The sequence below is a fragment of the Glutamicibacter protophormiae genome (assembly GCF_014647495.1).
Classification (GTDB): Bacteria; Actinomycetota; Actinomycetes; order Actinomycetales; family Micrococcaceae; genus Glutamicibacter; species Glutamicibacter protophormiae.
Genome location: NZ_BMPH01000014.1, coordinates 1 through 56,651, shown reverse-complemented (window position 1 = coordinate 56,651; position 56,651 = coordinate 1). Strand labels below are relative to the sequence as shown.

Annotated in this window: 49 protein-coding genes, 1 pseudogene and 1 riboswitch (1 of these 51 running past the window's edge); of the genes and pseudogenes, 18 read left to right on the top strand and 32 right to left on the bottom strand. The window is 65.6% G+C overall.

The annotated features are described in order from the left end of the window. Both IEY43_RS15110 and IEY43_RS15105 read left to right on the top strand, forming a co-directional pair. Positions 1 to 574, top strand: the 3' end of a protein-coding gene (locus IEY43_RS15110) for an NAD(P)/FAD-dependent oxidoreductase (protein WP_188949398.1). The gene continues 872 nt to the left of window position 1, outside the view; only the last 574 of its 1,446 coding nucleotides appear in the window; its start codon lies off the left edge, out of view; the stop codon is at positions 572 to 574. Between the two features lie 36 nt (positions 575 to 610). Then, the gene (locus IEY43_RS15105) at positions 611 to 2,101 is read left to right on the top strand and encodes an aminobutyraldehyde dehydrogenase (protein WP_188949397.1); all 1,491 of its coding nucleotides are present in this window, start codon (positions 611 to 613) and stop codon (positions 2,099 to 2,101) included. A gap of 24 nt (positions 2,102 to 2,125) precedes the next feature. On the opposite strand, the gene IEY43_RS15100 is transcribed toward IEY43_RS15105, so the two are convergent. The 3 genes from IEY43_RS15100 to IEY43_RS15090 are packed head-to-tail and all read right to left on the bottom strand — an operon-like array spanning position 2,126 to position 5,586. After that, positions 2,126 to 3,244, bottom strand: coding sequence for a CDP-glycerol glycerophosphotransferase family protein (locus IEY43_RS15100; RefSeq protein ID WP_188949396.1), 1,119 nt, complete (start codon positions 3,242 to 3,244; stop codon positions 2,126 to 2,128). Positions 3,245 to 3,264: 20 nt separating this feature from the next. Continuing rightward, positions 3,265 to 4,263: a metal ABC transporter solute-binding protein, Zn/Mn family gene (locus tag IEY43_RS15095; protein WP_188949395.1), complete on the bottom strand. Its 999-nt coding sequence runs from the start codon at positions 4,261 to 4,263 to the stop codon at positions 3,265 to 3,267. A gap of 45 nt (positions 4,264 to 4,308) precedes the next feature. Beyond that, positions 4,309 to 5,586 (bottom strand): YibE/F family protein, encoded by a 1,278-nt coding sequence (locus IEY43_RS15090; RefSeq protein ID WP_188949394.1) that lies wholly within the window; start codon positions 5,584 to 5,586, stop codon positions 4,309 to 4,311. Between the two features lie 151 nt (positions 5,587 to 5,737). On the opposite strand from IEY43_RS15090, the gene IEY43_RS15085 reads away from it, so the two are divergent. Beyond that, positions 5,738 to 6,925 (top strand): CPBP family intramembrane glutamic endopeptidase, encoded by a 1,188-nt coding sequence (locus tag IEY43_RS15085; protein ID WP_188949393.1) that lies wholly within the window; start codon positions 5,738 to 5,740, stop codon positions 6,923 to 6,925. A gap of 89 nt (positions 6,926 to 7,014) precedes the next feature. On the opposite strand, the gene IEY43_RS15080 is transcribed toward IEY43_RS15085, so the two are convergent. The 10 genes from IEY43_RS15080 to IEY43_RS15035 form a co-directional block, all read right to left on the bottom strand. Further along, positions 7,015 to 8,001, bottom strand: coding sequence for a baeRF2 domain-containing protein (locus IEY43_RS15080; protein ID WP_229777437.1), 987 nt, complete (start codon positions 7,999 to 8,001; stop codon positions 7,015 to 7,017). A gap of 283 nt (positions 8,002 to 8,284) precedes the next feature. Continuing rightward, positions 8,285 to 9,394, bottom strand: a complete 1,110-nt coding sequence (locus IEY43_RS15075; RefSeq protein WP_188949391.1) for an oxidoreductase — start codon at positions 9,392 to 9,394, stop codon at positions 8,285 to 8,287. Positions 9,395 to 9,477: 83 nt separating this feature from the next. Next, complete coding sequence (gene mgtE / locus IEY43_RS15070) at positions 9,478 to 10,797, bottom strand: magnesium transporter (RefSeq protein WP_209550329.1); 1,320 nt, start codon at positions 10,795 to 10,797, stop codon at positions 9,478 to 9,480. A gap of 454 nt (positions 10,798 to 11,251) precedes the next feature. Further along, positions 11,252 to 12,661 (bottom strand): L-serine ammonia-lyase, encoded by a 1,410-nt coding sequence (locus tag IEY43_RS15065; RefSeq protein ID WP_188949390.1) that lies wholly within the window; start codon positions 12,659 to 12,661, stop codon positions 11,252 to 11,254. 177 nt (positions 12,662 to 12,838) lie between these two features. Beyond that, entirely contained in the window at positions 12,839 to 14,161 is a 1,323-nt protein-coding gene (gene glyA, locus IEY43_RS15060; protein ID WP_204675489.1) for a serine hydroxymethyltransferase, read from the bottom strand. Next, positions 14,161 to 14,541, bottom strand: a complete 381-nt coding sequence (gene gcvH / locus IEY43_RS15055) for a glycine cleavage system protein GcvH (protein WP_188949389.1) — start codon at positions 14,539 to 14,541, stop codon at positions 14,161 to 14,163. Before gcvH ends, glyA begins: the two co-directional genes overlap by 1 nt. Positions 14,542 to 14,601: 60 nt before the next feature. After that, a complete protein-coding gene (gene gcvT, locus IEY43_RS15050) occupies positions 14,602 to 15,723 on the bottom strand; it encodes a glycine cleavage system aminomethyltransferase GcvT (protein WP_188949388.1) in 1,122 nt (373 codons plus the stop codon). Positions 15,724 to 15,733: 10 nt separating this feature from the next. Beyond that, the gene (gcvP, locus tag IEY43_RS15045) at positions 15,734 to 18,580 is read right to left on the bottom strand and encodes an aminomethyl-transferring glycine dehydrogenase (protein WP_188949387.1); all 2,847 of its coding nucleotides are present in this window, start codon (positions 18,578 to 18,580) and stop codon (positions 15,734 to 15,736) included. Between the two features lie 165 nt (positions 18,581 to 18,745). Next, positions 18,746 to 18,843: riboswitch (glycine riboswitch) on the bottom strand. Positions 18,844 to 18,949: 106 nt separating this feature from the next. After that, entirely contained in the window at positions 18,950 to 19,738 is a 789-nt protein-coding gene (locus tag IEY43_RS15040; RefSeq protein WP_188949386.1) for an SGNH/GDSL hydrolase family protein, read from the bottom strand. Positions 19,739 to 19,748: 10 nt separating this feature from the next. Next, on the bottom strand, positions 19,749 to 20,906 hold the full coding sequence (locus IEY43_RS15035) for a serine hydrolase domain-containing protein (RefSeq protein WP_188949385.1): 1,158 nt from the start codon (positions 20,904 to 20,906) through the stop codon (positions 19,749 to 19,751). A gap of 262 nt (positions 20,907 to 21,168) precedes the next feature. Between IEY43_RS15035 and IEY43_RS15030 the strand changes: the two genes are divergently transcribed. Beyond that, entirely contained in the window at positions 21,169 to 22,611 is a 1,443-nt protein-coding gene (locus IEY43_RS15030) for an APC family permease (protein WP_188949384.1), read from the top strand. A gap of 86 nt (positions 22,612 to 22,697) precedes the next feature. Here the strand turns inward: IEY43_RS15030 and IEY43_RS15025 are convergent, their stop codons facing one another. Beyond that, the gene (locus tag IEY43_RS15025; protein WP_188949383.1) at positions 22,698 to 23,588 is read right to left on the bottom strand and encodes an RNase H family protein; all 891 of its coding nucleotides are present in this window, start codon (positions 23,586 to 23,588) and stop codon (positions 22,698 to 22,700) included. A gap of 144 nt (positions 23,589 to 23,732) precedes the next feature. Between IEY43_RS15025 and IEY43_RS15020 the strand changes: the two genes are divergently transcribed. Then, a complete protein-coding gene (locus IEY43_RS15020; protein WP_188949382.1) occupies positions 23,733 to 24,044 on the top strand; it encodes a putative periplasmic lipoprotein in 312 nt (103 codons plus the stop codon). Positions 24,045 to 24,059: 15 nt separating this feature from the next. Here IEY43_RS15020 and IEY43_RS15015 read toward each other — a convergent pair whose 3' ends face one another. Together IEY43_RS15015 and IEY43_RS15010 are read right to left on the bottom strand one after the other, a co-directional pair. Beyond that, positions 24,060 to 25,178, bottom strand: coding sequence for a glutathione S-transferase family protein (locus IEY43_RS15015; RefSeq protein WP_188949381.1), 1,119 nt, complete (start codon positions 25,176 to 25,178; stop codon positions 24,060 to 24,062). 136 nt (positions 25,179 to 25,314) lie between these two features. After that, positions 25,315 to 25,890 (bottom strand): NADPH-dependent FMN reductase, encoded by a 576-nt coding sequence (locus IEY43_RS15010; protein WP_188949380.1) that lies wholly within the window; start codon positions 25,888 to 25,890, stop codon positions 25,315 to 25,317. Positions 25,891 to 26,050: 160 nt separating this feature from the next. On the opposite strand from IEY43_RS15010, the gene IEY43_RS15005 reads away from it, so the two are divergent. Then, complete coding sequence (locus tag IEY43_RS15005; RefSeq protein WP_188949379.1) at positions 26,051 to 26,575, top strand: MarR family winged helix-turn-helix transcriptional regulator; 525 nt, start codon at positions 26,051 to 26,053, stop codon at positions 26,573 to 26,575. On the opposite strand, the gene IEY43_RS15000 is transcribed toward IEY43_RS15005, so the two are convergent. After that, positions 26,572 to 28,407 carry an ABC transporter ATP-binding protein gene (locus IEY43_RS15000; RefSeq protein WP_188949378.1) on the bottom strand — a complete coding sequence of 612 codons (1,836 nt, stop codon included), beginning with the start codon at positions 28,405 to 28,407 and terminating at the stop codon, positions 26,572 to 26,574. The genes IEY43_RS15005 and IEY43_RS15000 overlap by 4 nt on opposite strands. A gap of 109 nt (positions 28,408 to 28,516) precedes the next feature. Here IEY43_RS15000 and IEY43_RS14995 point away from each other — a divergent pair, with 109 nt between their 5' ends. Further along, complete coding sequence (locus tag IEY43_RS14995) at positions 28,517 to 29,005, top strand: MarR family winged helix-turn-helix transcriptional regulator (protein ID WP_188949377.1); 489 nt, start codon at positions 28,517 to 28,519, stop codon at positions 29,003 to 29,005. 86 nt (positions 29,006 to 29,091) lie between these two features. On the opposite strand, the gene IEY43_RS14990 is transcribed toward IEY43_RS14995, so the two are convergent. From IEY43_RS14990 to IEY43_RS14980, 3 genes are read right to left on the bottom strand one after another with little or no spacing between them, the layout of a single operon-like run. Then, positions 29,092 to 31,029 carry an SIP domain-containing protein gene (locus IEY43_RS14990; RefSeq protein ID WP_188949376.1) on the bottom strand — a complete coding sequence of 646 codons (1,938 nt, stop codon included), beginning with the start codon at positions 31,027 to 31,029 and terminating at the stop codon, positions 29,092 to 29,094. A gap of 3 nt (positions 31,030 to 31,032) precedes the next feature. Beyond that, positions 31,033 to 32,088: a FecCD family ABC transporter permease gene (locus IEY43_RS14985; protein WP_188949375.1), complete on the bottom strand. Its 1,056-nt coding sequence runs from the start codon at positions 32,086 to 32,088 to the stop codon at positions 31,033 to 31,035. Further along, positions 32,085 to 33,134 (bottom strand): FecCD family ABC transporter permease, encoded by a 1,050-nt coding sequence (locus tag IEY43_RS14980; RefSeq protein ID WP_188949374.1) that lies wholly within the window; start codon positions 33,132 to 33,134, stop codon positions 32,085 to 32,087. The genes IEY43_RS14985 and IEY43_RS14980 overlap by 4 nt, the downstream gene beginning before the upstream one ends. A gap of 20 nt (positions 33,135 to 33,154) precedes the next feature. Between IEY43_RS14980 and IEY43_RS14975 the strand changes: the two genes are divergently transcribed. Then, positions 33,155 to 33,952, top strand: a complete 798-nt coding sequence (locus tag IEY43_RS14975) for an MBL fold metallo-hydrolase (protein WP_188949373.1) — start codon at positions 33,155 to 33,157, stop codon at positions 33,950 to 33,952. A gap of 3 nt (positions 33,953 to 33,955) precedes the next feature. Here the strand turns inward: IEY43_RS14975 and IEY43_RS14970 are convergent, their stop codons facing one another. The 3 genes from IEY43_RS14970 to IEY43_RS14960 all read right to left on the bottom strand — a co-directional run bounded on the left by IEY43_RS14970 (position 33,956) and on the right by IEY43_RS14960 (position 37,249). Beyond that, positions 33,956 to 35,011 carry an ABC transporter substrate-binding protein gene (locus IEY43_RS14970; RefSeq protein ID WP_188949372.1) on the bottom strand — a complete coding sequence of 352 codons (1,056 nt, stop codon included), beginning with the start codon at positions 35,009 to 35,011 and terminating at the stop codon, positions 33,956 to 33,958. Between the two features lie 151 nt (positions 35,012 to 35,162). Next, positions 35,163 to 36,524 carry an FtsX-like permease family protein gene (locus IEY43_RS14965; protein WP_188949371.1) on the bottom strand — a complete coding sequence of 454 codons (1,362 nt, stop codon included), beginning with the start codon at positions 36,522 to 36,524 and terminating at the stop codon, positions 35,163 to 35,165. Continuing rightward, a complete protein-coding gene (locus IEY43_RS14960; RefSeq protein WP_188949370.1) occupies positions 36,521 to 37,249 on the bottom strand; it encodes an ABC transporter ATP-binding protein in 729 nt (242 codons plus the stop codon). Before IEY43_RS14960 ends, IEY43_RS14965 begins: the two co-directional genes overlap by 4 nt. Before the next feature lie 130 nt (positions 37,250 to 37,379). Between IEY43_RS14960 and IEY43_RS14955 the strand changes: the two genes are divergently transcribed. Together IEY43_RS14955 and IEY43_RS14950 are read left to right on the top strand one after the other, a co-directional pair. After that, entirely contained in the window at positions 37,380 to 37,640 is a 261-nt protein-coding gene (locus IEY43_RS14955; RefSeq protein ID WP_188949369.1) for a glutaredoxin family protein, read from the top strand. Positions 37,641 to 37,695: 55 nt separating this feature from the next. Further along, positions 37,696 to 38,349, top strand: a complete 654-nt coding sequence (locus tag IEY43_RS14950) for a YqaJ viral recombinase family protein (RefSeq protein ID WP_245353525.1) — start codon at positions 37,696 to 37,698, stop codon at positions 38,347 to 38,349. A gap of 96 nt (positions 38,350 to 38,445) precedes the next feature. Here the strand turns inward: IEY43_RS14950 and IEY43_RS14945 are convergent, their stop codons facing one another. Beyond that, entirely contained in the window at positions 38,446 to 39,543 is a 1,098-nt protein-coding gene (locus IEY43_RS14945) for a mechanosensitive ion channel family protein (protein ID WP_188949368.1), read from the bottom strand. 203 nt (positions 39,544 to 39,746) lie between these two features. On the opposite strand from IEY43_RS14945, the gene IEY43_RS14940 reads away from it, so the two are divergent. The 3 genes from IEY43_RS14940 to IEY43_RS14930 all read left to right on the top strand — a co-directional run bounded on the left by IEY43_RS14940 (position 39,747) and on the right by IEY43_RS14930 (position 42,904). Then, a complete protein-coding gene (locus tag IEY43_RS14940; RefSeq protein ID WP_229777435.1) occupies positions 39,747 to 40,286 on the top strand; it encodes an AMIN-like domain-containing (lipo)protein in 540 nt (179 codons plus the stop codon). A gap of 85 nt (positions 40,287 to 40,371) precedes the next feature. Continuing rightward, entirely contained in the window at positions 40,372 to 41,379 is a 1,008-nt protein-coding gene (locus IEY43_RS14935; protein WP_188949367.1) for a PhzF family phenazine biosynthesis protein, read from the top strand. A gap of 61 nt (positions 41,380 to 41,440) precedes the next feature. Beyond that, positions 41,441 to 42,904 carry an MFS transporter gene (locus IEY43_RS14930; RefSeq protein WP_188949366.1) on the top strand — a complete coding sequence of 488 codons (1,464 nt, stop codon included), beginning with the start codon at positions 41,441 to 41,443 and terminating at the stop codon, positions 42,902 to 42,904. A gap of 134 nt (positions 42,905 to 43,038) precedes the next feature. On the opposite strand, the gene IEY43_RS14925 is transcribed toward IEY43_RS14930, so the two are convergent. Both IEY43_RS14925 and IEY43_RS14920 read right to left on the bottom strand, forming a co-directional pair. Further along, complete coding sequence (locus tag IEY43_RS14925; RefSeq protein ID WP_188949365.1) at positions 43,039 to 43,278, bottom strand: YtxH domain-containing protein; 240 nt, start codon at positions 43,276 to 43,278, stop codon at positions 43,039 to 43,041. 101 nt (positions 43,279 to 43,379) lie between these two features. Further along, positions 43,380 to 43,814, bottom strand: coding sequence for a hypothetical protein (locus IEY43_RS14920; RefSeq protein WP_188949364.1), 435 nt, complete (start codon positions 43,812 to 43,814; stop codon positions 43,380 to 43,382). A 152-nt stretch (positions 43,815 to 43,966) separates the two neighbouring features. On the opposite strand from IEY43_RS14920, the gene IEY43_RS14915 reads away from it, so the two are divergent. Together IEY43_RS14915 and IEY43_RS14910 are read left to right on the top strand one after the other, a co-directional pair. Beyond that, positions 43,967 to 44,656 (top strand): TetR family transcriptional regulator, encoded by a 690-nt coding sequence (locus IEY43_RS14915; RefSeq protein ID WP_188949363.1) that lies wholly within the window; start codon positions 43,967 to 43,969, stop codon positions 44,654 to 44,656. Between the two features lie 113 nt (positions 44,657 to 44,769). After that, complete coding sequence (locus tag IEY43_RS14910) at positions 44,770 to 46,002, top strand: acyl-CoA dehydrogenase family protein (RefSeq protein WP_188949362.1); 1,233 nt, start codon at positions 44,770 to 44,772, stop codon at positions 46,000 to 46,002. Positions 46,003 to 46,065: 63 nt separating this feature from the next. On the opposite strand, the gene hrpB is transcribed toward IEY43_RS14910, so the two are convergent. Next, on the bottom strand, positions 46,066 to 48,639 hold the full coding sequence (gene hrpB, locus IEY43_RS14905) for an ATP-dependent helicase HrpB (RefSeq protein WP_188949361.1): 2,574 nt from the start codon (positions 48,637 to 48,639) through the stop codon (positions 46,066 to 46,068). Further along, on the bottom strand, positions 48,636 to 49,421 hold the full coding sequence (locus IEY43_RS14900) for an alpha/beta fold hydrolase (RefSeq protein WP_188949360.1): 786 nt from the start codon (positions 49,419 to 49,421) through the stop codon (positions 48,636 to 48,638). Before IEY43_RS14900 ends, hrpB begins: the two co-directional genes overlap by 4 nt. Positions 49,422 to 49,574: 153 nt before the next feature. Between IEY43_RS14900 and IEY43_RS18365 the strand changes: the two genes are divergently transcribed. The 3 genes from IEY43_RS18365 (at position 49,575) to IEY43_RS14890 (ending at position 52,928) form a co-directional block, all read left to right on the top strand. Further along, entirely contained in the window at positions 49,575 to 49,697 is a 123-nt protein-coding gene (locus tag IEY43_RS18365; protein ID WP_268240081.1) for a hypothetical protein, read from the top strand. Between the two features lie 515 nt (positions 49,698 to 50,212). After that, positions 50,213 to 51,274: an L-glyceraldehyde 3-phosphate reductase gene (mgrA, locus tag IEY43_RS14895; protein WP_229777433.1), complete on the top strand. Its 1,062-nt coding sequence runs from the start codon at positions 50,213 to 50,215 to the stop codon at positions 51,272 to 51,274. Positions 51,275 to 51,545: 271 nt separating this feature from the next. Next, on the top strand, positions 51,546 to 52,928 hold the full coding sequence (locus tag IEY43_RS14890) for an NAD-dependent succinate-semialdehyde dehydrogenase (RefSeq protein ID WP_188949358.1): 1,383 nt from the start codon (positions 51,546 to 51,548) through the stop codon (positions 52,926 to 52,928). Between the two features lie 67 nt (positions 52,929 to 52,995). On the opposite strand, the gene IEY43_RS14885 is transcribed toward IEY43_RS14890, so the two are convergent. From IEY43_RS14885 to IEY43_RS14865, 4 genes and pseudogenes are all read right to left on the bottom strand, one after another. Further along, a complete protein-coding gene (locus IEY43_RS14885; RefSeq protein WP_188949357.1) occupies positions 52,996 to 54,144 on the bottom strand; it encodes an HTTM domain-containing protein in 1,149 nt (382 codons plus the stop codon). Between the two features lie 2 nt (positions 54,145 to 54,146). Then, positions 54,147 to 54,935 (bottom strand): annotated as a pseudogene (locus IEY43_RS18245) (DUF5819 family protein). A 185-nt stretch (positions 54,936 to 55,120) separates the two neighbouring features. Continuing rightward, entirely contained in the window at positions 55,121 to 55,669 is a 549-nt protein-coding gene (locus IEY43_RS14870) for an LPXTG cell wall anchor domain-containing protein (RefSeq protein ID WP_188949354.1), read from the bottom strand. Next, positions 55,666 to 56,651 (bottom strand): hypothetical protein (locus IEY43_RS14865; protein ID WP_229777432.1); only part of this gene is annotated, 986 nt, incomplete at its 5' end. The genes IEY43_RS14865 and IEY43_RS14870, both read right to left, overlap by 4 nt.

The following is a 56,651-nucleotide window of genomic DNA, read 5'->3' as shown; positions in this document are numbered from 1 at the left end:
GATCGGCTGGGATCCGATGGTAGGCCTGGCGGACATGAACAACCGCTTCCACTACGCCCGGCCGACCATCGACGAACAGGGCGGCTTCCGGATCCTGTACGGCGGCTACGACGCGGTCTACCACTTCGGCGGCAAGGTGCGCTCCAGCTACGACACCAACCAGGAAACCTTCGACAAGCTCGCCGCGCACTTCTTCGGCAGCTTCCCGGAGTTGAGCGACGTGAAGTTCTCCCACGCCTGGGGCGGGGCGATCGACACCTGCTCGCGTTTCTTCTCCTTCTTCGACCTCACCCACGGCGGCAAGGTCGCCTACTGCGCAGGCTTCACCGGCCTGGGTGTGGGGGCCACCCGATTCGGCGGCAAGGTCATGCTGGATCTGCTCTCCGGTGCCACAACCCAGCTGACCGAGCTGGAACTGGTGCGCACCAAGCCGATCCCGTTCCCGCCGGAACCTGCAGCCTGGGTCGGCGTGAAGTTGATGACCAGCCACCTGGTGAAAGCCGACCGCAACGAGGGCAAGCGCTCCGCCTTCCTGAAACTCATGGACAAGATCGGCATGGGCTTCGACTCCTAGCCCGTCGCCAGCAACTACCACCAAGGAACTTCCCACATGCCTACCTTTGAATTCACCGACGGCCACCAGTTCATCAACGGCTCATTCGTGCGCGGCGAGGGGCCGGTGCTCACCCGCAGCAACCCCGCCACCGGGCAGAAGCTGATCGACGTGGACACCGCCACCGCCGACCAGGTCGACCAGGCCGTGCAGGCCGCCGCGGCCGCGTTCGCCACCTGGTCCAAGCTCACCCCCGGTGAGCGCTCCGACCACCTGCTGGCCCTGGCCCGCGAGCTGGAACGCAAGGCGCAGCTGCTGGCCGAGGTGGAAACCGCCCAGACCGGCAAGACCATCCGCATGTCCACCCAGTTCGACGTGCCCGGCTCGATCGACAATGTGAACTTCTTTGCCGGCGCCGCCCGCAACCTGCAGGGACTGGCCGCCGGGGACTACGCCGGCAACACCACCTCGATGGTGCGCCGCGAGGCCATCGGCGTGATCGGCTCGATCAGCCCGTGGAACTACCCGCTGCAGATGGCCGCATGGAAGGTGCTGCCGGCGATCGCCGCGGGCAACACCATCGTGCTCAAGCCCAGCGAACTGACCCCGGGCACCACTCTGCTGTTCGCGCAGGCCGCCAAGGACGCCGGGCTGCCCGACGGCGTCATCAACGTCGTGGTCGGCGGGGGCCAGGAGGTCGGCGAGCCGCTGGTGCGCCATCGGCTGGTGAAGATGACGTCGTTCACCGGGTCCACCGCGGTGGGCCTGAAGATCATGGCCATGGCCGCCGAAAGCGGCAAGCGCGTGCACCTGGAACTGGGCGGCAAGGCCCCGTTCGTGGTCTTCGAGGACGCGGACATCGAAGCCGCGGCGCACGGAGCGGTGGCCGGCTCGACGATCAACGCCGGACAGGACTGCACCGCCGCCACCCGCGCCTACGTGCATTCCTCGGTATTCGAGAAGTTCACCACCCGCGTGGCGGAACTGATGAACGCCATGGTGGTCGGCGATCCGACCGACGAGGACACCGACATGGGCGCGCTGATCAGCGAGCAGCATGCCGACAAGGTCGCCGCCATGGTGCAGCGCGCGGTCGCCGCCGGGGCCACCGCCCTGGCCGGCGGTGTGCGCGTAGAGCGTCCGGGCAACTTCTACCGTCCGACCCTGCTGGTCGGCGCGGCCCAGGATTCCCAGATCGTGCAGGACGAAGTGTTCGGCCCGGTGCTGGTGGCGCTGCCGTTCGACACGGACGACCAGGCCATCGAGCTGGCCAACGACACCCCGTACGGCCTGGCCGCCAGCGCCTGGACCAAGGACGTGAACCGGGCCATGCGCGCCAGCGCCGAAATCCAGGCCGGCTGCGTGTGGATCAACGAGCACATCATCATCGTCTCGGACATGCCGCATGGCGGCTACAAGGCCTCGGGCATGGGCAAGGACATGAGCCAGTACTCCTTCGACGAGTACACGAACGTCAAGCACGTGCTCATCGCCCATGACACCGCGGCCCACCGCGAATGGCAGGACACGGTGTTCAAGCAGCGCTAGGCTGCTGCCCGCGGCGCCGCGGTGTCAGACACTGCGCAACAGCTGGTCCAGTTTCTTTGTCGCGGCCCCCGGTTCGGTGGTCGCGAAGAAATACTGGGCCAGCTGTTTTTGCCGTCCGGAAACCCCGGAAGCGGCCAGCGCGGCGACGCGGTCGGCCAGCCCATTGGCGTGGCCGAGCAGTTGGTCCGCAGGCAAGCCCTGGCGCAACTTGCAGTCCCGCTCCCCCGCCAGCAGCAGCGGCACGTTCAGCGCCACCGCGTCATAGGACATGGCCGAGATGTCGCAGATCGCCACGTCGGCCCAGACCAGCGACTGGCCCGCGTCGGCGGTGGGGTCGATCAGCGCGGTGTAGTTCGACTTCAGCGCGGCAATGGATTTGCGGGCTTCGGCGGAGACGTCCCCGGTCTTGGGGTGCGGGCGGAAGCGGACTTCAAAGCGGTCGTCGGCCTGCAGCTGGGCGAGGATCCGCTCTCCCAGTGTGGTGATGGAGGAATAGGCCATGGCCTGGGAGTCGCCCTCCCAGGTCGGCGCGTAGAGCACCCGGATCTTGCTGCTCCGCTCGTTGGGCACCAGTGCATCGAGCTGCGGGCGGCCGATCTGCACCAGGTGGGCGAGGTCGAAGCGCGGGATGGCTTCCCGGATGCGCTCGACCGCGGCCGGGCCGGCCACGCAGGCGTAGTCGTAGGCCTTGAGCTGGTTGGAGACCATGGAGGCCTTTTCGCTCTCGCCGTGGTTCAGGTGGATGTGCGCGGGGCCGTTGAATCGCAGCATGGTGAAGTTGCGCTGCGAGTTGTTCACATAGCAGACCGCCTTGGTGCCCATGGCGGCCAGCTGCTTTTCGATCTGCTCCATGGAGCGGCTGAACAGCAGCGGCAGGCTGGTCGATTCCAGCGCCTGCCGGGCGCTGAGCGCGTCCATCAGCACAACTCCGACGTCCAGCCCCCGGCCGGCCAGCCGCTCGAAGGTCTCCAGCCAGGTGTCCAGCTGGTAGATCTGGCCCGGTCCTTCGGCGAAGAACAGGACCACCTCCGCCTTCTCCAGGCCACGGGAAGCGTCGGCAATCTGGGCCCGCACCGAGCGTTCGGCCAGAAGGGATTTTGCTTTGCCAGCGGCTTGATTGAAGGGTGTTGGAATCAACGGCATGCATCAAGTCTACGTAAGCGCTAGCCCTTCAGCGCGGAGGCGAGGGAATTGATGTTCCCGCGCATCCATTCCAGGTAGCTCGAACCGTCGGTGATCGTCTCGGTCAGTTCCACCACGGGAACCCCGGCGTCCCGCGCATCCGAGGCCAGGGCCTTGGTCTCGGCGCCTTCGGTCTGCACGTTGTAGACCATCATGTCCACGCCCTTGCCGGACAGCAGGTCCTCGGCGCTCTTGAGGGTCAGCGGGGCGATCCCCTCGCCTTCCTCGATGGCTTCGCTCAGGCCGGCGGGGGTCTTGTTGACCATGCCGGCGTCCTCCAGGAGGTGGAAGGGCACCGGTTCGGTCATCAGGTAGCTCTTGCCTTCCAGCCCGGCGGCGGCCAGCTCGCCGCTCAGCTGCTTGATGCCCGTGTCGAAGGCCCGGGCGTTCTCGGTATAGGCGGCGGCGTTGGCCGCGTCCTGCTTGCCCAGCTCGGCGGCGAGGGCATCGGCCAGCGCGCTCATCGATTCCAGGTCGTACCAGACATGCTCGTTGTACTCGGCGTGCTCGTGCCCATGGCCCTCCTCGCCGGCGTGGTCGTGGTCGTCGGCATGGTCGTGGCCCTCGGCTTCGCCCTCGTGGCCTGCGGCTTCCTCGGCTGCGACCGGGGAGGAATCGACCACGTGCATCAGCGAGACTTTCTCGCGCTGTTCCTGGGGCAGCGACTGGACCAGCGTGTCCATGAACGCGTCGTATCCCCCGCCATTGGCGAGTACGACGCTGGCTTGGGAGACGGCGAGCTTGTCGCGGGCCGTCGGCTCGTAGGAGTGCGGGTCCTGCGCCGTGGAGGTGATGATCTCGCTGACTTCTGCATGCTCGCCGGCTACCGCCTGGGCGATCTGGGCGTAGACATTCGTGGTGGCCACGATGCTCACACCCGAGTCTTCCGGCGTACCCTGCGCATCGGCAGAGCATCCGGAGAGCAGCAGGCCTGCGACGGGGACAAGGGCAAGTGAGGCGAGGATTGAGCGGTTATTCACGAGGAAACTTTCTAGTTCAGGTGCGCTATTGAGAACTATTCTACATTACTCATGAGAATGATTCGCACTTAGCGCCGCTCGGCGGCCTCTTCCGCCCAGTGATTTTCCATGCGCGCCGCCGGTTCCGGTGGCCTTGACCACCAGCACCGCGATCCCGGTGGTCACCGGGATTGCCAGCACCAGCCCGATGGAACCGATCAGGATGCGGATGACTTCCTCGGCCATTTCCCCCGAACTGAGGGTGGTGCCGAAGCCCTGGTTGCTCAACGCCGCAATGGCCAGCACCGGCAGCGCAGCGCCGGCGTAGGCGAAGGCGATGGTGTAGACCGTGGAGGCGATGTGGTCGCGCCCGATGCGCATGCCGCGCAGGAAGAGCTCGGTGGCGGTGGCCTTCGGCGCGGACTCTGCCAGTTCCCAGACCGTGGCCGACTGGGTGATGGTCACGTCGTTGAGCACACCCATGCCGCCGATCAGCACGCCGCAGATCAGCAAGCCCGGCAGCGAGATCTGCGGAGCGACGGTGGACAGCGTCATGGCCGCCTCGTCGTGCGCACCGGTCAACGCCGCCGCATCGGTCAGCCACAGCGCGAGCCCCGCCGTCACGCCCAGGCCGAAGAGCGTGCCCAGCAGCGCGGTGGAGGTCTTGGCATTCAGCCCGTGCGCGAAATACAACGCGACGAACATGATCGCCGTGGCCCCGGTCAGGCCCACCAGGATCGGATTGCCGCCCTCCAGCAACGCAGGAATCATGAACACGATCATGAAGGCGATGCCTCCGATCAGCCCGATCATGGCCCTGGCCCCGCGCCAGCCGGCCACCAGCACAACGACCAGGCCATAGGCGATGGCCAGCAGGGCCATCGGGAAGGTCCGCACGAAGTCCACGAACACGAAATCCGTTCCGGAATTCGACCCCACCTTGGACAGATCCAGGTAGCGCAGCGAATCCCCCGCCCTGGCCTCGCGCGACTGCAGGGTCTCCTGCGGGATTTCCAGCTGGATCTCGGCACCGCCGTCATCGGGCATCACGTAGGTGACGGTGCATTCAAGCACCTTGCCACCGACGTCCTCCAGACCCTGCGAGGACGGGCAGTCCTGGAACACCGAGCGGGTCACGGTGCCCGTGGCCATCACCGCTCCGCCGGTGGTGTCCGTGGAGCCCGAGAGCGCGAACTTGTCATAGTTCCCCTGCGGCCACAGCGCGATGACCATGACCAGCGCCAGGGCGCCGATCGGGGCGAGCAGCGCCCAGAGGATGATCGAGGCGCGGCGCCGCCGCTGCGGATCCTGCAAGATGGGTTCGTCGTGATGGTGGTGGCCCACGGGTGCGTTCTCCGCATCATTCGAGTCAAAGTTGTCGTCCCCAAGTCTAATCAGCTCGGGAAAACAGCAGGTGCCTGCCTCTCGGGGATGAGCGCAGAGATCCTCCGGAAGGCTCATGCTTTTCGGAGGACTGCACCGGGAGAATGGATGCATGAGCATGACATCAAATGCGGGGCTCCCTGCCCCGGCCGAAGAAGTTGATGAACCGCGCTACGAGTTCCACAGACTCCTGCGGCGCGAGGAAAATTACCGCTGGTGGCGCCCGCTGGCGCTGTTGGGCACGGCCGCCGGGTTCTTCGCGGTGCTGTCGATCGTCGTCGCCCTCATCTCCCTCGTGATGATGATGTTCAACCCAGTCTTCTGGAGCGATGACGCCGCGGCCTTGGAGCAGCTGACCGTCATGGACATGGCCGACCCGATGATGTTCTCCATCCTGATGGTCTCGCTGATCGTGATGATCCCCTCGGTGTGGTTCGCCTATCTCCTGCTCGGCGCCAAGCCGGTCTGCCTGCTGGTTTCGGTCGCCGGGAAGATCCGCTGGGGGTGGATGGGAACGGCCTTCGCCGTCAGCGGCATCGTCTATGCCGCCTACTTCGCGCTGACGTTCATCCTGGATGCCCTCGACGTGGGCGGGGGCGCGCAGGTGCCTGCCAGCAGCATCCCTGACAGCCCCCTGTTCTACGCCCTGCTGGTCATCCTGCTGACCCCGCTGCAGTGCGCGGCCGAGGAACTGGTCTTCCGCGGAGCGTTCATGCAGGTCATCGGCAGCTGGTTCAAGCACCCGCTCTTCGCGATCCTGCTGCCGGTGCCGCTGTTCACCGCTGGGCACCTGTACGACATCTACGGCCTGCTGGACGTGGCGATCTTCGCCATCGCCGCCGGCTATCTGACCTGGCGCACCGGCGGGCTGGAAGCCGCGATCGCCATCCACGTCGTGAACAACACTTCGCTGTTCCTGCTCGGCTCGGTCGGCCTGGTGGACCTGAACGCCGAGGGCTCGGACCCGGTTTCGCTGCTCATCTCCGGCGCGATGACCGCCATCCTGACGGTCCTGCTGGTCAAGGTCGCGCAGAAGAAGGACATTCAGCGCAGCGTCGGGCCGGCACCGCGCCGCCGCACCGACCAGCACCTGCTGCAGCCATGGCCCATCGCCTACCCGGTGACCCCGCAGCATCAGGCCTACTGGGCGCCCGAGGCAGGCGGGAACTTCCCCGGCCAGCACCCGGCCTACCGGCCCGGGCCGGGCGGGGTCCCGCAGCAGCCGCTGGAGCCCGGCCAGCCTGGAGCGCCCGGGCCGGACGGACCCGGCGGGCAGGAGCGGCACGGGAACTCCCGATAACGCCGGTCCCGGCGGTGGGGCCGCAGGCATAGGCAAGCGTGGGATCGCCGAGGCTTTCCCACGCTTGGTTGGTTAAGTGCGGCTGGTTCCTAGGACTTGGCCCATCGAAGCAGTGCTGCGATGCCTGCGCCGTCGGGCATGTCCATGTCCGGGACGTAGCGGATCGTTGCGTCGGTCAGGGCCGTGGCCCGCAGCAGGACCTCCGGTGCCGGCCATTCGCCGACCACCAGGTCTGCGTGATCATCTCCTTCTTGGTGTGCAACCCATGGTTCGGCGCTCAGCGCGCGCAGGGTGTGCTCGTCCTGGTACTGCCCGACCAGCACCACTTCGGCCTGGGCGGACTGCAGGGCGGTGACGACTTCGTCGAGCCCCACTGCCAGCAGGGATCGCCCGTTGCCGGCCTGCGCGGCGACCTGGGCCTCGAGGTCTGCGACGGCCGCTGCCTTCACCTCGTCCACGAGTTTCGTAATATGCTGCTGGACCTGCTTGGCATCCGCACCTCCGGTACGCGTATGCGCGTCGATGACCTCCACATACTCCTGCAGGGTCACCGGCAGCGCACCGGCGACGGCCTCGCGGGCCTTGATATCCCCGGAGAGGACGATCAGCCGGATGTAGTTGTCGCGGCACATGTCATTAATGAGGTCGGCGACTTCCTCCGTGTTCCGCCGAATCATTTCATCCGCCGCGGCCTGGGCCTTGGGCTGGTCGTATTCGCCGGGCACCTTGCGTGCGTGGCGGATTTCTTCGGGTGCGCCGACGATGCCGCGGCTGGCAACGCGTTCGGGTGAAGTGGTGTTGTAGAGATGGACTTCGCCGCCGTCACGTCCGACCTCTGCCACGAGGTAGGAGAACGAGCCGCCGCGGGATCGCGCCAGCGCAGTGAAGTTCGGGAACGGTCCGACATCGACCGACGGCAATTGAACCTTCAGCCCGGGAAGCAGCTCGTTCAGCAGGACTTCTCCGTCATGGACGGCGATGAAGCGGGCGACCGGTGCGCGCATGCCTTGCGCTGGTTCAAGTGCGCCAGTGACTGCGCCGATGTCTTCCGTGCTGGCCTGCTGGCTTTTGAGCAATTTCGCTACCTTGTCGGGAAGATTATCAGCTGCCTCTTGAGCGGATGTGTTCCCCAGCGAAGCATCGACCAGTACGGTGCTCCAAGGGCCGGTCTTTCGGTAGAGCGAAGCGTCGATTCCATTAGAATCCGCGCGTAGTGCCATGCTGACTCCCTTCCGCACGCGACTCCCGCCGCGATGCGACTTGATCCGTGGCACTAACCTAACATCACTATTCAGATGCAGGAAGAGGTAAGCGGAAAGTATGTCGAGGTTCTGCTGAAATCAGCATGGCACGCCGAATTTACCAGCGGCCCCGCCAGTACTGCGCCGGGGACGCCATGGCCGCTCCCAGCCGCTTGGCGGCCCGGTTCGGCCACTGCGGGTCGCCCAGCGCGGCACGTCCCACGCTCACGCCGTCGGCCTGGCCGGTCACCAGGATCTGTTCGGCCTGCGCGGGGTCGGTGATCCCGCCGACGGCCGTGACGAATGCGTCCGCGGGCAGCGCCTGCTTGACCGCTTGGGCCAGCGGCACCTGGTATCCGGGGCCGCTGGGGCCGCGGAAGGGGCCGATCCCTGCGCTGGACAGGTCGAAGGCCCGCACGCCCTCGGCGTAGAGCTCCTCGGCCAGCCGAACCGTGTCAGCGATGCGCCAGCCGCCCTCGACCCAGTCGTCTCCGGAGAACCTGATGCCCAGGGCCTTCTCCTGCGGCCACACGGCCGCGACGGCCTGCACGATCTCACGCAGGTAGCGGGTGCGGTTCTCCCAGCTTCCACCGTACTGGTCGGTGCGCTGGTTCGTCAGCGGGGAGAGGAACTGGTGGATCAGGTACCCGTGCGCGGCGTGGATCTGGATCAGGTCGAATCCGGCCCGGTCGGCGCGCTGCGCGGCCGCGGCCCAGTCCTGCACCGACTCTGCGATCTGCTCCGCGGTCATCTGGACCGCCGGATCCAGTCCGTGCAGGTCGCTCGGGGTCGAGGTCAGGGTCTGCCAGCCGCCGTCTTCCGGGGCGAGGCTTCCGGTCTTGCCGGCGTCATCGTATTCCTTGAGCCAGCCGTAGGTCGAGGCCTTGGCCCCGGCATGGGCCAGCTGCACGCCCGCGGCGGCTCCCTGGGAATGGATGAACTCGGTGACCGGCTTCCAGGCGTCGGCCTGCCGCTCGTTCCACAGCCCGACGTCCAGGTCCGAGATCCGTCCTTCGGGTGCCACCGCGGTGGCCTCGGCGATGACCAGGCCGAAGCCGCCCTGGGCATGCGCACCCAGATGCACCAGCTGCCAGGTGGTCGGCACGCCGTCGCGCTGTTCGATGGAGTACTGGCACATCGGCGGCAGCACCGTGCGGTTGCGCAGCACCAAGCCCCGTCCGGCGCGGGTGGGAATGGTGACTGGAGCGAAGAGTTTACTTTGAGGCATGCTAAGTATGACGCTCGCGCCCGGACGCTTATTCCGCCCGCGGAGCGCGGCGCAACTTTCCGCCCGGGCGCGGGGCCGGCCTTTCAGCCCAGAATCAGCACAGCGATGCTCAGGTAGACGACCAGCCCCGCGGCATCGACGAAGGTCGAGATGAACGGGTTCGAGAAGACCGCCGGGTCCGCCTTGATCGATTTGCCGATGATCGGCATGATGCCGCCGACCGACGCCGCCACGGTGCACAGCGCCATGAGCGTCAGGCCGATCACCCAGGCAACCGGCTCATCGAAGATCAGCAATGTCATCAGGAACCCGAGCACCCCGAGGCTGAGGCCCAGTACGAAACCCACCCGGACCTCGCGCAGCAGCACGCGGCCGATGTCGGAAATCCGCACCTCCCCCATGGCCAGCGCACGGGTGACCGTGGTCGCCGCCTGGTTCCCGGTGTTCCCGCCGATACCGACGATCAGCGGAATGAACAGGCTGAGCACCACCATGGATTCGAGGGTTTCCTCGAAGCTGGAGAGCACCTGGACGGTCAGGGTGGCGCCGACGGCCAGCACGAGCAGCCAGAGGATGCGCGAGCGCACCATCGAGCCGATCGGGGTGCTCAGGTACGGGCGGTTCAGCGGCTCGGACCCCGCGGTGCGGGCGGTCCGCGCCTCATCCGCGTCCTCCAGGATTTCCAGGGCCTGCGCCCAGTGCAGCACCCCGACCAGTTTTCCCTCCTGGTCCAGCACCGCACCGATTTCGCGCTGGCGGTTGACCAGTCGACGTGCGGTCTGCACCGCAGGATCCTCCACCGTCGCGCTGAACATCGGGCTGAGCAGGTCCCCGATCAGGGTCTGCGGATCAGCGGCAACCAGCTGGCTCAGCTCGACCCCGCCGAGCAGGCGGCGTTCGTGGTCCACGACAGGCACCAGATTCGCGGTGCTGCGCTCGGAGAGCCGCCGCCGGACCCGTTCAAGGGTCTGCTCCGCGGTCAGCTCGGGGTAGGTCTTGATGTAGTGCGTCGAGGCGAACCGGCCGGTGGAGGCCGCGGAGTAGCCCAGGAGCACACGGGTTTCTTCACGGGACGTCGAATCCAGTGCCTGCAGCAGGGTGGATGCCACGGTGGCCGGAAGCTCGTCGAGCAGCGCCGCCCGCTCCGTGGCCTCGATGCCGGCCAAGGTCTCCGCCACCGCGTCCTGTTGCAGCCCCTTGATGAGGTCCGCCTGCAGCGGGGCATCGAGCTTCTCGAAAACCCTCAACGCCCGCGGCTTGTCCAGCAGGCGGAAGGCGATGGCGGCTTCGGAAAGGGTGAGGGTGTCCAGGTACTCGATGATTGCCGCTGGTTCCAGCTGGCGCAGCTGCGCGGCCAATGCGCCGAGGTTCTCGTCCTTCAAGGCCGCGTGCAGGGCACGCAATGTAGTTGAGAAATCTACGTTCTGTGGGGTATGTATGATGAACCTTCCAAACGTGTCGTTTGGCGCGGAAACATAAGCATTCCGCCCACCAACCGGGGAGCGGAAGCATCAGGAAAAGCGGAGATAAGTCTCCTGATTTAAGTCATGCTCTGCGCACATGAATGAGAGCCGGTCGCGAACTCGCAGACGTGCACGCAGGGAAGCCGAGAAAGGCTTGCCAGCTACGAATTGTCCCTGGGAGATCGCGTGGACATAGATCGGCTAGGCCCGTCGTCCATGTGATCACCTCCCTAGTGCAGGGCGGCGCGTGAAGCCACCCTCTGATTCAAGTTCTATCATCCATGCCCGTTGCTGTCTCGTTTTGGTGCCTGAGCTCATAGCGCCCGGACGCAGGAAGGGCGGGGCTCCAGTGGAGCTCCGCCCTTTCCGCGCCGCATGCAGGCCTATCGGCGTCTCAGCATTCCACGACGTTGACGGCCAGGCCGCCCATGGCGGTTTCCTTGTACTTGTCGCTCATGTCCTTGCCGGTTTCGCGCATGGTGATGATGACTTCGTCCAGGGTGACGTGGTGTTCGCCATCGCCCATCAGAGCCATCTTCGCGGCATTCACGGCCTTGGAAGCGGCGATCGCGTTGCGTTCGATGCATGGGATCTGCACCAGCCCGCCGATGGGGTCGCAGGTCAGCCCAAGGTTGTGTTCCATGGCGATCTCCGCCGCGTTCTCCACCTGCGCTGGTGTTCCGCCCAGGATTTCGGCCAGTCCGCCGGCGGCCATCGACGATGCCGAACCGACTTCGCCCTGGCAGCCGACTTCGGCGCCGGAGATGGAGGCCTGTTCCTTGTACAGCACACCGACCGCGCCGGCGGTGAGCAGGAAATTCACGACGGCGTCGTGCTTTTCTTCATCGTTCCAGTACTTGGCGCCCGGGGCATAGTGGGTTGCATAGAACAGCACGGCAGGGATGATGCCGGCGGCGCCGTTGGTCGGTGCGGTGACGACGCGGCCGCCCGAGGCATTCTCCTCGTTGACAGCCAAGGCGACGAGGTTGATCCATTCCTGCCAGAACACCGGGTCCCGGTCCTTGTCTTCCTTGCGCAGGCGCTTGTGCCATTCGGGAGCGCGGCGGCGGACCTTCAGTCCGCCGGGCAGCACGCCGGTGCGCTCGAGGGCGGAGTTCTTGCACTCCTCCATGACCTCGTAGATGTGGACCAGGCCGGAGCGGATTTCCTCGCGGGTGCGGTAGGTTTCCTCGTTGGCCATCATGATTTCGGCGATGGACTTGCCGCTCTCCCGGCAGTGCTCCAGCAGCTTGGCCGCGGTGGTAAACGGGTAGGGCTGTTGCTTGAGCTTCTTTTCCAGGCTCTTTTCGATGCGTTCCTCGGCGCCTTCGCGCACGATGAACCCGCCGCCGACGGAGAAGAAGGTCTCGTTGGACAGTTCGGCGCCCTGGGCGTCGAGGGCGATGAACTTCACGCCGTTGGTGTGGCGGGGCAGCACGGTCAGCGGGTGCTGGACCATGTCTTCGACCCGGTAGTCCAGGTCCTTGCGGTGTCCCAGCTGCTCGGCCAGGCGAAGCACTCCGGTGCCGTCCATGTCCGCCAGCCGGGAATCGACCTGGGCCGGCAGGATGCTTTCCGGCTCGAAGCCTTCCAGCCCGAGCATGATGGCGGTGAAGGTCCCGTGGCCGCGGCCGGTGGCGGCCAGCGAACCGTAGACGTCAATGCGGATGCTCTCCACTGCGGGGAGCTGTCCCTCGCGCACCAGGTGCGCAATGAAAGCGTGGGCCGCACGCATTGGTCCCACGGTGTGGCTGGACGAGGGTCCGATGCCTACCGAGAAGAGATCGAATACGCTTACCGCCATAGCGGATCACATCCTTAGATCTTGGGATCCGGGAGAAGCCCGGATCGGCTCGTCTGTCATGCAGGGTTCTTCCCCCTGCTGTCGTTCTACTGCCGCGTATTTTTGGCAGAAGAGAGACTGAGGGCCCGAAAAGCACCTTTTCGCCGCTTTCCGGGCCCTCATCTTCGGTTGAAGATGTTACTCGGAAACCTTGGCCAGCTCCGGGTACAGTGGGTGGGCTGCGGCCAGCTCCAGAACCCGGTCCTTCAGCTCCGGCAGCGCACCGGTATTGCCTTCGGCACCGGCAATCAAGGTCTGCGCGATAATCTCCGCAACCTCCGCAAACGCCGCCTCCGAGAAACCACGGGTCGCCAACGCCGGCGTACCGATCCGCAGACCGCTGGTAGTCATCGGCGGACGCGGGTCGAACGGCACCGCATTGCGGTTCACCGTGATCTCCACCTGCGCCAGCAGATCCTCGGCCTGCTGGCCATCCAGCTCGCTGTTGCGCAGGTCCACCAGCACCAGGTGCACATCGGTGCCACCGGTCAACACGCTGATCCCCTTGGCGGCCACATCATCCTGGGTCAAACGCTCCGCCAGGATCCGCGAACCGGCCAGGGTGCGCTCCTGGCGCTCCTTGAACTCCGCGGTCGCGGCGATCTTGAACGCCACCGCCTTGCCCGCAATCACATGCTCCAACGGACCACCCTGCTGGCCAGGGAACACCGCCGAATTCAGCTTCTTCGCGATCTCCGCATCATTGCTCAGGATGATGCCGCCGCGCGGACCGGCCAGGGTCTTGTGCGTGGTCGAAGTGACCACATGCGCATGCGGCACCGGCGAAGGATGCAGCCCCGCAGCCACCAGGCCCGCGAAGTGCGCCATATCCACAAACAGGTACGCCCCGACCTTGTCCGCGATCTCGCGGAACCGGGCGAAGTCCAGCTGCCGCGGGTACGCCGACCAGCCGGCCACGATCATCTTCGGGGAGTGCTCGATCGCCAGGCGCTCCACCTCGTCCATGTCCACCAGGTTCGTCGCCTCGTCCACGCCGTACGGGACGATGTTGAACAACCGGCCGGAGAAGTTGATCTTCATGCCATGGGTCAAATGCCCGCCGTGGGCCAGGTTCAGGCCCAGCACGGTATCGCCCGGACGCACCAGCGCGTGGTACACCGACGCGTTGGCCTGCGCCCCGGAGTGCGGCTGGACGTTGGCGAACTTCGCGCCGAACAATTCCTTCACACGCTCGATGGCCAGAGTCTCGATGACGTCGACTTCTTCGCAGCCGCCGTAGTAGCGGCGGCCCGGGTAGCCCTCGGCGTACTTGTTGGTCAGCACCGAACCCTGCGCCTGCATCACGGCCTGCGCCGTGTGGTTCTCCGAGGCGATCATTTCCAGGCCGCGCTGCTGGCGGGCCAGCTCGGCGTCGATCCGCGCCGCGACCTCTGGATCCAGCTCAGCCAGGGACTGGGTCAGCGATGCCGGGGCCAGTGATTCATAAGTCTTGTTGCTCATTACTCGACGTTTCCACCATTCGCGCTTGCGTAGTCTGCTGCAGAAAGCAGCGGGCCTTCGGACTCTACCTCGACGGTGAACAGCCAGCCCGCGCCGTATGGGTCCTCGTTCAGGATTGCAGGGTTGTCCACTGCTTCCTGGTTGACCTCGACGATGGTGCCGGTGACCGGCGAGTACAGGTCGGAGACCGACTTGGTGGACTCGACTTCGCCGCAGGTCTCGCCGGCGGTGACGGTGTCGCCGACCTCTGGCAGGTCTACGTAGACAACGTCGCCCAGTGCGTCGGCAGCAATCTGGGTGATGCCGATCTTGGCTGGGGACGATGCGTCGATCCACTCGTGCTCGGCCGAGTAGCGCAACGTTGACAGAACTTTACTCACGATTTTTTCCTCTCCCAAAGGGAAATAGGGGGCGTTAGGCTATGCCCTCTTTGTTTAACGTTACTTGGCGCGGGTGTAGAACGGCAGTTCCACGACAACAAATGGCAAAGTCTTACCTCGCAGATCGACTTCCAGCTCGGTGCCAACCTCGCTGAAGGCCGCATCGACGTAGCCCAGTCCCACCGGGTAGCCCAGGGTTGGCGACGGCTGGCCGGAGGTGATCTCTCCGATGACGGCGCCGTCCTTCACGATGGCGTAGCCGCCGCGGCCTGCGCGCTTGCCCAGCCCCTTCAGGCCCACCAGCTTGCGGGCGGGCGTCTGCTCGCGCTGCGCCTCCAGTGCGGCGCGGCCGATGAAGTTCTCCTCCTTCTTGAAGGAGACCACCGGGCCGAGGCCCGCGTCGAACGGGGTGTGCTCCAGGGAGAGCTCGTTGCCGTACAGCGGCATTCCGGCTTCCAGGCGCAGCGAGTCGCGGGCGGCCAGGCCGCAGGGAACCAGTTCGTGGTCCTTGCCGATTTCCACGATGGTGTCCCACAGCGACGCGGCGTCGGCGTTCTTGATGATCAGCTCGAAGCCGTCCTCGCCGGTGTAGCCGGTGCGGGCCAGGATGGTGTCGATCCCGCCGAGCTTCACATAGGCGGCCGAGTAGTACTTCATCTCGGTGACGATTCCGGCGCTGGCCTCGTCGGCGGCGAGCTTGGCCACAATGGCTTCGGCGTTCGGGCCCTGCACGGCGATCAGCGATTCATCGCCGGAGGCGTCCTGCACCTGGGCGTCGAAGCCTTCGGCGCGCTGGACCAGTTCGGCCGCGACTACCGGGGCGTTGCCTGCGTTCGGCACCACCAGGTACTTCGACTCTTCCATGCGGTAGACGATCAGGTCGTCGATGATCTTGCCGTCTTCATTCAGGATCAGCGAGTACTTGGCCTTGCCGACCTTCATCAGGGCGAAGTTGCCGGCCAGCGCGGTGTTCAGCGCGGTGGCGGCCTGCGGGCCGGAGACCCAGACCTCGCCCATGTGGGACAGGTCGAACAGACCTGCGGTGGAGCGCACGGCCTTGTGCTCCGCAAGCTCCGAACCGTACTTCAGCGGCATGTCCCAGCCGCCGAAGTCGGTGAAGTTCGCGCCGAGCGCTTCGTGCTTGCCGTGCAGCGCGGTGTGCTTGGTGATGGTTTCAGTCATTGCGATGTTCCTAGTCTTCGAAGGCTTCGGGAGCAGGGCAGGAGCAGATGAGGTTGCGGTCGCCGCCGGCGCCGTCGATGCGGCCCACGGCAGGGAAGTACTTGTCCACCTTGAGGCTGGCGACCGGGAAGGCCGCCTGCTCGACGGTGTACTTGCGGTCCCAGCCGCTGTTGACCACTGCAGCCACGGTGTGCGGGGCACGGCGCAGCGGGGATTCCTCCAGCTCGTAGACTCCGGCCAGCACTTCCTCCATTTCCTGGCGGATGGTGATCATGGCTTCGATGAAGCGCTCGATCTCTGCCAGGTCCTCGGATTCGGTCGGCTCCACCATCAGGGTGCCGGCCACCGGGAAGGCCAGGGTCGGTGCGTGGAAGCCGAAGTCGATCAGGCGCTTGGCCACGTCTTCGGCGGTGACGCCGGTCTTGGCGGTGACTTCGCGCAGATCCAGGATGCACTCGTGGGCAACCAGTTCCTTGTTGCCGGTGAACAGGATCGGGAAGTGCTCGTTCAGGCGCTTGGCGATGTAGTTCGCGTTCAGGATCGCGTGCTTGGTGGCGGAAGTCAGGCCTTCGCCGCCCATCATCGCGATGTAGGCCCAGGAGATCGGCAGCACGCCGGCCGAGCCGAAGGCGGTGGCGACTACAGGGACGCCGTCGCGCTCGGAGTAGGTGCCCGAGGCGTCGCCCGGCAGGAACGGCACCAGGTGCTCGCCCACGCCGATCGGGCCGACGCCCGGACCGCCGCCGCCGTGCGGGATGCAGAAGGTCTTGTGCAGGTTCAGGTGCGAGACGTCGCCACCGAACTTGCCCGGCTGGGCGAGGCCCACCAGGGCGTTCATGTTCGCGCCGTCGATGTAGACCTGTCCCCCGGCGTCGTGGATCTTGCCGCAGACCTCGCGCACGTCGGCGTCGTACACGCCGTGGGTGGACGGGTAGGTAATCATGATCGCGGAGAGCACGTCCTTGTTCGCCTCGATCTTGGCGTCCAGGTCATTGGCGTCGATGGTGCCGTCGGCTGCGGTCTTGACGACCACGACCTTCATGCCGGCCAGCACGGCCGAGGCGGCGTTGGTGCCGTGGGCGGAGGCAGGGATCAGGCAGACGTTGCGCTGCGACTGTCCGCGCGAGGCGTGGTAGTCGGAGATCGCCAGCAGGCCTGCGTATTCGCCCTGGGAGCCGGCATTCGGCTGGATGGAGACGCCGGCGTAGCCGGTGATCGCGGTGAGGCGGCCTTCCAGGTCGGTGATCAGCTCGCGCCAGCCCTCGGTCTGCGCGGCCGGGGCGTATGGGTGGATGGAAGCGAATTCAGGCCAGGTGATGGATTCCATCTCGGCGGCCGAGTTCAGCTTCATGGTGCACGAGCCCAGCGGGATCATGGTGCGGTCCAGGGCCAGGTCGCGGTCCGAGAGGCGGCGCAGGTAGCGCATCATCTGGGTCTCGGAGGAGATGGTGTTGAAGATCGGGTGGGTCAGGTAGGCGCTGGTGCGCTCCTGGCCCTCGGGGATCTCGAAGCCTTCCGGTGCGGACAGTTCCACGCCGAACACGCCGGCCAGGGCCTTGACCGTGGCCGAGGTGGTGGTCTCGTCGGTGGAGATGCCCACCTGGGTGTCGGAGACCTTGCGCAGGTTGATGCCGGCCTCGTTGGCCTTGGCGATGATGCCTTCGGCGTCCTGGACGGTGACGACCACGGTGTCGAAGAAGGCCTGCGAGGCCAGTTCGAAGCCGCCGGCTGCCAGCGAGCTGGCCAGCACTCGGGCGTGGTTGTGGGCGCGCGAGGCGATCTGCTTCAGGCCTGCCGGGCCGTGGTACACGGCGTACATCGAGGCGCAGATGGCCAGCAGCGCCTGGGCGGTGCAGATGTTGGAGGTGGCCTTCTCGCGGCGGATGTGCTGCTCGCGGGTCTGCAGGGCCAGGCGGTAGGCGTTGGTGCCGGCGTCGTCGGTGGAGACGCCCACCAGGCGGCCCGGCATGGAGCGCTCAAGGCCCTTGCCCACGGCCATGTAGGCGGCGTGCGGGCCGCCGAAGAACAGCGGGACGCCGAAGCGCTGGGTGTTGCCCACGGCGATGTCTGCGCCCTGCTCGCCCGGGGCGGCGATCATGGTCAGCGACAGCAGGTCGGCGATCACGGTGACCATGGCGCCGGCGGCCTTGGCGGCGGCGATGATTTCGGCGTGGTCGGCGATCGAGCCGTCATTGCCCGGCTGCTGCAGCACGATGCCGGAGATCTCGCCCTCGGGCAGGCCTGCGGACAGGTCGACGACCTCGACCTCGAAGCCCAGCGCGTCGGCGCGGCCCTGCACGACCTTGATGGTCTGCGGGAAGATGTTGGAGTCCAGCACGGTCTTGCCGTTGGACTTCTTCTTGTTGGCGCGGCGCATCATCAGCACGGCTTCGGCGGCGGCGGAGGATTCGTCCAGCAGCGAGGCGTTGGCGATCGGCAGGCCGGTCAGGTCCATGACCATGGTCTGGAAATTCAGCAGGGCTTCGAGGCGGCCCTGGGAGATCTCCGGCTGGTACGGGGTGTAGGCGGTGTACCAGGCCGGGTTCTCGACGATGTTGCGGCGGATGACCGCCGGGGTGATGGTGTCATAGAAACCCTGGCCGATCATCTGGGTCTTCATGACGTTCTTGGACGCCAGCTCACGCAGGTGGGCCAGGGCCTCGGTCTCGGTCAGGGCATCCGGGATGTCCAGTGCGGCATCCTGGCGGATGTCGGCGGGAACTGCCGTGTCGATCAGCTCGTCCAGGCTGTTGTAGCCCAGGGTCTGGAGCATGGTCTCGACGTCGGACTGACGCGGGCCGATGTGGCGGGACACGAATTCGCTGTTCGTGTTAGCAGAAGTCTGCGTGATGGTCATGGTGCAGGTGTCTCCATGGGGATCTGTCTTGGCGCATGCCAAAGGAAGGTCGCTGTCCCTCCCCATCCCTGTTGCACAACCTGAGAGTTTTACGCATCCGGCCTACCAAGCCGGTTGCTTGCACCTTCGGTGAACCGGATCGGGCCGGTTACTTTCCAGAGTTGCCTCTTGATGGCGGTACGGGTGCCTGAGAGTTTCCTGGGGAGGAATTGCTCCTACGGCGCCCGTCCATGGTGTGAACGGGTCTCTCCCGCCATCCTTCTATGGCGTCGGCTGCGGGCCAATGACCCACAACACATGTCCCATGGTACCTGCCCTGGGACCAACTGCAAACAATCTTGCGGCCCCGGAGCCCCTGCATGAAGCGCCCTAGCCGTGTTCGGCGCCGAGCCGAATGTAGTCCGGGTACTTGGCGCTCAGATTGTCCCCCGAGGAGGTCCCAGTCAGACGGCGTTTGACCCACGGACCCAGGTATTCCCTGGCCCACCCCAAGTCCTGCCGGAGCTTCTCGGCGCGGGCATTCACCGCTGCCGCCGGCAGCCCCGGCAGCTCGATATCCGAGGACCAGTTGCCGTCCGTGACGCCATGGGCGCCCAGCACGTCCAGCACCTTGGCGGCCATGAGCGTGTGTCCCGCGGCGCCCATGTGCAGGCGGTCCACCGCCCAGTAGCGCACGTCCGAGAATTCGCGCCAGCGCCAATAGTCGGCGACCAGCGTGTTGTAGCGGTCGGCGATCTCGCGCACCTTTTCGTTGTAGATCGCGGTGCGCGGGCGCGTCTTGGAGAACAACGGCGAGTCGACGGTGTCGAAGCCGGTGAACAGCAGCACGGTGATGCCGGCATCGGCGAAGCGCTTGACCATGCTGTCGTAACCGCGCATCAGCGCCTCGAGGTCCGCCTTGGGGCGCAGGATGTCGTTGCCGCCGGCGTAGAGGGAGACTACGTCGGGCTTCATGGACAGCGCCTGGTCCATCTGCTGGTTGATCACCTGCCCGATCTTCTTGCCGCGGATCGCGAGGTTCGCGTATTCCCAGTCGCCGCGGGCGCACAGCACCTCGGCCACCCGGTCGGCCCAGCCGCGCACCTGGTTCGGGCGCAGCGGATCGTCGTCGCCGACTCCTTCGGTGAAGGAGTCTCCCATTGCCAAAAACTTTGCCATGTTCTTCCTCCTAGCCCTTGGCCTGCATCATCTTGCCGATAACCACCTGTCGCGCCAACTGGCTGAGCTGCACGCCCATGGAGGTGCTCTTCTCCCCCTCGTTGCGCGACGGGATGTAGGCGAAACCCAGCTGGTAGGCCGGATCGGCGAAGGCCAGCGAGGAGTTCGCCCCGTCATGCCCGTAGGCGAAGATCGAGCCGTAGTCGTTGCGGGCGGTGGCCTTCATGAATCCGAGGGCGAAGGCCTGCAGCAGCCCGCTGGTGCGGTCGTGTCCGTAGACGAGTTCCGCGGACACCCGGGACCAGGTGTCCTCGGTCAGGAATCCCCGAGCGGCGCCGAGCGATGGCACCGGGCCGAAGGACGCGGCGTAGATGGCCGCCAGCGACTGGGCATCGGCCACGCCGCCCATGGAAGCAGGGCCGAGCCGGCGGACCTGCCGGGCATTGGCCAGCTCGTGCCAGTTGTAGACCGGGCCGCTGTCCAGCGCGAAGCCGGAGGCCGAGTTGACTGCCAACCCCGCCGGGGAGAAGGGGTCGAAGAATGCCTGCTCGGCGGAGGCGCCGGGGAGCACGTCGCGGTAGCGCGGTTCCAGGGAGTCGTCCTGCCCGATGTACGCATCGACGCCCAGGGGCTTGCGGATGCGCTCTTCGAAGACGTCTTTCAACTCCTTGCCGGCGACGCGGCGGACCAGTTCCTCCATGAGCACACCCATGGTGATGGCGTGGTAGCCCACGATGTTCTGGCCCAGCGGCCAGATGCTCGGCATGGTGGCGAGGATCTTGGCGTATTCGGAAGAGTTCATCAGCACCCGGCTGGGCACTCCGCCGGGGACTCCCAGGACGCCGGCCTGGTGGCTGAGCACTTCCCCAACGCTCAGCTTCCCCTTGCCGTGGGTGCCGAATTCCGGCCAGTAGTCGGTGATCGGGGCGGCCGGATCGATCAGCCCATCCTGGACCAGCAGCGCGATGACCAGTGCACTAAGCCCCTTGGTGCAGGAGAACACGCAGGTCAGCGCGTCTCCCGAGAGGTGCTCCCCCACGCTGTGGCTCAGCACCAGCGCGCCGCGGTGGTACACCGCCAGCTGGGCCGAATAGTCCTCCTCCGCCGCCGCGCGGTCCTGCAGCGCCTGCGCGAGCGGAGCAAAGTCGTCAGTAATGACCGATTCCATCTAATTCCTTCGAAAGAATGTCTCTTTGCAACTAACACTAGTAGCCGCAGCGGAAATTCGTGTCTTCCGGCGAGATCACGCCCCACCTATAAGTTCCTCAAAGAGCCTTTCTCAATAAGTGGAGAAAACCCCTCCAAAAAGACCGGAACAGCAGGCATTTATTGCTGTTAGCATAGTGAACGATTTCGCCCATTGAATAGACGACAACAAAATATGTCGTATTCTTCCGCTCGAATCGAAGATTGGAAAGGCTCATCCGCCTATGACTGCAACCCGAGAAGACTCAACTCCGGGCGGGCAACCCGCCGAACTCAAGCGGGTCATCGGCCCCAAACTCCTGCTGTTCCTCATCATCGGCGACATCATCGGTGCAGGCATCTTCGCGATCACCGGCAAGGTCGCCGGACAGGTCGGCGGGGCCGCATGGCTGCCCTTTCTGCTGGCCTTCGCCATCGCGACGCTGACCGCCTTCAGCTACATGGAGCTGGTCACCAAATATCCGCATGCAGCCGGCGCCGCCCTGTATATCCACAAGGCCTTCGGCATCCATTTCGTCACCTTCCTGGTCGCCTTCACGGTGGCCTGCTCCGGTATCACCAGTGCAGCGACCTCGGCCACCCTGGTCGGGCAGAACCTGCTGATCGGCTTCGGCCAATTCATCGAAGGCGTGCCGACCACGCCGGAAGCCGGCATGTTCGCCGCCATCGCGATCATCATCATCCTGGCCCTGATCAATTTGCGCGGCGTCGGCGAAAGCGTCAAGTTCAACCTGGTGCTCACGGTGATCTCGCTGGGCATCATGGCCGTGATCATCTCCATCGGCATCGGCGCCATCGCCAGCGGCCATGGCGACATCAGCCGGCTGGTGGTCTTCGAGACCCCGGACGACCGCAGCCTGTTCGCCGCGGTCACCATGGGCACCGCGATCGCGTTCTTCGCCATGGTCGGCTTCGAGGATTCGGTGAACCTGGTCGAGGAAACCAAGAACCCGAACCGGACCTTCCCGCGCATCATGCTCATCGGCCTGGGCATCTGCGCGGTCATCTATATGCTGGTCGCGGTCACCATCATCATGGTGATCCCCACCGGCGACCTGCTGAACCCGAAGAATCCGGATGCCGGCATCCTGCTGGACGTCGTGCGCATCGGCGCCCCGGGCCTGCCGGTGGACGCGATTTTCCCGTTCCTGACGGTCTTCGCCGTGGTGAACACCGCCTTGATGAACATGCTGATGGCCAGCCGCCTGCTCTACGGCATGGCCCGCCAGGGTGTGCTGCCGCAGGTGCTGGGCAAGGTGAATTCTAAGCGCCGCACCCCGACGCTGTCCATCGTCTTCACCACGCTGCTGGCCATCGCCCTGGTGGTCTATGTGAACCTGGATACCGACAGCGGGATCGTCGGCTCGCTCGGCGGCACCACGGCCCTGTTGCTGCTGGTGGTCTTCACCATGGTGAACATCGCCCTGCTGGTGCTGCGCCGCGACAAGGCGCCAGAGGACGCTTTCCGCGCACCGACGATCATCCCGATTCTCGGCGCCGCGACCAGCGCCTTCCTGATCGGCCCGTGGGCCCGTTCGCGCGCGGACTGGGTGCAGTACGAGATCGCGGGGCTGCTGCTGGCACTGGGCATCGCGCTCTGGGCCGTCACCTGGCTGGCCAACCGCATCAACTACAAGAAGGGCAACATCTCTTCGGGGCACTTCTAGCACCCCGGCCCGGCCAGAGGCAAAGGCACGAACCCAGCCCGGGTTCGTGCCTTTGCCGTTGCGCGGAGCGCCAGTGGCCCACGCGGCTACTGCTGGACGGTTTCCTGGCGGAAGCGCAGCTTCCAGCCGCCCTCGGTGCGCTGCCACCACGAGGAGACCACCAGGATCGGCGAGTCGTCGACCTTCATGCGGTAGGCCAGCAGGGCCAGATCGCGGTCGACCTCGCGAGCCGTGAGCACCTGGACCTCGCCGGTGGCAGGCAGCGGCGCCCCGGCTTCAAGCTGGGCGCGCACGGTGGCGACATCCAGCAGTCCCCCGGCGCGCGTGACTTCCTGGTACCCGGGATGCAGGAAATCGCTCAGCTCGGCGAAGCTGGTGCGGATTTGCGGATCGAGAAAGCCCAGTTCCAGCTCGTAGATCGTGGCCGCCGTATCCTGGCTGGCCGCGGAATCCGGGGCTTCGGCGACGGCGCCGGCCGGCTCAGGCTCGGATTCCGCGGCAGGGGCTGCTCCGGCCGTGTATCCGGGGCCCGGATCCGGTGCGGAGCCCTGCTGGTGCGCGGTGGCCGCGGCGCGGGCGCGGTCGTCGGCGGCTTCGTTCAGGTCATGCCCGGCGTGGCCCTTGACCCATTCGAAGGTGTACTTGCGGCCGTTGATCGCCGCATCCAGTTCCTTGAGGATCTCCTGGTTCAGCACCGGCTTGCCGTCGGCCTTTTTCCAGCCGCGCTTTTTCCATCCCGGCATCCACTTGCTGATGCAGTTGATGGCGTACTGGGAGTCGCACAGGATCTTCAGTTCCTGTTCCGGATGCTGCGCGGTGGCGCGGAAGAGTTCGAGGACCGCCTGCAGCTCGCCCATGTTGTTGGTCCCGTGGTCCCAACCGCCGGAGGCCCAGTTCTCCTCGTCGATGTACCAGGCCCAGCCTGCCGGGCCGGGGTTTCCTAGGGCTGATCCGTCTGCCGCTGCGGTGATCGTCATGGTTTTAATCCTGCCACCTGACCTCCCCCGCCGCCTAAAGAGACGTGCGTTGGGGCCGAAGTTCCTGCGGCGCCGCCGGCTGCGCTCCACGCCCGCGCCGCTTGCATGCCACTGCCCGCGCGAAGGTCCGTAGGATGGTGAACTGTGAAAAAGATTCTGCCGATGCTCCTCGTTGCGATTTTGGGCCTGGCCGGCTGTTCGGGTCCGTCGCCCGACGACCTGCGTCGAACCGATCCCGAGGGGAGCACCGCGTGCATCCACTACGGGGGCAGCCTCACCGCCCCGGGCGATATCGGCCAGACGAATCGGCAAAAGGCCGCCGAGCATGGCTCGGCGGCCTCCACCGAGTCGATCCGCAACGCGGTGTCGACCGATGCAGCTGGCCAGCCTGTGATCACCGATGACGCAGCGTTCGACGCGGCGTGCGAGCAGCAGGGCTTCGACTTCACGAAGTAGCCCGAAGGCTACCGGCTATTTCCCTTCCAGCGGGTACAGCGGGTTATGGCCTGCCGCGACGCGCTCCTCCACGCGGACTTCGCCCGGAGCGGTGCCGTTCAGGAACGGGCCGCTGTCCGCCAGTTCCTGGCGGCCGTGGGCTTCGAGCCAGTTGGACAGGTCCGGGCCCTTCGGCACGATCCGGGTCGGATTGATATCCTCGTGGACCTTGTAATAGTGGTCCTTGATCTGTTCGAAGTCCACGGTGTCTCCAAAGCCCGGGGTCTGGAATAGGTCGCGGGCGTAGCCCCAGAGGTTCGGCATGTCGATCAGCTTGTTGCGGTTGGCCTTGAAGTGGCCGTGGTAGACCGGGTCGAAGCGCACCAAGGTGGTGAACAGGCGGACGTCGGCCTCTGAAATATGGTCGCCCATGAGGAAGCGGCGGGTGGACAGGCGTTCCTCGAGGTAGTCGAGGGCGGTGAAGAGCCGGTCGTAGGCGTCTTCGTAGGCGGCCTGGGAGCCGGCGAAGCCCGCACGGTAGACGCCGTTGTTGACCTCGGTAAAGATGCGCTTGATCAGCGGGAGCATCTCCTCGAGCCGGTCCTCCATGACCAGGTCAGGAGCCCCGGCGCGGTGGAATTGCTTCCACTGAGTGGAGAAGTCCCAGGTGATCTGCGGGTAGTCGTTGGTGACCACGGCGCCGCTGGGAATATCCACGATGGCAGGCACGGTGATGCCACGCGGGTAGCCGGCGAAGCGCTTGAAATAGTTTTCCTGCAGGCGTTCGGTGCCCAGCACCGGGTCCTTGCCGCCTTCGTCCAAATCGAACTGCCAGCTGCGCACGTCGTGGGTGGGGCCCGGCAGGCCGACGGAAATGGCGTCTTCCAGACCCAGCAGGCGGCGCACGATCAGGGTGCGGTTGGCCCAGGGGCAGGCACGGGCTGCCACCAGCCGGTAGCGCCCGGCTTCAACCTGCCAGAGCTGGGCGCCGTCGCCCAGGGCGGCGTTCGGGTGCCCGATCTTGCTTTCCGAGGTCCCGTCCGCGAAGGCCTCCGGCCGAGGATCGGCGACGATGCGGTCCTGGATGTAGTTGGTATCGCGCGTGAATTCACTGCCCGTGACATACGCGCCCTTGGTAGAAAAGTCCTGCGACATGCTCGATCCTCCACAATCTCTGGCTTGGCCGCCCGTGCTCGGGCCGGGTCTTGGGTGATGCGGCAAACGGCGGAAGGCCCGATACAAGCTTCCCGCCGTTTGCGCTGGAACGCTAGGGCTTCCAGCCAGCGTCCAATCAGGCGCTGACGGATGCTGCGGCGCGCACCGAATTCATGGCTTCGGTCCAGGCCAGCAGCTGCTCGAACATCGGCTGCACCGATGCGGCGCCCGGCTCGCTTGGCTTGAAGTTGGAGAAGTTCTCGAAGTCGGTGAAGAGGGAGAACAAGCCGGTCTTCTGCACGTGGGCGACCTGCAGCTCGGAGAGGATGCCACGCAGATGCTCGATGGCGCGGGCGCCCAGTGCCGAGCCGTAGCCGACGATGCCGGCGGCCTTGTTGTTCAGCTCGACGTTGATGTAGCTCAGCGCGTTGGCCAGTGCCGGCGAAACCGAGTGGTTGTACTCCGGGGTGACGAAGATGTAGCCGTCGAACTCGTTCATCTTGGCGGCCCAGGCCTTGGCGTGCTCGCCCTGGTAGTTCTGGTAGGCGGCCGGGAAGGCTTCATCCAGCACCGGCAGGTTGAAGTCGGCGATGTCAACGAGCTCGAAGTCGGCGCCGCCGAAGGCCTGGGCCTGCTCGAGCACCCACTGGGCAACGCTGATGTTGTTGCGGCCTGGACGGGTGGATCCGGTGACGATGGCGATCTTCGACATAAGATTTTCTCCTTGGGAAGGTTCCTGCGCCGAACACTTTAGTTGATGCGTCAGCGACTCTTGCTAAATCCAACAATACCAGAGATAATTGATGCGTCAACAAATAATTGCATGATCCGCTGCACACCGGGTCTGCCACCTACAGAAGGAGCGCCTACGCATGGCTGCCGATGAGACCCGCTGGCTCGACGACAAGGAACAAGCCCTCTGGCGGACCATCCGCGAATTCCTGTGGCAGTTCCCCAGCGCGATGGACCGCCAGCTGAGTGTGGATTCGAGCATGCAGACCGGCGAGTATTCGGTACTGGCGGTGCTCTCCGAGGGGCCCGCTACCTCCCTGCGCCCGGCGGACATCGCCGACAACCTGCGCTGGGACCGTTCGCGCCTGTCCCACCTGCTGCGCCGCATGGAGGCCAAGGGCATGATCACCCGTTGCTCGGATGCCACCGACCGCCGCGGGCAGCAGATCGAACTGACCGAGGCCGGCTGGAAGACCATCCGCGAAGCCGCCCCGAGCCACGTCACCTTCATCCGCGAAAAGCTGTTCGATTCCCTGGACGAGCAGGAGCGCGCGGCGCTGGGGACAGCGCTGCCCAAGGTCCTCGATGCCCTGGAGGCCTGCGAGCCCGACCCGTCCTGCAAGGATTCCGCCCCCGGCGACGCGCAGCGCTGCGACGAGGACTAGCGAACCCTGTCGGCGAACTCGCTGTTCGCCACGAGCCGGGCGAAGCGCCCGTCCTGCTCCACCAGCTCGGCGAAGGTGCCGGACTCGACGATGCGCCCGCCGTCGAGCACCACGATGCGGTCGGCCCGCAGCACCGTGCTCAACCGGTGCGCGATCAGCAGCGTGGTGCGCCCGACCGCCAGCTCGTCCAGCGCCTGCTGCACCAGCGCCTCGGTCACGGTATCCAGCGCGCTGGTCGCCTCATCCAGCACCAGCACCTTCGGGCGGCGCAGCATGGTGCGGGCGATGGCCAGGCGCTGCTGCTCCCCGCCGGAGAAGCGGTGGCCGCGCTGGCCCACCGCGGTGTCCAGCCCGTCGGGCAGCGAGCGGATCAGGGCGGCGATCTGCGCCGCTTCCAGCGCCTGCCACAGCTCGGCCTCGCTGGCCCCGGGCGCGGCCCACAGCAGGTTCTCGCGCACCGAGGTGTGCAGCAGGTAGCTTTCCTGCGCCACCACCGACACCGCCCGGGCTACCTGCTCCGGGTCCAGCTCGCGCAGGTCCACCCCGTCGAACAGCACCCGCCCCGACGTCGGATCGAGCAGCCGCGGAAGCATCGAACCCAGGGTTGACTTGCCCGAGCCGGTCGCCCCGACCACCGCGGTCATGGTCCCCGGCTCCAGCACCAGGTCCAGCGCCTCCAGCGTCGGCGCGGCGGCCCCCGGGTAGCGGAAACCGACGTCCTGCAGAACCACGCGTCCGCGCATCGCCGCGGGATCCAGCCGGCGCGGATGCTCCGGCAGCGGCAGCGCCTGGTCGGTATCCAGGTACTCGAAGACCCGCCCGAACAGCGCCATCGCGGAGATCCACTGCACCGAAATCTGCATCAGCCCCATGACGGGGCGGAAGATGCCGGCCTGCAGGCCGGTGAAGGCCACCAGCGTGCCGATGCTCATGCCCCCGCCGGTGGCGGGCAGCCCCGCCACGAGATACAGCACCGCGGGAATCACCGCGAAGATGATGCTCATAGCGGCCATGCGCCAGCGGCCGGCCAGGGCGCTCTTCATTTCCAGGTCGATCAGCCGGTGGCTGGACTGCGCGAAGGCCGATGCGTCGGCGGCTCCGGTGCCCATGATCTTGGCCAGCCGCACCCCGGAAATGCTCAGGCGCTCCTCGATCAGTGAGGTCAGGTTCGACATTTCGCGCTGGCGCCGGCCCGTGACGGCGCGGCGCAGCCGGGCGGTCTGCCGGGCCAGGATGATCGCCGGCGGCAGCACCACCAGGGAGATCAGGCTCAGTTTCCACGAGATCGCGACCATGGCGCAGGCCGTGGCGACCACCGTGGTGAGGTTGGAGGCGAGGCTGGTCGCCGAGTTGGTGATCACCGACTGCATCTGCCCCACGTCGTTGATCAGCCGCGACTGCACGTCGCCGGACTTGGAGTTCGTGAAGAATCCCAGCGACTGCTTCTGCAGGTGGGTGAACAGCCCGGTGCGCAGCCCGTGCATGACCCGCTGCCCCATCAGGGTGGCCCGCCAGGTCTGGACCACTTCCAGCACCGAGGTGACCAGCGCGATCAGCACCAGCCCGCCGGCACCGAGCATCAGCAGGTTGACATCGCGGTTCGGGATCGCGTCGTCGATCAATTCGCGGATGATGAAGGGCTGGGCCAGGCCGATGAGCGAGGAGGCCACGATCAGCAGCACCACCACGATGACCGTTCCCAGGTGCGGGCGGAAGAGCGCGGCGATGCGCTTGACGGAGACCGGATGCTCGGCCAGCCACTTCTTGTCGTCGGCGCTGCGCGACGCCGAAGCCGACGGCCGTCCACCGCCCATTGGTGCCATCGGATGCATGGGCGCCCCCTTCATGATTGTCCCCACTGGGATTTCAGAATACCAGAGGTAACCTCACTATGTGGTTCCATCTTGAAACTGTTCGGGAAAACACACTATCCTTGACCCTATGCACACCGATGAGTCCAAGCCTGACTTGGCAGATCTGTTCCTCCAGGCATCCCGGACCATCCGCGGCCGCTGGCGCGAGAGCCTGAGCCCTGCGGGAGTCACCCCGCACCAGTCCCGGGTGCTGTCCATCCTGGGCCGCGCCGAGGAGCAGGGCCTGCGCAACTCCCAGCTGGCCGAGCGCCTGCACATCGCCGCGCGCTCGACCACCGAGGTGGTGGACCAGCTGGCGGCCAAGGAACTGGTCGTGCGCACCCCGGATCCGGGCGACCGCCGCGCCACGCTGATCGTGCTCAGCGACGCCGGCAGGGCGCTGCTCGACCAGCTCTCGGCCCTGCGCAAAACCGGCATGGACAGCTACTTCGACAAGCTCGGCGCGCAGGACCGCGAGGAGCTCGCCCGCCTGCTGGACATCCTGAACCGCGAGAACCCCCGCCCGCCGCGGGCCGGCACCTGCAGGCCCGGCGCCGCCGGCCATCCCGCCGGCTGATCCGATCCGCTGCGCGAAAAGCGGCAAGGCTCCCGGCCGCCGGAATGATTCCGGCGGGCGGGAGCCTTGCGCTGTGCGCCCGGAGCCTAGTTCTCCTGCTTGCCGCGGCGCCAGTAGCCCATGAAGGCCACCTGCTTGCGGTCGATGCCCGCGTCGCGCACCAGGTAGCGGCGCAGCTCCTTCACGGTGCCCGCCTCCCCGGCGATCCACGCGTAGAACGGGGCGGACTGGGCCTGACCGGTCTCCCAGAGGATGCTCTCATCCACGTCGATGTCTTCAGGATCCGCGTTGGTCTGCACCACGCCGGCGCCCGGGATCGCCACGACGCTGCGGACCGCGTCGCGCAGCAGGGAGCCGTGCTCGGCGGATCCGCGGGTCAGCCACTGCACCGAGATGCCCGAACGGGTGGTGGTGCCCAGGATGTCGGTGGTTTCCGGCACCTCGATCAGCGCGTGCCCGGTGATATTTGCCGGCAGCGATTCAAGGATCGCGCAGATGGCCGGGGCGGCAGTCTCGTCGCCGGCCAGCACGATGCGGGTCGCGGCGCCCGGACGGAATTCGATGCCGCCGTAGCTGTCGTCGGTCAGCGCCTTGTTCGGCCCCAGCAGCAGCAGCGGATCGCCGGGACGCGCGCGGTCGCCGAACTCGGTGGCCGGGCCGCCCTGCAGCTTCCCGTCCACCACCTTGCCGTGCAGCACGAAGTCGATATCCAGCTCCGGGGTGGCGCCCAGGTTGTCGCGGTGCCCGGCCTCGCGGAAGGCGCGCACGGTGTAGGTGCGCATGTAGCCGCGCTGCGCCGGGTCGATGGCCAGCCAGCGCTGGTACCAGCCCAGTTGCCCGGCCGGGCTGGTCAGCGCGTCGGGGCGCAGGCTGGCGATTTCCCCATTGGCTCCGAACCCGGCTTCCGGCGGCAGCAGCAGCTTGATGCGCATGTCCAGCGGGTGGCTGTTGGTGCCGAAGTCCTCCAGGTCGGCGCCGCCCACGGTGAGCCGGCGGAAGGACGGGGAGAGCTCCTGGCTGCGCAGCACCGTGGTCTGGAAGGCCAGGGTCTGCAGGTGCTCGCGGGCCGGGCGGGCCAGGTTCGGGTCCGCCTCGGCAACGGTCCGGGTGATGGCCTGCACCTCCTCCTCGATGACCGCGGAGTCCTGCTCCAGGCCCTCGGCCAGCGCCTGCGGCTCGTTGACCGGCGCGTCGCCGCGGAAAATGCCGTTGGCGGCGAGCACCGACTCGGTGCGCAGCACCCGCTGGCGGCCGATGGGCAGCACCAGCGGAGTGCCGGCCACCGGGTCCGGGATGACGCGGCTCGGCATGCCAAAGACTGCCTTGACGGTCTTCTCGGTGACGACCTCGGTGGGGTGGCCGGCGGCGTAGATCTTTCCGCCCTTCAGCGCCACCAGGTAGTCGGCGTAGCGGGCGGCCAGGTTCAAGTCGTGCAGCACGATGACCACGGTGATGCCGCGGGTGCGGTTCAGCTCGCTGACCACGTCCAGCACCTCCAGCTGGTGGGCCACGTCCAGGAAGGTGGTCGGCTCGTCGAGCAGCAGCAGGTCGGTTTCCTGGGCCAGGGCCATGGCGATCCATACGCGCTGGCGCTGGCCGCCGGAGAGCTCGTCCACCGGGCGGTCGGCCAGATCGGTGGTGCCGGTCAGCTCCATGGCGCGGGCGACCGCGGCCTCGTCCTGCGCGGAGAAGCGCTTGAACAGGCCCTGGTGCGGGTAGCGGCCGCGGCTGATCAGTTCGCGGGAGGTGATCCCGTCCGGCGCGGTGGGCGACTGCGGCAGCAGCCCCAGGGTCTTGGCCACCTCCTTGGCCGGCTTGGAGTGGATGTCCGCCCCGTCCAGCAGCACCTGTCCGCCGGCTGGCTTCAGCAGCCGCGACAGGGCGCGCAACAGCGTGGACTTGCCGCAGCCGTTGGCCCCGACCACGATGCTCACCTGCCCGGTGGGGATGTCCAGTGACAGTTCATCGACGATGGTGACCTTGTCGTAGGCCAAGGTCAGCCCGCTAGCCTGCAGTGTGGCCATGGGTTATCCCCCGTTTCCAGTAGAGTTGGCGCGCACCAGCACCCAGATCAGGAACGGTGCACCGAATGCGCCGGTGATGACGCCCACCGGCAGGTTGATCTGCGCGAACAGGTTCGCGGCGAAGAAATTGGCGACTACTACCAGTGTCGCACCCGTCAGCCCGGCCAGCGGCACATGGATCGCTCCGCGGGACAGCGCCGCGGTGATCGGGCCGGCCAGGAACGCGACGAAGGCCAGCGGGCCGGTGACCGCGATGGGGATCGCTCCCAGGGCCACCGCGGCGAAGACCAGCAGCATCCGGGCCCGGCCCACGTGCAGGCCCAGGGCCGCCGCGGCGTCCTCGCCCAGCTCCAGCAGCTTCAGCTGGCTCAGCACCACCGGCAGCGCGAGGACCCCCACCGCGCCGAGGCCCACGCCCAGCACCGCGGCGCGTTCCCAGGTGCTGGCGGACAGCGAACCGGTCAGCCAGCGCATCGCGTCGCTGGCGGTGTTCACCTCGGCCTGGGTCAGCAGGAACTGGATCAGCGCCTGCAGCACGGCGCCGATGGCCAGGCCGGCCAGGATCAGCCGGGATCCGGTGCGCTGGCCGGAGGCCGAGAGCCAGTAGATCACCGCGGCCACGGCCAGGCCCCCGGCGAGCGCGAAGGCATTCAGCTTCCAGTCGTTCACGCCGAAAACGATCATCGCGGCGATCGCCGCGGCCGAGGCGCCGAAGCCCACGCCGATCACGTCGGGGCTGGCCAGCGGGTTGCCCAGCCAGCGCTGGAACAGCGCGCCGGACAGGCCCAGCCCGGCGCCGGCCAGCGCCCCGACCACCAGGCGCGGCAGCCGGTCCTCCATGAGGATGAAGCCGGTGCCGGGGACGCTTTCCCCGCCCAGCACCTGCAGCACTTCAATGGCCGGCAGCCTGTCGCGGCCCCAGAAGATGTAGGCGGCGGCGGTGGCCAGCAGCACCAAGACCATCCACAGCGCCGCGGTGCGCACCCGCGAGGCGCGGCGGGCCGCGGCGCCCTTGTGCCGTATTGGTTCCTGCTGCGTGGACCGTTCGATGGCGCTCATAGCTTCACCGACTTCATGCCGCTGCGCATCATGATGATGAAGATCGGACCGCCGAGCATGGCGCACATGACACCCACCTGGATCTCGCTCGGCGGGAGGACCAGCCGTCCGGCGGTGTCCGCGAGCAGCAGCAGGACCGGCCCGGCGAGCAGGCTGGCGGGCATGATCCAGCGGTAGTCCCCGCCCACCAGCAGGCGGACCGCGTGCGGGATCATCAGGCCGACGAAGGCGATGGGCCCGGCCACGGCGGTGGCGGTGCCGGCCAGCAGCACCACGCCGATGGATCCGAGCAGGCGCGAACGCTTCAGGTTGAAGCCCAGGGCGAGCGCGGTGTCCTCGCCCATGGCCACGGCATTGCAGGCGCGGGCGGTGGACAGCACCAGCAGCGCCCCGGCGGCGATGACCGGCACGGCCAGCAGGTAGGTTTCCATGCTGCCGGCGGACAGCGAGCCGATCTGCCACCTGCGGAATTCATCGAAGGTGGACTTGGAGATCATCAAGATGGTGTTGGTGATCGAGCCGATGCCCACGGCCAAGGCCGCGCCGCCCAGGGCGAGCTTGATCGGGGTGGCGCCCTCGCGCCCCACGCTGGCCACCAGGTAGACCAGCGCCATGACCAGTGCCGCGCCAAGGAAGGCCGCCGCCATGAGCAAGGGCAGGGAGGCCGCGCCGAGGAGCGCGGCCACCACCACCACGGCCAGCGAGGATCCGGCGTTCAGCCCCAGGATCCCGGTGTCCGCCAGCGGGTTGCGGGTCAGCCCCTGCAAGCCGGCGCCTGCCAGCCCCAGGGCGGCGCCCACCACGACGGCTCCCGCGGTGCGAGCCAGCCGCGACTGCACCACCACTTGGCCACCGTCCATCGGGTCGAAGTCGGCCAGCGCCGCCAGCACGCTGTCCAGGCCGACGCTGCGGGCGCCGAGCAGCAGCGAGGCGAGGAGCGCAGCGGCCAGCAGCAGCACCAACAGCGCGACGGCACCGAGTTTGCGCCGCAGTCCGGGGCCGGAACGTTCCGCCGCGGCGCGCAATGTACTTTCGGTTGCGGTCATTGCTTCCTACACTCGTTGTCATGGATCATGTTTCTGCGCCCACAGTTCTGGCGCCCGGCATTGCCGTGCTGCGAGCCGACAACCCCTCGGAGATGACACTCGACGGGACCAATACCTATCTGCTCTTCGCCCCGGAGGCGAGCCTGGCCCCCGGGACCCCGGTGATCGTGATCGACCCCGGCCCCGAGCTGGAGGAGCACCTGCGGGCGCTGGCCGTGTACGACGTGCAGCTGGTGCTGATCACGCACCGGCACCCGGACCACACCGGGGGAATCGACCGGTTGCGCGAGCTGACCGGGGCTCCGGTGCGCGCCGTCCTGGAACAGTTCTGCCGCGGGGCCCAGGTGTTCGCGGACCTGGAGGAGATCGAGGCGGCCGGCACCGGGGTGCGGGTCGAATTCACCCCTGGGCACACCTCGGATTCGGTCTGCTTCGTGCGCACCGGACGCGAAGAGCACCTGTTCACCGGGGATACCGTGCTGGGCCGGGGCACCACCATCCTGGAGCACCCCGACGGAACGCTGTTCGACTACCTGGCCTCGCTGGAGCGGCTGCTGGGCCTGCCGGACATGCCGCTGCACCCGGCGCACGGCGAGCAGCACCAGCGCTCGCACCCGCTGCTGGAAGGATATCTGGCGCACCGCGAAGACCGGCTGAACCAGGTGCGGGCCGCGCTGGAGAAGCTCGGCAAGGCCGGGGCGGACGCAAGGCCGGCTGAGCTGCTGGACCTGGTCTACCCCGACCTTGATCCGCGCCTGGCCGGCGCGGCGAGTCATTCCCTGGAAGCGCAATTGCACTATTTGTCGCGAACCGTCTAGGAGCTACCTGGCGGCCGCTGCGTTCTCTGCGGCCTTCACGATATTCGGCACCACGTTCTGAAGCGCCCACTCGATGGACAGCGGGGAGGCGGCGGAGATGGACAGCGTGGCCTGGTCGGTGCCCGGCAGGGCCACGGCGTCGTTCTTCACCGCGGGGATCTGGCCGTACAGCGGCTGGGCCTTGACGATGTCATCCACGGTGCTGCCGGCCGCGGCGGAGGCGAAGACGACGTCCGCGTCCCATTCATTGACCTTTTCCGGGGAGACGGTGAAGTAGAAGGCATCCTTGGCGGCGTTCGCATCCACGTACGGCGCCTGCTTCATGCCCAGCGCCGTCAGGAAGCGCGGGCGGGTGTCGCCGGTGGAGTACACATAGGAGGTTTCCGGCGAGGAGAGGTCCGCTGCGATGAAGGTCGAGTCCTTCAGCACCGGGTTCTGCTCGCCCACCGCCGCCATCTTGCCCTCGATGTCCGAGATCAACGCGCTGGCCTGCTCCTGCTTGCCCAGCATCTGGCCTGCCGCTTCGGTGGCGTCCTGCCAGCTGGTGGTGTAGTTGGCCTCGATCGGCCCGACAACCGGAGCGATCTTCTTCAGCTTGTCGTACTCTTCCTGGGTCATGCCCGAGTACGGGGCGAAGATGACGTCAGGCTTCAGCTCGGCGATGCCGGTGAAGTCGATGCCGTCGGCGATGTCGAACTGCTTCGGGGCCTTCTCGGAGCCGATGGACGCGCCCAGCTCGGCCAGCGCCGCGTCCTTCCAGTCCGTGGAATTGTTGGCGTTCTGCCCGTAGGTGTCGGTGTCCATGCCTGCCGGCACGGTGTCCAGCGCCAGCAGGGTGTCGGCGTTGACCCAGGAGATGGTTGCGATGGTTTCCGGCACCTCGGTGATTTCCGTTGACCCGTAGATGTTCTTGATGGTCACCGGGCTGAAGCCTGCCGAAGCCGACGGCGTGGCCGAGGACTCGGCGCCGGATTCAGCGCTGGAACCGCAGGCCGTCAGGCTCAGGGCGAGGATGGCGGTGGAGGCGGCAAAGATGCCGGCGCGGCGCGAGATATTCATGGGCGGGGTTATCCAGACTGTGCGAGGTTCCGTGAACTGTGAATTCGAATAGGTAAGGCATGCCTACCCGAACCACAGGTCACATTACGCGTTTTTGCCATCATTACGCAACATGGTTAATCCCTAATCGGAGAAAATCCGTGTTTTCCCGCTATCCCTCACCTATCTTGATGCCCCTGGAATGACCGGCTACGCGCTCGGCGAGCAGCCTGCGCGGGTTGGCCACACTGATGCTGGCGCGGATCAGCACCAGGCCCAGCACCACGGCCAGGATGACCACCAGCACCGTCAGCGGCTTGAGCAGCACCGCAACTCCGGCCAGCGGCAGGACCAGCACTACCGAGGCGATGGCGAAGCCGATCGAAGCGGTCAGCGCTGGGATCATCAAGGACTTGGTCCGGGCCGCATTCATCACCTCGTAGCCCATGCCCAGTTTGTGCAGCCCGTCGTAGAGGTCCGCGCGGTCTAGGGTGCTGGCGCTTTGCGAAATCGAGGCCGACGCGGCCACGCAAACAAACGTAATAACCAGGGTCAGCAGCACGCCCGTGAGGATGTCCTGCGGCAGGTAGTCGAACCAGCTGCCGGTCGGCTCCTGGCCGTTGCCCATGCTCATCAGGGCCGCCCCGCTGCCGCCGACCACGGCGACGAAGGAGGCCATTGCGACGCCGGACACCTGGCGCCAGGATTCGGACGGGTTCTCCAGGATCATGCGGGCCGCCAGCAGCTGCTCCGGCTTGGCGGCCTTCTTCAGCTTGCTCCGTCCGACCGTGGCCACCAGCCACGGCCCGGCCAGGTTCAGGATCAGCAGGCCGAATCCAAAGCCCAGGATGACCACCGCGATGATGGTGCCGATTTCCTGGCTGACCATGCCGATGTTGGTGAAGACGAAGTAGAGCAGCGCCACCGAGCCCACCGTGACCAGTGCGCGGATCCAGCTGGGCACCGGCACGCTTTGCCGGGTGGCGACGGCCAGCGGGGTGATGATGAGCTTGCGCAGCCCGGCCAGCGAGCTGAGCACCGCCAGCAGCACGATGACCGCCACCGCGGCGGCCACCGCCCACCAGGGCAGGTAGATGGCGTCGCCCAGCGGCGCCCCCTGGAAGCGGATCATCGCCACCAACGGCGAGCAGCCCAAGTACAGCACCACTCCGGCAACGGCCCCGGCCAAGGCGGTGCCGGCAGCCTGCACCAGCGAGACACCGCGGATCTGGCCGCCGGTCGCGCCCAGCAGGCGCAGCGAGGACAGCGCGCGGTCCTGGGTGCGCGCCGACAGCCGGGCGGCGGCCGAACCGAGCACCATCAGCGGCACGGCCAGCAGCACCACCGCAAAGCCCGCCAGCGACAGGTAGGCGGCCTGTGCCTCGCGCTCGAAGCTGGTGAACGAATAGGCGCCGCCCAGCACGACCAGCAGCATGGCGCCGACCATGGCGTAGGCGCTGACGGTCAGGATCTGCGAGGTGCCACGCGTCGCGGAGGGACGGCCAAGCATCCAGGCCAGGTGCACGGTATTCACGACCAGACTCCCGCCTGGCGCTCCGTGCCCTCCAGCAACCGGCCGTCACCCAGGTGCACGATCCGGTCGCACCGTTCGGCCACCGTGCGGTCGTGGGTGACCATGACCAGCGACTTGCCCGCCCCCACGGTGCACGCCAGCAGGGTTTCCAGCACCTCGGCGCCGGTGGCCGAGTCCAGCGCGCCGGTCGGCTCGTCGGCGAAGACGACGCTGGCACCGGTCACCTGGGCGCGGGCAATTGCCACCCGCTGCTGCTGGCCGCCGGAGAGCTGCCCGATGCGGCGCTCCTCCATCCCTGCCAGCCCGAGCTGTTGCAGCGCCAAGCCGGCGCGGTTCATGGCGTTGGGCCGCGGGACCGCGTTGATCATCAGGGCCATGGCCACGTTCTCGATGGCGGTCAATTCCGGGATCAGCAACCCGGATTGGAAAACGAAGCCGAAGGCCTCGCGGCGCAGCCTGGTGCGCGCCTTGTCCTTGAGCCTCTCGATCTGGACCGGGGCTTTCCCGGGCAGGGTCAGTGTGATCTGCCCGGAATCCGGCAGGTCGATGCCGGCCAGGGCGTGCAGCAGCGTGGACTTTCCGGAGCCCGATGGTCCCATGATGGCCAGTGACTGGCCCAGCTGGATATCGAGGTTCACGTTGTCCAATGCAGCGGTACTGCCGAAGTTGCGGTGCAGGCCACGGGCCGTAATGACGGCCGGGCGTGCCGGGGAATTTTCTACCATGCCTCCATGTTTTCAATCACGGCGGCCGGATGCATCGCCTCAGGGAGCGACACTGGCCGGCCTGGGCACCTACCCTGGTATGAGCCCCGCCCCGCCCAACACATCCCTCGGCAGGAGAACCACCGGATCCATGAAGCTGGAACTGTACTCGCAGCCCTTTTGCGCGCCCTGCGTCAGCACCAGGTCGCTGGTCCGCCGCGTCCAGCAGCTGCTGCCCGATCTGGAAGTCGAGGAAATCAACGTGGTCGAGCAGGTGCAGCGCGGCGAAGAGCTGGGCATCACCTCCACCCCGGTGATCCGGCTGCTGGTCGACGGGCAGGAGCGGTTCCGCGGCGAGCAGCCGCCCACCATGAACCAGCTGCTGGCCGCCATCGCCCGGGCCAGCGACTAGCCTCACGCAGGATTGAAGGCCCAGATGCACGATTGCGCCCCCTTTGTGGGGGACAATGGAGCACGTGATTACAGTGCCCGGTGTCAGCCATGAATGCTTCGAACGAGTTCTAGCCGATTCGTCAAACCGCATCGAATGGCTCCGGGCCCGCTCCCAGGGCATCACCGCCACCGATGTGGCCAAGCTTTCCACCGAGAAGTCGATCAAGAACGCCGCCTGGGACAAGCTCTACGGCAACGGCTTTTCCGGGAACCCCTACACCGACCACGGCCGCAAACGCGAGCCGGTGATCGCCGCTTGGGTCCAGGAGAACTTCAACATCTTCCCCTCCACCCAGCTGTTCCACTCCCAGCTGTCCAAGCTCCACCTGGCCACCCCCGACGGCCTCGGATTCGACGCCGCCGGCGTTCCGGTGCTGGCAGAAATCAAGACCACCAACAAGCCCTTCAAGAGGATCCCGAAAAACTACCTGCGCCAGGTGCTCTGGCAGCAGCACGTGATCGGAGCCGAACGCACCCTGTTCGTCTGGGAGGAGCACGAGAACTTCGTCCCGCTGCGCGATGTCCCGGAATACCTGTGGGTCGAACGCGACGACGACCTGATCCGGGACCTGATCGACAAGGCCGAGTCGCTGATCTCGGCCCTGCGCGACGCCACGGCCAGGCAGCAGCGCTACAACGACTACGGGCCTGCCGTGCTGCGCCTCTAACCCGGCCGCCCCGGCCCCGCCGTCCGCGAAGTCAAAATGGTCCCGCGGAACGCACCGCTGTCGCGGCGTGTTCCACGGGACCATCGTCGATTTCCGCTAGGCGGTCGGCGCATTCGGCAGCGTCCGCGGGTCAGGCAGGCATTCGGGGTAGCTCTGCACCAGTTCACCCAGCAGCTTCTCGCGGATCATGTTGCGCAGCTCCCACAGGTCCGAGGGGTTGCGCGCGGATAAAAATATGGTCAACGTCTGCAGGCCGCCCTGGACGTCGGTCACGTTTAGGGCATTGGTGCGGCCGTCCCACCAGTCGGAAGATTCCAGCAGTTCGGTCGTGCGCTGGCGCAGGTACTCGATCGGGGCGTTCAGCTTCAGCTGCAGCACCACGTTGCCGGAGATCTCGCTGCTTCGGCGCGACCAGTTTTCGAACGGGGTGGTCGTGAAGTAGGTGGAAGGCAGGATCATGCGCCGCCCGTCCAGCAGCAGCACCACCACATAGGACAGGGTGATTTCCTCGACCGTTCCGCGCTCGGCTTCCACCACCACGGTGTCCTCCACGCGGATCGAGTCGGTGAACGCGATCTGGATGCCAGCGAAGACATTGGCCAACGTTGACTGCACGGCCAGGCCGACGACCACCGAAGCCAGACCGGCGGAGGCGATAATACCGGCGCCCAACGCCCTGACCTGCTCGATGGACAGGAGCACGGCGCCGATCGCCAGCACGCACAGCACCGCAGTCAGCACCCGGCGCAGCAGGCCCACCTGGGTGCGGACCTTCGCCAGCTTGCGGCCCGGACCGAACCTGGCTTCCACCCTGGCCAGCACCGAGGTCTCGGTGACCTTGACGACGCTGATGATGAACCAGGTGAGGAAGAAGATCAGCACCGCGAGGATGACGAACTGCCACGCGTTGTACCAGGACTTGTCCCGGTAGAAGATCGAGAAAACCGATTTGACGACGATCGAGGTCACCGTGGCGAAGAACGGAATCTTGGTCGGCTTCACGGTGCCGGCGGGAACCCCCATGCGCCCCAGGATACGGCGTGAGACGCTGCTGAAGACGATCGTCAGGACCCCGGCAACAACTGCGCCAATAGCTATAACCACCCAGAACTGCAACGATTCGGGTAGGAAGCTTGAGGCCTGAATGACATCTTCAACAGTTTCATCGATAGGTGCGGTAGGTGTTGGAGTCATCCTTAAAGCATGTCATAGGGCTCTGGCCGAGGGCTGTGTAGCAGCTTGTGTCATTCCGAACTTTTCAACGTCCGTCACAGATCAATATCGGTATCGTTCCATTTTCTCCAAACTCTTGCCTTTCCCCCGCGGCGGCGCTTTAGTAGTGTGACCGGCCACGTGAATCGGCCGGCTGGCGCAACCACAGAAAGCCGGTGATCACCGTGCGCCGAACAAAATTCGGAATCGTCGCCGCCACGGCGACGGCAGCCATGCTGGCAATGACGCCCGCAGCAGTAGCAGTACCCACCTCCACCGCAGCCTCGACCTGCGCAACCGTTTACTGGGGTTCCTTGGCCAAGACCAAGACCTTGTCCACCACATCCGCACTGACCAATGTGCGCACCGGTCAGCACACCTGCTACGACCGGATGGTCATCGACCTGAAGTCGAAGCCTGCCGGCTACACCGTGAAGTACGTCGACAAATTCGTCGGCATCGCTTCCGGGATCGAAGTGAAGACCACCGGCGGAGCGAAGCTGCAGATCCAGCTTCATGCCCCGGCAAGCACCTCCTACAATCCAGGTGCCCAGGTCAAAACCCTGAACTACAAGACCTTCAAGCAGCAGGTCTGGCTGGGAAGCTTCGAAGGGGAAACCCTGCTCGGCGTCTCCACCCGGGCACGGCTGCCAATGCGCGCATTCCTGCTCAACGGCCCGGGGACTTCCTCCAGGCTCGTCATCGACGTCGCCCACCAGTGGTGACCGCAAAAAATATTCGGTGCGGTTCGGCACTTTTTGCGTGACGTACCGCGTAACACCCCGTCAACCTGCTGACGAATGTGCCACGATGCTATGTATGAGCAGCACATTTGCCTATCAGCAGGTTGACGTTTTTGCGGCTACCGAATTCAACGGCAACGGCCTGGCCGTGGTCTTCGACGCCGGCCACCTCACCGACGACCAGATGCAGCGTTTCGCCAAGTGGATCAACATGGCAGAAACCGTGTACTTCGTCGAGCCGACCGAGGAGGAAGCGGACTACGCGATTCGCATTTTCACCCCGACCACGGAGCTGCCCTTCGCCGGCCACCCCACGCTCGGCGCCGCCCACGCCTGGCTTGAATCCGGCGGCGAACCCGGCCCCAGCGGCTATCTGGTCCAGGAATGCCGCAGCGGCCTGATCCGGCTGCGTGTCGAACGCGAAGGCACCGCCGAGCATTCCCAGCGGATCGCTTTCCTCGCTCCCCCGCTGACCCGTTCGGGTCCGCTGGAACCCGACGTCCTGCAGTGGGCGATTTCCGGTCTGGGTATCCAGCCCGAGGACGTCATCGACCATTCCTGGCTGGTCAACGGCCCCCAGCCGGCGGGTCTGGTGCTGCGCGATGCCGACGTGGTCCTGGCCATCGAACCGGATTTCGAGGCCTTGGAGGGCCTGGAAGTCGGAGTGATCGGCCCGTATACCGCTTCCAGCGTCTCCAACGGCAGCTGGCAGCCGCGCGATTCCGTCCTGCCGCGGCTGGCGGGAACCCGAGAGGAACTGCTCCCGCTGGATTCCTCGGATCTGGAACGCTCCGAAGAGCGCTTCGGCTCCGTGGTGATGCAGCCTCCGGCGGATTTCGAGGTCCGCAACTTCGTTCCCGGCGAGGCCGTCCCCGAGGACCCGGCCACCGGCAGCCTGAATGCCGCCTTCGGCGTCTGGCTGACCAAGTCCGGCTACGCGCCGCAACGCTACACGGTCCGCCAGGGCACCCGGGTGGGTCGCGACGCGATCCTGCACGTCGAGGCCGACGACCAGGGCGTCTGGGTCAGCGGCGATGTGGTGACCAGGGTCTGCGGAACTGTGAGCTTCGACTGATTCACCATCAATAGTCTTCCTATTTATTTCGCATTCCCGCCGAACGCACTAGTCTTGACCAGTGCCACAAACAGCGAACACCCCCACAGAATTCGATAAGAAATCCGCATGGAACGCCCTCTGGGCGTTGGTCATCGGCTTCTTCATGATCCTTCTCGACACCACGATCGTCCATACGGCCATGCCGGCGATCATGGAAGACCTGGACGCCGACATCTCCGGCATCCTGTGGATCAACAGCGCCTACCTGCTCACCTTCGCAGTGCCGCTGCTGGTGACCGGGCGGCTGGGCGACCGCTTCGGCCCGCGCAACATCTATCTGGTAGGCATGGTCATCTTCACCATCGCCTCGCTGTGGAGCGGCCTGTCCACCTCGCTGGCCTCGCTGATCGTAGCCCGCGCCGTCCAGGGCCTGGGCGCCGCCTTGATTTCCCCGCAGTCCATGACCATGATCACCCGGCTGTTCCCCTATGCCCACCGCGGTGCGGCCATGGGCGTGTGGGGCGCGGTAGCGGGCATCGCCTCGCTGGTCGGCCCGATCGCCGGCGGCCTGCTGGTCGATTCGGCCGGCTGGGAATGGATCTTCTTCATCAACATCCCGATCGCCGTGGTCAGCATCGCCATGGTGTTCAAGTTCGTGCCCAAGCTCAAACCGCAGGCGCATTCCTTCGACTGGATTGGCGTGGCGCTGTCGGCCATCGGCATGTTCAGCCTCGTCTACGGCATCCAGGAAGGCGACGCGACCAACTGGGAACCGTTTATCGGGCCAATCAGCGCCTGGCACCTGATCATCATCGGCGTTCTGATGATGGCGCTGTTCGTCTGGTGGCAGTCCAAGACCAAGGCCGAACCGCTGGTCCCGCTTCGACTGTTCACGGTGCGCAACTTCTCTCTGGCCAATATCGCCATCACCTTCATGGGCCTGGCGATCGCCACCATCAGCCTGCCCATGGTGTTCTTCCTGCAGGATGTCCGCGGTCTGACTCCGACCCAGTCCGCGCTGATGATCTCACCGATGGCCGTGGTCGGCATCATCATGGCGCCGATGATCGGCAAGCACATCAACAAGTTCAATCCGCGCACCTTCGCCCTGCCCGGGTTCTTCCTGATGGGCGGCGGCACCATCGCGTATGCGCTGATGATGCACGCCGATATTCCGCTGTGGCTGCTGTTGATCCCTTCCGCAGTGCAGGGTTTCGGCTCGGCCATGATCTGGCCATCGCTTTCGCTGGCCGCCACCCGCGATCTGACCGCTGCCGACGCGGGCGCCGGCTCCGGCATCTACAACACGACCCGGCAGATCGGTTCGGTGCTGGGCTCGGCGCTGATTGCGTTCATGATGGATTCGCGGATCACCGCGCAGATCAGCGAACTGCAGCAGCCAGCCGACCAGGCCGCGATCTTCGAGGCCACCTCGGTCGGGCTGGGCCAGGCGCTGATGCTCCCCGGGATCGTGGCGCTGGCCGCGATCCTCTCGGTGCTCTTCTTCAAGTCGCATCCGTCCGAGGCGAAGCTGCGCGGCTAGTAGCCGCCCGCCGGGCACATCAGCCCTCTACGCACACTGCCCCTGGCCACGAGTTCGCGCTCGCGGTCAGGGGCAGTGTGCTCAGTTCGGTTCCTGATCAAAAAATTTGATCAGGAAAGCACCGATGCGCCGGTTCAGGCTTCGCCGTTCGGCTTGTTGCCGCCCTTGAATTCCTCGACCTTCTCACCGATCTTCTCCTGCGCGTCGGCAGCGAACTCCTTGACGTTTTCGGTAGCCTCGGCGGCGAATTCCTTGACGTTCTCCGTCGCGTCCTCGGCAAATTCCTTGACGTTCTCTGCCGCGTCCTCCGCGAAGTCCTTCACGTTCTCGACGGCCTCGCCCAGCTTTTTCTTCGCATCATCCAAGAAACTCATGCAACTCTCCTCATCGCTGAAACCGGTTTTGGCCACTGGAAACCAGTAGGTCCAGAATCAATTTATGCTGTCCCGCCGGGGCACTCAAGGCCTAGGTCGAATTACTTCTTCTTGGCCTTGGCCTTCTTGGCTGAACGGCGCCCGAAAATGAGCGCTACGGCCATGCCCGCAAGCCAGACGTCCTTCGCCAGGGTGATGCCGTCCTGCGTCGGGCGGATGCCATCGGATTCGGTGAGACCCGGGGTTCGCAGGTAGGAAGCCAGGATGACACCGGAGAAAGCGCCCAATCCCAGACCGGCAAGCCGTGAGGGAATCAGCGGGAGCAGCAGTGCGCTGCCCAGCGAAATCTCCCCGATCGAAAGCATCTTGCCGAAGGCCGCAGGCTCCATTTCGCGCAGCTGCGGGAGGCCGTTGGCAGCCATTTGCTGCAAGCCAGCGGCGCTGGCTTCGTCCAATCGCAGCTTGTTGATGCCGCTGTTGAGAATGAATGCGCCGCTGACCAAACGTAGCGCTGCGTTTGCAATCGAGATTCCCATGGGGCCTCATTCCTTAGATCGTCAGTGGCAGCCCGACCGGGTTGCCTTGTTGATCAGCGTAGTCATCGACTTGGGTGTTCACAATCATTTGCGAGTCGCATTCAGCGAAGAGCAAGAAACCAGGTCCGTGAATCATGCTAGATTTTTGAATCATGATCCCCTCTTCCGCCGTGCCTTCCGCTGCCCTGAATTTGTTGATCTCCCAAGGCTTCGATGCCACGAGTGTCGACGAGCTGGCGACTGCGGCCGGAATCTCGCGTTCCACGTTCTTCCGCCGTTTCGGTTCCAAGGAGAACATGGTCTTCGCGGATCAGGAAATGATCATCACGCATGTCGAAACGACACTTGCCGCGTCCTCCGTGGACGCCACGCAGACCCTGATCGACGCCGCGCATGTGGTTTTCGACCAGTACACGGCCAACCCGGAAGCAGCCCAACTGCGCCACAGGCTGCTGTCCTCGGTGCCTTCGCTGCGTGAACGCGAATTGGTGTCCACGCACCGCTACGAGAGGGCGTTCTACCAGTTCCTGGCCCGCCGCGATCTGGTCTCCACCCCGGCCACCCACGCCCTGGGCCTGGGCATCAGCGCCGGGTTGGTGGCGATACACAACGACCACCTGCGCATGTGGCTGCGCGAGCCGCACAGCACCGACCGCACGAAGCTCGCCCACGACGTTTTGATCTTCCTGGAACGCTTCTCCGATGTACTGAACCCGAACGACGGATCGCGGCAACAGGCCAGCGCCGCCCCGAGCGTGGTCGTCTCGGTGCTGCCGGCAGGAGCGGATGAGCAGTCCATCCTGGATGCGGTGTCCAAGGCGCTGCGCGAGCGCCAGCACTGACTGCTCAGCTCCCAAGACACAAGGCATTTGAAACCTAGTATCTTGACATGACACTGCGTTCCATTACGCTTGAGGTAGACCATTCTTCCCCAGGCACCCAAGGAGCGCCCCAAATGACCCAGCAGCAGACCGGTTTCGCCTTCCCTTCCGGAGTCACCGAGCCGGAGTACGACCTATGGTCAGACGGGGTCGATATCGATCCCACCGGCGTGTTCTCCGAGCTGTCTGAGACCGACGCGGCCTGGCGCGCCAAGGCCCGCAAGTTCGTGCTCAACGAGGTCAAGGACGACATCCACGAGTACTGGGACAAGGCTGACTACCCGCTGCACCTGGTCAAGAAGCTCGGCGACGCGGACCTGCTGCGTGACGGGCTGAAGATCGAGGGCCGCGAGGAGATGAGCCCGCTGGCCGCAGGCTTGATCAACATGGAAATGGCGCGCGGCGACGGCTCGGTGGCCACGATCATCGGCGTGCAGGGCGGCCTGGCCCTGCGTTCGGTCATCTACTGCGGCAGCCCCAAGCAGATCGCCAAGTACGGCATGCCGATGCTCGCCGGAGAGCTGCCCGGCGCCTTCGCGCTGACCGAGCCGACCCACGGTTCCGACTCGGTGTCGCTGGAGACCGTCGCCCGCAAGGTCGAGGGCGGCTATGCGATCAGCGGCGAGAAGAAGTGGATCGGCAACGGCTCCATCGGCGGAGTGAGCATCGTGTGGGCACGCGACGAGGAAGGCAAGGTGCGCGGCTTCATCGTGCACCAGGAGGCCGAGGGCTACCGGGCGACCAACATCGAGAACAAGCTCTCGCTGCGCGCCATCTGGCAGGCGCACATCCGCATGGACGAGGTCTTCGTCCCGGACGAGGACGTGCTGCCCGAAGCGAACAGCTTCAAGGACACCTCGCGCGTGCTGTTCGCCACCCGCCTGGGCGTCGCCTGGGCCGCCGTCGGCCACGCCACCGCCTGCTACGAAAGCGCGGTGAACTATGCCAAGCAGCGCATCCAGTTCGGCCGCCCGCTGGCCGCCAGCCAGATCGTCCAGGAGCGCCTGGCGCGGATGCAGTCCGAGCTGGCCACCATCCAGCTGCTGGTCATGCAGGCCACCAAGCGCGATGCCTCCGGCCAGCTGACCGGCCCGCAGGCTTCTTTGGCCAAGTTCACCGCGACCCGCACCGCGCGCTCGGTCGCTTCCAACGCCCGCGACCTGCTGGGCGGCAACGGCATCCTGACCAGCAACCGCGTGGCGCGCCACTTCGCGGATGTCGAAGCCATCCACACCTATGAAGGCACGGAGACCGTCCAGGCCCTGATCATGGGCCGCAACATCACCGGCATCTCCGCTTTCGCCTAAAGCGCCGAAAGGCACTTCCAAGGGTTTCCGGGCCCCGCGCACTGGCGCGGGGCCCGGCTCGCATTATGACCGGCCGCCGGACTCTCGCTTGAGCCGGTTCTTGGTCGACGCGGTCGCCACATGCTCCCAGGGATTCTCGGGCCACGGGTGGCGCGGATAGCGCCCGCGCATTTCGGAGCGGACCTGCGCGTAGGGGCCGTTGAAGAAGCTGACCAGGTCGTCGGTCACCGCCAGCGGCCGTCCCGCGGGCGAGAGCAGGTGGAATTGCACCGGCAGCTTCTCGCGCACCAGCCTCGGCGAGTCCGCCAGCCCGAAGCATTCCTGCAGCTTCACCGAGACCACCGCCGGCCCGGCGTCGCCCACGGGAGGGTAGGCCACGGTGATCCGCGACCCGGAGGGCACCTGCAGGCGCTGCGGCACCAGCGCGTCGAAGTCGTGCGCGTGTTCCCAGGGCAGCAGCGTGCGCAGCGCGGAGTGCAGGTCGATCTTCGCCGCGCTCTTGCCGGCGGCCAGCTGGCGCAGGGCAGGGGTGAGCCAGTCGGCGGCGCAGCCGACCAGGGCGGCCTCGTCCATCGGCGAGAAGGGCTCGCCCAGCAGCCGGTGCGCCACGGCCATCCGCCGGCGCAGCGCTTCGAAGCCTTCCTGCGCCCCGAACAGCGCCAGCCCCTGCTCGGCCAGCGCGGCCTGCGCAGCCTGCAGCCCCAGCTGCTCGGTCGCCCTGATCGGCGTGGAGGCCAGTTCGATCTCGCCGAAGGATTCGACCCTGCGGGCGCTGATCTTCCCGTCCAGCAGCTGGGCGGTCTCGCGGATCCGGTGCATCTGCGGCAGCAGCTCGCAGGCCGTGTCGATGTCGATGCCCGCGGCTTTGCGGATCATCGCTCCCCCGCCGGTGCGGGAGACCTCGGCCACCGCGAGGTATTCGAAGTGGTCCAGGTGGCTGCCGCGCGGCAGCGAGGCCCTGGTGCCGGAGGCCAACAGGTATTCCGACGGGCCCATGCGGCGCGCGATCCACTGCGGGTAGGCCAGCGCGCAGATCCCCGCCACCGCATCGGCGGCGGCCTGCGCTCCGGCCGCGGCCGCGTCGCCGCCTGCCGGGGCGAGCGCCGCCAGCCGCTTGGCTTCCCGGGACCAGCTGCGGTGCCCCGGGTGGGAGCTGCGCCGCAGCGCCGCGAGCAGCTCGGAGACATCGGCGCTGCCCACCCGTTCGGATCCTGCAAGCATCGCAACGACCTCCGCGGCGGCCTTCCCGCCGAAGCGCCGGGTGCCTTCCAGCAGCGCCCTGGCGGTGCGGGGGTCGGTGGGGATCTTCGACATGCGTTCGCCCAGCGCGGTGATCCGGCCGGATTCGTCCACGGCGTCCAGCGCGTAGAGCACCTGTTCGTCGGCGCGCATGGCGGCGGCCGGTGGCCGCTCCCACATGGACAGCCCTTCGCCGCGCGGCGCGCCCCAGGCGGCCAGGGCCAGCCCGGCGTCCACCAGGTCGGCGGTGCGAATCTGGGGAGTCGAATGCGCCGGGGCCGCGGCGAAGGACTTCGCATCCAAGGTGCGCACCACCGTGCCGGGCCCCAGGCGTCCGGCGCGGCCGGCCCGCTGGGTGGCGGCGGCGCGGCTGGCCACCACGGTGACCAGGCCGCTGAAGCCGCGCCCCGCGTCGCGCCTCGGTTCCCGGGCATACCCGGCATCGACCACCAGATGCACCCGGGGCACCGTCACCGAGGATTCGGCGATGGAGGTCGAGACGATGATGCGCGGCGGTTCCCCATCGTCGGGAACGCCGAGGATCGAGTCCTGGTCGCGGGAGGAGACCTGCGAGTGCAGCGCGAAGCTGCGCGCGCCGGCGGCGTCGAGGTACGAGCAGACCCGTTGCACCTCCCCTGCTCCGGGGAGGAACACCAGGGTGTCCACCGGGCGCCCGGACTCGCGATTGGCCAGTGCGGAGTGCTTGAGCGCGCTGTGGGCCACATGCCGCAGGTAGTCGTGGGACAAGCCCCGCTCGGTATTGCGCAGCCCTGAGAAGCTGTCGAATTGCTCCTGAACCGGAAACTGCGCGCTCCGGGCGCTGAGCACGGGGGCCGGAACGTCCCGGGCGAGCAGCTGCGAGAGTTCCTGCGCGTGCAGGGTGGCGCTCATGACCACCAGGCTCAGGTCCTCGCGCAGCTCGGACACCTGGTTGGCCATAGCCAGCAGCAGATCGGTGTCGATGGAGCGTTCGTGGACCTCATCGATGACCAGCGCGCTGACTCCGTCAAGGTCGGGATCGGCCAGCAGGCGGCGCAGCATCAGGCCGGCGGTGACGAACTCGACCTTGGTGCGGGCGCTGAGCATCCGCTCTCCCCGGACCGAGAAGCCCACGCGGTCCCCGAGCCTGGACCCGTCGAGCTGCGCCAGGCGCCGGGCCGCGGCACGGGCGGCCACGCGGCGCGGCTGGGTGACGATAACCCGTCCATCCAGCCCGCGTCCGGCCAGCGCGTTGGCCACAGCGGGCGGCACGATGGTCGTCTTGCCCGATCCCGGCGGCGCCTGGATCACCAGCGGCCGGGCGGGGTCGGCCTGGACGCTGGCGAACAGTTCGTGGCGGCTGGGGCCGAAGGCCAGGCCCCGGGAGACCGCATCGAGGTCGAACAACTCGGAGCTCATCGCCGGCGGCCCTTCCAGAAGGACTCGATGGCTTGGACCACCGGTTCGATGGGGAACAGCGTGTTGCCGTGGGTGCGCCCGGGCAGCGCGACCATGCGCGCGTTGGGCAGCGTGTGGGCCATGATTTTGTTCTGGTCGAAGCGCGGCTGGTCGTGGGTGCCGATCAGCAGCAGCGTCGGGACGCGGATCTGGGCCAGCTCGGCCAGCTCGACGTTCTGGACCGTTTCCGCCGCCTCGTAGTAGGCGGCCAGGGCCAGCGGGTCGTTCGACTTGAATGCCATCCGGGTGGCGGGATCCAGGCGTCCGCGGGTTTCCTGGCCGGTGACGAAGCCTTCAATGTCCCCGTCGCGCAGCACCTGGAGGTAGCCGGGGAAAAAGAGCTTGCCGATTTCGCCTGGGGTGATTTCGAAGGTGCCGCCGAGCATGATCAGCGACAGCACCGATGCCGGCGACGTCATGGCCAGATGCAGCCCGGTGCGCGCGCCGAACGAGTAGCCGACCACGTGGACGGATTCCAGGCCGAGGTGGTCCAGAAGCGCATGGATGTCCCCCATGACCTTGTCCATGGTGTAATCGGCGACGTCGTGCGACTTGTACGAGCGGCCATGGCCGCGCAGGTCCATCCGGATGTTCCGGTACCCCGCGCCCAGCGTCTTGGTGTAGCCCAGCCCGCGCCAGATGGATCGCGAGAGGGCGGAACCGTGCAAATACAGGATCGGCTCGCCATCCGCCGAATCATCGTCGAAGAAGATTTCTGCACCGTCGGCGGGGTTCTTGATCATCGGCATACCTTTGATTAAATCGCTTCCATTCCCCCGATGGAAATCGACGGCGCGTCCCAGCCCTCGACAACCGGGGCAAGAAGGAGAACACTGAGGTTACAGCGGCTTGGCCATTCGCCGGCCGCGCGTTGAGGGCTATGAAAGGGGAAGGAAATGAGCGAGCAACCCAATGAAGAGGATCTCGAGAAGAAGCTGCACGACGAGCATGACGAGCAGCTGGTCGAGGAATGGGAAGACGAGTCATTCCCGGCCTCCGACCCACCCTCGAACTACTGAGCACCATGTCTTCAAGCTGTCGCACACTCGACTTTCAGGTAATTTCAAGGCATAGGTCCTACCGTTGTTAGTACCTTCTCAAGGTGCGAGTGATCTAGAAGAACCGATCTGCGCAGGCGTTACCTCCTTGGCCTGACAGATCGGTTCTTCCTTTAATCCGTGTGCCGTCCTCACGCCATAGCCAACTGGTCAGGACTATCTGCCCAACAGCCAACCTTGGTCGTAACAAGCCCTCCGCCAATACTCGCAAAGCTAGACTTGGAGAGCCGGCGAAGTCGGCCGTGGTTGCACGGTACCCCCATAAACTTTGCAGCCGCGGGATACGGAAGCACCCCCAAGCTCTCGTATCGAAGGACCCATCGCATGCCGAGCGCAAGTGGTGGGTCCGCCCCTTTTCCATGTTCCTTGCGCGCGAATCGGCTCCCGCCCAGAAATGTCTCAAAAATCTGACATATGGTGGAGCAGAGAGATTTCTCCATCGCACTGATCGGCTTCTGCCGGCAGAAAGGTTTTTCGTGGAATACGAGATCGTCAATCCAGTCAACGACACCCATCGGCCCTACGTGGCCGCAGCGGACCGTTACGAGCATTTCGGATACCGCCGCGTCGGCGACTCGGGCCTCATGCTCCCGCCCCTTTCGCTGGGGTTGTGGTGGAACTTCGGCGACAACCGGACCTTCGATTCGCAGCGCGAAATCCTGCGGCACGCATTCGACCGCGGGATCACGCACTTTGACCTGGCCAACAACTACGGCCCTCCAGCCGGAGCGGCCGAGGAGAATTTCGGGCGCATGCTGCGCAACGACTTCAAGCCGTACCGCAACGAACTGGTCATTTCCTCCAAGGCAGGCTGGGACATGTGGGCCGGCCCCTTCGGAACCCTGGGATCGCGCAAGTACCTGATCGCCTCCTGCGACGCCTCGCTTCAGAAGCTGGGCCTGGACTACGTGGACATCTTCTATTCCCACCGCTTCGATCCGAAGACGCCGCTGGAGGAAACCATCGGCGCCCTGGACACGCTGGTCCGCTCCGGAAAGGCGCTGTACGTCGGCATTTCGTCCTACTCGGCCGAGCGCACCGCGCAGGCCAAGGCGATTGCGAAGGACCTGGGGGCACCTTTGGTTATCCACCAGCCGTCCTACAACATCCTGAATCCATGGGTCGAGCATGGGTTGCTGCAGACGCTGGCCGCGGAGAACATGGGTGCCATCGCTTTCACCCCGCTGGCACAGGGGCTGCTGACCGACAAGTACCTGACCACGACCGACGTCGAGCGCCAAGGCGGCCGCCGGGCGCTGACCGAGCAGCTGACCGATGAGAACCTGGCGAAGATCCGCCGCCTGAACGAGGTGGCCCAGCGCCGCGGCCAGTCGCTAGCCCAGATGGCCATCGCCTGGCTGCTGCGCGACGGAGCCGCAACCTCGGTGCTGATCGGGGCTTCATCCACCACGCAGCTGGACGAGAACCTCGGCGCATTGAAGAACGTCGATTTCCCGCAGTCCGAGCTGGACGAAATCGCGCAGATCGCCCAGGGCGATGCCGGCATCGACTGGTGGCGCAGCTCCGCCATCGGCTAAGTGAGGACTGCGCGAACCCGCATGGTGATCTGGAAGTGCCGCACTGGCCTGGAGAAATTTCCAGGCAGTGCGACATTTCCTGTCTCTCCAACACTTCCCAGTGACAGTTCGTTTAGCGCAGCGATTCCATGCTGGCAGATTTTGCATTGTATGGATAAGCTCGGAGTGGACGCGATATGAAGTGAATTACATTCATTTATTGGTTATAGTTCAATAACAACCAGCTACGTTCGCGTAAAACCGACCAACATGCACAAAGACAGGAGCATCGATGAGCGCCCCAACCTACAAGGTCTTGAACCCGGCGACCGGCGAGGTAGTCGAGGAATTCGACGTTGCCACCGATGAGCAGATCGAGCAGGCACTGGCCTCCGCGCAGTCCGCGTACGAGTCCTGGCAGGACGTTGACATCAACGAGCGCGCCAAGATCGTTTCCAAGGTCGGTGCGCTCTTTGCCGAGCGCGCGGAGGAACTGGGCAAGATCATGACCACCGAGATGGGCAAGCCGCTCTCCGAGGCCGTGGGCGAAGCCGAGTTCTGCCAGGAAATCTTCGAATACTTCGCGTCAGAAGGCCCGACCCTCGCGGCCGACCAGGAAATCAAGTCCTTCTCCGGTGGCAAGGCCATCGTCCAGAAGCGCCCTGTGGGCCCGCTGCTGGGCATCATGCCGTGGAACTTCCCGCTGTACCAGGTTGCACGCTTCGCGGCGCCGAACCTCATGCTGGGCAACACCATCCTGCTGAAGCATGCGGAGTCCTGCCCGCGCTCGGCTTTGGCCATCCAGGAAATCATGGATGAAGCCGGTGTTCCGACTGGCGTGTACAACAATGTATTCGCCACCCACGACCAGATCTCCACCATCATCGCCGACAGCCGCATCCAGGGTGTTTCCCTGACCGGTTCGGAGCGCGCAGGCGCCATCATCGGCGAGCAGGCCGGACGCAACCTGAAGAAGGCCGTTCTGGAGCTCGGCGGTTCTGATCCATTCGTGGTTCTGGATTCGGATGACGTGGCCGGCATTGCCGAAACAGCCTGGGGCTTCCGCATCGACAACACCGGTCAGGCCTGCAACTCGAACAAGCGCATGATCGTCATGGAAGACATCTACGACGAGTTCGTTTCCGAGCTGACCAAGCGCGCCGAGGGGCTGAAGGCCGGCGACCCGATGAAGGAAGAGGACGGATCGTTCGCACCGATGTCCTCGCGCAAGGCCGCCGAAGACCTGCACGCACAGGTGCAGGACGCAGTCTCCAAGGGTGCAACCCTGCACGCCGGCGGCGTGCTGCATGATGGTCCGTCGGCGTACTACTCCCCTGCCGTACTCACCGGTGTCACCAAGGACATGCGAGCCTACTACGAGGAGCTGTTCGGCCCGGTTGCCGTGGTCTACAAGGTGACCAGCGACAAGGAAGCCACAGAGTTGGCCAACGACACCATCTACGGCTTGGGCGGTTCGGTGCACTCCACCGACGAAGCTCGCGCCGCAAAGGTGGCCCAGAAGCTGCAGGTAGGCATGTCCAACGTCAATGCCGCCAGTGCAGAAGGCGCTGAAATGCCATTCGGCGGTGTCAAGCGCTCGGGCTTCGGCCGCGAGCTGGGCCCGCTGGGCATGGAAGAGTTCGTCAACAAGCGACTGTTCTATGTAGGCGAGTAACCGTCTAAGGAATAAAAGGGGAAGCACCATCCGGTGCTTCCCCTTTTATTCTGCCAGCTTTGTATTCCTAGACGCCGACGCTGACCCGCTCGGTCTCCCGCTCCCCGGTATCGACCAGTTCATCAGGCACGGGCGCGGGCGCGGGAGGAGCCTCCTCGTTGGCGCGCGCCGAACGCTTGAACCAGTTGGCCATGCGTTCCCAGGTGATGTCGCGGATGAAGATCGCGTCTATACCGACCATGGCCAGCGAGAACCACGGCAGGCCCATCAGGAGTGCAATGCCTGCATGGAATGAGATCATCGCAAACAGGACCGGAATCCGGGTCCAACGGAACAGCAATGCACCGGGGAAACAGACTTGGAGCATCACTGAACCGATGCTTCCCAGCGCCACGACCCAGCCGAAAGTGGTAATCAGTTCGCTCAGCTCGGGCCATGGCCCGAATCGCATGGTGTGCAGGGGGCCATAAATGGCGGTTCCGTTCTGCCATGGTTCGCCACCGGCTTTGAACAAGGCACCGGAAACATAGATCATGAAGACTTGGCAGGCCAATGCCACCAGCGCCAGGTTGTGCCACAAGTTGGTCAGGCCAGCCGGCAGAATTCGCGTGCCCCGCCACAATTTGGCAGGAATCGTGCCAGTTGAGTTTGCGCTGCGTCCACGGCGGCGGGCATCGAATGACCATCGGGCCGAGTGGTCGGTAAACAGCATCAGGAATAAGGCGATGCGAAGTGCATTGTCTCCCTGGTCGCCGCCGAAGTACGGGGTCTCGATCAAGCCGATCCAGAGAACCAGGAATGCCGGGAGAATGAGTCTGGCCCGATAACCTACGAGAAGGGCCGCAGCGAGCACAATCAGCATCAGGAAGTAGACGGTAACTGCTGCGTCGTTGCGTGCAATACTGAAAAAGACTTCGAACAGCGGATTCCCGGCGAAACTACCGTTGGCTTCCTCCAGCTGCCCGCTCCAGGCGGCACCGCTGCCGTAGGTGTAGTGGCGCGTGTTGAAGTTGGTCAGCAGGAGGCCAAGTGCAGCGGCCGCGAAGATCATCCGGGCAACGGCAATACCGTACATTGCGTGTTTGCTGTCCAAGAGCCAGCCGTCAATCGTGGCCACAACGCCCCGGCCGGCTTGCGCCAGATGAGCTGGCCCTTCCTTCCAGAATGCCGACCAGATCCGTGTCAAGGGAGCAACGAGGTTTGATTTTCCTGCCATGCTTATTTCACGCCTTCCAATGAGTTGAAGACTTCGGCAAAGTTCTGTTCGTTTTGGCCCTCAATAACTGTCAGTCCACGCCAGCCGGAATCAATAGTCACAGCATCAGGGCGCTGGGCATCCGGGTCGTTGCGCCGCTCGAATGGGACAACTGCCTGCCGCCCGGCACGGAATTGCACTGAGCTGATGTCCTGCCCCCACAGGGCTTTGGCAACTTGCGTAGCATAGGCGCTGGCTGCACGTTCTGTTTCGATGAACGACTTGGTATTCTTTCGCGAGCTAGTGCTCTGAATCTCGCGTTCGTTCAAGTCATCATTGAGTCGGTTGGACCAGTCGTCACCCTTGAAATATCCAAGCGTGACAACGTTTTTCTGCTCGTCGTTGAGTTTCTGCCATTTGTTCCGCTAGTCGCTGGCAAGCTGGTTGCCAGCCAATGATGCCCGTGGCGGGAAGAGATTGTGATGGATCAAGTCCATTTCCAAATTGACTGCGTCTACCCATTGCGTAGCCTCACGCCTTCCAGTGGTATCTTCCAACGTGGCGCGGACTTCGAATGAATAGTCTCCGTCAATCGGTTTCGGAGCGAAAACGGACCAGCTCTGTCCGAACATTGGCTGCATGTAAGCCCGGAGCGCTTTGTCGGGCACAGCATCACGCAACTCGCTTGAAGGCGATACCCAAAGGAATGTCGCGAAAACATGCCATGCCGTCAGCCCAACGCAGGCAACCGCCACTAGGCGAAGCCATAAGGGTCGCTTTTTGATCTTGGGCGTGCTGTCAGTTTCGGTCATGTCCCAGTCCTGTCAGTTCGGGAATCCGGTTGAGTGGAAGCGAAAAGCTGCCGCAGCCAATCGGGAAGTACAAAGTCGTGAAGCCGGACGCCAACAGTCTCTAGACTGCTGGCATCCGGCGGGTGAGAAGCCGGGTTGACCAGAAGGGCAACCCGACCTCTCATCAAGCTCGCGTCCTAGCGCGGCTATGCTTTCTTGCGGCGTGCGAACAAGATGCCTGCACCGGCCAGGGCAAGCATGAGTGCAGCACTTGCCGCAAGCAGCACGCCGTTGGCACCAGTGTCAGCCAGCTCGTCCTTCTTGCCGTCGGATTCAGGCATGGACGCGGAGTCCTGGTCCTTTCCATCGGCGGACGCGTTGGCTTCGGTGGCCGATGAGTCGCTGGCACCCTCAGTAGCCGACGAATCACTGCCACCCTCAGTAGCCGACGAATCACTGCCACCCTCAGTAGCCGACGAATCACTGCCACCCTCAGTAGCCGACGAATCACTGTCGCTTTCTGCAGACGGATCGTAGACAACGAAAGACGTTGTGTCTTCGGTACGTCCATCAGCCGCGTGTGCCGTGTACTTACCAGCTTCGACACCAGCGACAGTCACGGACCAGTTCCCCTCGTCGTCCGCATCAATCTGCTGCTGCGGATCAGTCATTGCTGCTTTGGCTACCGCACCTTCAGATACACGGGCAACGGTCACGGTTACCTTGGCATTAGGATCCGACACTCCGGAAATCATGATGCTTGGGCCCTCAACTTCAGAGTTTTCCTTTGGCGAGGTGATGCCAACCGCCTCGTAATTGCCGTCAGTGTCGCCATCAGTTTCTGCATCTGTCTGGCTATCAGCGTTGGTATCAGCACCAGCGGTATCCGCACCAGCCTCAGCATCAGCAGCCGAAGCCGCATCAGTATTGGCGTCAGCACCAGCGGTATCCGCGCCAGCCTCAGCATCAGCATTGGCGTCAGCGTTGGTATCAGCACCAGCGGTATCCGCACCAGCCTCAGCATCAGCCTGGGCGTCAGCGTTGGCGTCAGCACCAGCGGTATCCGCACCAGCCTCAGCATCAGCAGCCGAAGCCGCATCAGCATTGGTATCAGCACCAGCGGTGTCCGCGCCAGCCTCAGCATCAGCATTGGCGTCAGCGTTGGCGTCAGCGTTGGCGTCAGCACCAGCGGTATCCGCACCAGCCTCAGCATCAGCAGCCGAAGCCGCATCAGCATTGGTATCAGCACCAGCGGTGTCCGCGCCAGCCTCAGCATCAGCATTGGCGTCAGCGTTGGCGTCAGCATTGGTATCAGCACCAGCGGTATCCGCGCCAGCCTCAGCATCAGCAGCCGAAGCCGCATCAGCATTGGCACCAGCCTGGGCGTCAGCGTTGGCGTCAGCGTTGGTATCAGCACCAGCGGTGTCCGCACCAGCCTCAGCATCAGCAGCCGAAGCCGCATCAGCATTGGCACCAGCCTGGGCGTCAGCGTTGGTATCAGCACCAGCGGTATCCGCACCAGCCTCAGCATCAGCCTGGGCGTCAGCACCAGCGGTGTCCGCGCCAGCGGTGTCCGCGCCAGCCTCAGCATCAGCATTGGCGTCAGCGTTGGCGTCAGCGTTGGCGTCAGCGTTGGCGTCAGCATTGGAATCAGCACCAGCGGTATCCGCGCCAGCCTCAGCATCAGCAGCCGAAGCCGCATCAGCATTGGCACCAGCCTGGGCGTCAGCGTTGGTA

What these genes read in the sequence shown, in the direction of transcription:
- IEY43_RS15105 (WP_188949397.1), top strand. Translation starts at nt 611, where the DNA reads ATGCCTACCTTTGAATTCACCGACGGCCACCAGTTCATCAACGGCTCA.
- IEY43_RS14955 (WP_188949369.1), top strand. Translation starts at nt 37,380, where the DNA reads ATGAAGCTGGAACTGTACTCGCAGCCCTTTTGCGCGCCCTGCGTCAGC.
- IEY43_RS14920 (WP_188949364.1), bottom strand. Translation starts at nt 43,814, where the DNA reads ATGGGAATCTCGATTGCAAACGCAGCGCTACGTTTGGTCAGCGGCGCA.
- IEY43_RS15100 (WP_188949396.1), bottom strand. Translation starts at nt 3,244, where the DNA reads ATGCCGTTGATTCCAACACCCTTCAATCAAGCCGCTGGCAAAGCAAAA.
- IEY43_RS14970 (WP_188949372.1), bottom strand. Translation starts at nt 35,011, where the DNA reads ATGAATATCTCGCGCCGCGCCGGCATCTTTGCCGCCTCCACCGCCATC.
- IEY43_RS14900 (WP_188949360.1), bottom strand. Translation starts at nt 49,421, where the DNA reads ATGATCAAGAACCCCGCCGACGGTGCAGAAATCTTCTTCGACGATGAT.
- IEY43_RS14990 (WP_188949376.1), bottom strand. Translation starts at nt 31,029, where the DNA reads ATGGCCACACTGCAGGCTAGCGGGCTGACCTTGGCCTACGACAAGGTC.
- IEY43_RS18365 (WP_268240081.1), top strand. Translation starts at nt 49,575, where the DNA reads ATGAGCGAGCAACCCAATGAAGAGGATCTCGAGAAGAAGCTGCACGAC.
- IEY43_RS15065 (WP_188949390.1), bottom strand. Translation starts at nt 12,661, where the DNA reads ATGGCGGTAAGCGTATTCGATCTCTTCTCGGTAGGCATCGGACCCTCG.
- IEY43_RS15085 (WP_188949393.1), top strand. Translation starts at nt 5,738, where the DNA reads ATGAGCATGACATCAAATGCGGGGCTCCCTGCCCCGGCCGAAGAAGTT.
- IEY43_RS14925 (WP_188949365.1), bottom strand. Translation starts at nt 43,278, where the DNA reads ATGAGTTTCTTGGATGATGCGAAGAAAAAGCTGGGCGAGGCCGTCGAG.
- IEY43_RS14915 (WP_188949363.1), top strand. Translation starts at nt 43,967, where the DNA reads ATGATCCCCTCTTCCGCCGTGCCTTCCGCTGCCCTGAATTTGTTGATC.
- IEY43_RS14870 (WP_188949354.1), bottom strand. Translation starts at nt 55,669, where the DNA reads ATGATTTCCGGAGTGTCGGATCCTAATGCCAAGGTAACCGTGACCGTT.
- glyA (WP_204675489.1), bottom strand. Translation starts at nt 14,161, where the DNA reads ATGAGCAACAAGACTTATGAATCACTGGCCCCGGCATCGCTGACCCAG.
- IEY43_RS15015 (WP_188949381.1), bottom strand. Translation starts at nt 25,178, where the DNA reads ATGTCGCAGGACTTTTCTACCAAGGGCGCGTATGTCACGGGCAGTGAA.
- IEY43_RS14980 (WP_188949374.1), bottom strand. Translation starts at nt 33,134, where the DNA reads ATGACCGCAACCGAAAGTACATTGCGCGCCGCGGCGGAACGTTCCGGC.
- IEY43_RS15000 (WP_188949378.1), bottom strand. Translation starts at nt 28,407, where the DNA reads ATGCATCCGATGGCACCAATGGGCGGTGGACGGCCGTCGGCTTCGGCG.
- IEY43_RS14995 (WP_188949377.1), top strand. Translation starts at nt 28,517, where the DNA reads ATGCACACCGATGAGTCCAAGCCTGACTTGGCAGATCTGTTCCTCCAG.
- IEY43_RS14950 (WP_245353525.1), top strand. Translation starts at nt 37,696, where the DNA reads ATGGAGCACGTGATTACAGTGCCCGGTGTCAGCCATGAATGCTTCGAA.
- IEY43_RS14910 (WP_188949362.1), top strand. Translation starts at nt 44,770, where the DNA reads ATGACCCAGCAGCAGACCGGTTTCGCCTTCCCTTCCGGAGTCACCGAG.
- IEY43_RS14890 (WP_188949358.1), top strand. Translation starts at nt 51,546, where the DNA reads ATGAGCGCCCCAACCTACAAGGTCTTGAACCCGGCGACCGGCGAGGTA.
- IEY43_RS15075 (WP_188949391.1), bottom strand. Translation starts at nt 9,394, where the DNA reads ATGCCTCAAAGTAAACTCTTCGCTCCAGTCACCATTCCCACCCGCGCC.
- IEY43_RS15035 (WP_188949385.1), bottom strand. Translation starts at nt 20,906, where the DNA reads ATGGAATCGGTCATTACTGACGACTTTGCTCCGCTCGCGCAGGCGCTG.
- IEY43_RS15010 (WP_188949380.1), bottom strand. Translation starts at nt 25,890, where the DNA reads ATGTCGAAGATCGCCATCGTCACCGGATCCACCCGTCCAGGCCGCAAC.
- gcvP (WP_188949387.1), bottom strand. Translation starts at nt 18,580, where the DNA reads ATGACCATCACGCAGACTTCTGCTAACACGAACAGCGAATTCGTGTCC.
- IEY43_RS14960 (WP_188949370.1), bottom strand. Translation starts at nt 37,249, where the DNA reads ATGGTAGAAAATTCCCCGGCACGCCCGGCCGTCATTACGGCCCGTGGC.
- IEY43_RS15005 (WP_188949379.1), top strand. Translation starts at nt 26,051, where the DNA reads ATGGCTGCCGATGAGACCCGCTGGCTCGACGACAAGGAACAAGCCCTC.
- IEY43_RS14985 (WP_188949375.1), bottom strand. Translation starts at nt 32,088, where the DNA reads ATGAGCGCCATCGAACGGTCCACGCAGCAGGAACCAATACGGCACAAG.
- IEY43_RS15030 (WP_188949384.1), top strand. Translation starts at nt 21,169, where the DNA reads ATGACTGCAACCCGAGAAGACTCAACTCCGGGCGGGCAACCCGCCGAA.
- IEY43_RS14935 (WP_188949367.1), top strand. Translation starts at nt 40,372, where the DNA reads ATGCTATGTATGAGCAGCACATTTGCCTATCAGCAGGTTGACGTTTTT.
- IEY43_RS14975 (WP_188949373.1), top strand. Translation starts at nt 33,155, where the DNA reads ATGGATCATGTTTCTGCGCCCACAGTTCTGGCGCCCGGCATTGCCGTG.
- hrpB (WP_188949361.1), bottom strand. Translation starts at nt 48,639, where the DNA reads ATGAGCTCCGAGTTGTTCGACCTCGATGCGGTCTCCCGGGGCCTGGCC.
- IEY43_RS15040 (WP_188949386.1), bottom strand. Translation starts at nt 19,738, where the DNA reads ATGGCAAAGTTTTTGGCAATGGGAGACTCCTTCACCGAAGGAGTCGGC.
- gcvT (WP_188949388.1), bottom strand. Translation starts at nt 15,723, where the DNA reads ATGACTGAAACCATCACCAAGCACACCGCGCTGCACGGCAAGCACGAA.
- IEY43_RS14885 (WP_188949357.1), bottom strand. Translation starts at nt 54,144, where the DNA reads ATGGCAGGAAAATCAAACCTCGTTGCTCCCTTGACACGGATCTGGTCG.
- IEY43_RS14945 (WP_188949368.1), bottom strand. Translation starts at nt 39,543, where the DNA reads ATGACTCCAACACCTACCGCACCTATCGATGAAACTGTTGAAGATGTC.
- IEY43_RS15025 (WP_188949383.1), bottom strand. Translation starts at nt 23,588, where the DNA reads ATGACGATCACCGCAGCGGCAGACGGATCAGCCCTAGGAAACCCCGGC.